At 71.8% G+C, this 57,671-nt stretch carries 48 protein-coding genes (2 of these 48 running past the window's edge); 33 read left to right on the forward strand and 15 right to left on the reverse strand.

The window, feature by feature from the left end:
- A protein-coding gene (locus WFI00_RS03555) for a DnaJ domain-containing protein (RefSeq protein ID WP_336630609.1) crosses the window boundary here: on the forward strand, window positions 1-699 show its 3' portion. 249 nt of this gene lie to the left of the window's left edge; only the last 699 of its 948 coding nucleotides appear in the window; the start codon falls outside the window, past its left edge; it ends in the stop codon at window positions 697-699.
- Window positions 700-733: 34 nt separating this feature from the next.
- Here WFI00_RS03555 and WFI00_RS03560 read toward each other — a convergent pair whose 3' ends face one another.
- Window positions 734-1,372 carry a TetR/AcrR family transcriptional regulator gene (locus WFI00_RS03560; RefSeq protein ID WP_336630610.1) on the reverse strand — a complete coding sequence of 213 codons (639 nt, stop codon included), beginning with the start codon at window positions 1,370-1,372 and terminating at the stop codon, window positions 734-736.
- A gap of 73 nt (window positions 1,373-1,445) precedes the next feature.
- On the opposite strand from WFI00_RS03560, the gene WFI00_RS03565 reads away from it, so the two are divergent.
- The 3 genes from WFI00_RS03565 to WFI00_RS03575 all read left to right on the forward strand — a co-directional run bounded on the left by WFI00_RS03565 (window position 1,446) and on the right by WFI00_RS03575 (window position 4,445).
- The gene (locus WFI00_RS03565; RefSeq protein WP_336630611.1) at window positions 1,446-1,985 is read left to right on the forward strand and encodes a YaeQ family protein; all 540 of its coding nucleotides are present in this window, start codon (window positions 1,446-1,448) and stop codon (window positions 1,983-1,985) included.
- A gap of 42 nt (window positions 1,986-2,027) precedes the next feature.
- Window positions 2,028-2,753, forward strand: a complete 726-nt coding sequence (locus WFI00_RS03570; RefSeq protein ID WP_336630612.1) for a VIT1/CCC1 transporter family protein — start codon at window positions 2,028-2,030, stop codon at window positions 2,751-2,753.
- 141 nt (window positions 2,754-2,894) lie between these two features.
- Window positions 2,895-4,445, forward strand: coding sequence for an APC family permease (locus WFI00_RS03575; RefSeq protein ID WP_336630613.1), 1,551 nt, complete (start codon window positions 2,895-2,897; stop codon window positions 4,443-4,445).
- A 21-nt stretch (window positions 4,446-4,466) separates the two neighbouring features.
- On the opposite strand, the gene WFI00_RS03580 is transcribed toward WFI00_RS03575, so the two are convergent.
- Window positions 4,467-5,429: a LacI family DNA-binding transcriptional regulator gene (locus WFI00_RS03580; RefSeq protein ID WP_336630614.1), complete on the reverse strand. Its 963-nt coding sequence runs from the start codon at window positions 5,427-5,429 to the stop codon at window positions 4,467-4,469.
- A 108-nt stretch (window positions 5,430-5,537) separates the two neighbouring features.
- Between WFI00_RS03580 and WFI00_RS03585 the strand changes: the two genes are divergently transcribed.
- The 10 genes from WFI00_RS03585 to WFI00_RS03630 all read left to right on the forward strand — a co-directional run bounded on the left by WFI00_RS03585 (window position 5,538) and on the right by WFI00_RS03630 (window position 15,615).
- Complete coding sequence (locus WFI00_RS03585; protein ID WP_336630615.1) at window positions 5,538-7,037, forward strand: mannitol dehydrogenase family protein; 1,500 nt, start codon at window positions 5,538-5,540, stop codon at window positions 7,035-7,037.
- Window positions 7,034-8,038, forward strand: a complete 1,005-nt coding sequence (locus WFI00_RS03590) for a zinc-binding dehydrogenase (RefSeq protein ID WP_336630616.1) — start codon at window positions 7,034-7,036, stop codon at window positions 8,036-8,038. The genes WFI00_RS03585 and WFI00_RS03590 overlap by 4 nt, the downstream gene beginning before the upstream one ends.
- 54 nt (window positions 8,039-8,092) lie before the next feature.
- Window positions 8,093-9,484, forward strand: coding sequence for an MFS transporter (locus tag WFI00_RS03595; RefSeq protein ID WP_336630617.1), 1,392 nt, complete (start codon window positions 8,093-8,095; stop codon window positions 9,482-9,484).
- 1 nt (window position 9,485) lies between these two features.
- Window positions 9,486-10,727, forward strand: a complete 1,242-nt coding sequence (manD, locus tag WFI00_RS03600; protein ID WP_336630618.1) for a D-mannonate dehydratase ManD — start codon at window positions 9,486-9,488, stop codon at window positions 10,725-10,727.
- Window positions 10,717-11,403, forward strand: a complete 687-nt coding sequence (locus WFI00_RS03605; RefSeq protein WP_336630619.1) for a bifunctional 4-hydroxy-2-oxoglutarate aldolase/2-dehydro-3-deoxy-phosphogluconate aldolase — start codon at window positions 10,717-10,719, stop codon at window positions 11,401-11,403. Before manD ends, WFI00_RS03605 begins: the two co-directional genes overlap by 11 nt.
- A complete protein-coding gene (locus WFI00_RS03610) occupies window positions 11,400-12,326 on the forward strand; it encodes a sugar kinase (protein ID WP_336630620.1) in 927 nt (308 codons plus the stop codon). The genes WFI00_RS03605 and WFI00_RS03610 overlap by 4 nt, the downstream gene beginning before the upstream one ends.
- Window positions 12,327-12,465: 139 nt before the next feature.
- Window positions 12,466-13,155 (forward strand): SDR family oxidoreductase, encoded by a 690-nt coding sequence (locus tag WFI00_RS03615; RefSeq protein ID WP_336630621.1) that lies wholly within the window; start codon window positions 12,466-12,468, stop codon window positions 13,153-13,155.
- Window positions 13,152-13,619 carry a glutaminase gene (locus tag WFI00_RS03620; protein WP_336630622.1) on the forward strand — a complete coding sequence of 156 codons (468 nt, stop codon included), beginning with the start codon at window positions 13,152-13,154 and terminating at the stop codon, window positions 13,617-13,619. Before WFI00_RS03615 ends, WFI00_RS03620 begins: the two co-directional genes overlap by 4 nt.
- Before the next feature lie 98 nt (window positions 13,620-13,717).
- Window positions 13,718-14,326, forward strand: a complete 609-nt coding sequence (locus tag WFI00_RS03625; RefSeq protein ID WP_336630623.1) for a transcriptional regulator — start codon at window positions 13,718-13,720, stop codon at window positions 14,324-14,326.
- Window positions 14,323-15,615 carry an MFS transporter gene (locus WFI00_RS03630; RefSeq protein WP_336630624.1) on the forward strand — a complete coding sequence of 431 codons (1,293 nt, stop codon included), beginning with the start codon at window positions 14,323-14,325 and terminating at the stop codon, window positions 15,613-15,615. Before WFI00_RS03625 ends, WFI00_RS03630 begins: the two co-directional genes overlap by 4 nt.
- 16 nt (window positions 15,616-15,631) lie before the next feature.
- Here WFI00_RS03630 and WFI00_RS03635 read toward each other — a convergent pair whose 3' ends face one another.
- Complete coding sequence (locus WFI00_RS03635) at window positions 15,632-16,237, reverse strand: sugar O-acetyltransferase (protein WP_336630625.1); 606 nt, start codon at window positions 16,235-16,237, stop codon at window positions 15,632-15,634.
- A gap of 58 nt (window positions 16,238-16,295) precedes the next feature.
- Between WFI00_RS03635 and WFI00_RS03640 the strand changes: the two genes are divergently transcribed.
- Entirely contained in the window at window positions 16,296-17,813 is a 1,518-nt protein-coding gene (locus tag WFI00_RS03640; protein ID WP_336630626.1) for an alpha-N-arabinofuranosidase, read from the forward strand.
- 131 nt (window positions 17,814-17,944) lie between these two features.
- Here the strand turns inward: WFI00_RS03640 and WFI00_RS03645 are convergent, their stop codons facing one another.
- The 4 genes from WFI00_RS03645 to WFI00_RS03660 are packed head-to-tail and all read right to left on the reverse strand — an operon-like array spanning window position 17,945 to window position 23,478.
- Window positions 17,945-20,248 (reverse strand): beta-glucosidase family protein, encoded by a 2,304-nt coding sequence (locus WFI00_RS03645; RefSeq protein ID WP_442928290.1) that lies wholly within the window; start codon window positions 20,246-20,248, stop codon window positions 17,945-17,947.
- A gap of 5 nt (window positions 20,249-20,253) precedes the next feature.
- Window positions 20,254-21,162, reverse strand: a complete 909-nt coding sequence (locus tag WFI00_RS03650; RefSeq protein WP_336630627.1) for a carbohydrate ABC transporter permease — start codon at window positions 21,160-21,162, stop codon at window positions 20,254-20,256.
- Complete coding sequence (locus WFI00_RS03655) at window positions 21,159-22,181, reverse strand: carbohydrate ABC transporter permease (protein WP_336630628.1); 1,023 nt, start codon at window positions 22,179-22,181, stop codon at window positions 21,159-21,161. The genes WFI00_RS03650 and WFI00_RS03655 overlap by 4 nt, the downstream gene beginning before the upstream one ends.
- Window positions 22,182-22,188: 7 nt before the next feature.
- A complete protein-coding gene (locus WFI00_RS03660) occupies window positions 22,189-23,478 on the reverse strand; it encodes an ABC transporter substrate-binding protein (RefSeq protein ID WP_336630629.1) in 1,290 nt (429 codons plus the stop codon).
- Between the two features lie 167 nt (window positions 23,479-23,645).
- Here WFI00_RS03660 and WFI00_RS03665 point away from each other — a divergent pair, with 167 nt between their 5' ends.
- The 5 genes from WFI00_RS03665 to WFI00_RS03685 all read left to right on the forward strand — a co-directional run bounded on the left by WFI00_RS03665 (window position 23,646) and on the right by WFI00_RS03685 (window position 29,278).
- Complete coding sequence (locus WFI00_RS03665; RefSeq protein WP_336630630.1) at window positions 23,646-24,644, forward strand: LacI family DNA-binding transcriptional regulator; 999 nt, start codon at window positions 23,646-23,648, stop codon at window positions 24,642-24,644.
- Between the two features lie 160 nt (window positions 24,645-24,804).
- Window positions 24,805-25,788: an ABC transporter permease gene (locus WFI00_RS03670; RefSeq protein ID WP_336630631.1), complete on the forward strand. Its 984-nt coding sequence runs from the start codon at window positions 24,805-24,807 to the stop codon at window positions 25,786-25,788.
- Window positions 25,782-26,789 carry a carbohydrate ABC transporter permease gene (locus WFI00_RS03675; RefSeq protein ID WP_336630632.1) on the forward strand — a complete coding sequence of 336 codons (1,008 nt, stop codon included), beginning with the start codon at window positions 25,782-25,784 and terminating at the stop codon, window positions 26,787-26,789. Before WFI00_RS03670 ends, WFI00_RS03675 begins: the two co-directional genes overlap by 7 nt.
- 37 nt (window positions 26,790-26,826) lie before the next feature.
- Window positions 26,827-28,506 (forward strand): ABC transporter substrate-binding protein, encoded by a 1,680-nt coding sequence (locus WFI00_RS03680; protein WP_336630633.1) that lies wholly within the window; start codon window positions 26,827-26,829, stop codon window positions 28,504-28,506.
- Window positions 28,507-28,588: 82 nt separating this feature from the next.
- A complete protein-coding gene (locus WFI00_RS03685; protein ID WP_336630634.1) occupies window positions 28,589-29,278 on the forward strand; it encodes a glycosyltransferase in 690 nt (229 codons plus the stop codon).
- A 24-nt stretch (window positions 29,279-29,302) separates the two neighbouring features.
- Here WFI00_RS03685 and WFI00_RS03690 read toward each other — a convergent pair whose 3' ends face one another.
- Window positions 29,303-31,246 carry an alpha-glucuronidase gene (locus WFI00_RS03690; protein WP_336630635.1) on the reverse strand — a complete coding sequence of 648 codons (1,944 nt, stop codon included), beginning with the start codon at window positions 31,244-31,246 and terminating at the stop codon, window positions 29,303-29,305.
- A gap of 19 nt (window positions 31,247-31,265) precedes the next feature.
- A complete protein-coding gene (uxaC, locus tag WFI00_RS03695) occupies window positions 31,266-32,408 on the reverse strand; it encodes a glucuronate isomerase (RefSeq protein ID WP_336630834.1) in 1,143 nt (380 codons plus the stop codon).
- 445 nt (window positions 32,409-32,853) lie between these two features.
- Here uxaC and WFI00_RS03700 point away from each other — a divergent pair, with 445 nt between their 5' ends.
- The gene (locus WFI00_RS03700; protein WP_336630636.1) at window positions 32,854-33,840 is read left to right on the forward strand and encodes a LacI family DNA-binding transcriptional regulator; all 987 of its coding nucleotides are present in this window, start codon (window positions 32,854-32,856) and stop codon (window positions 33,838-33,840) included.
- Here WFI00_RS03700 and WFI00_RS03705 read toward each other — a convergent pair.
- Window positions 33,800-35,041 (reverse strand): ROK family transcriptional regulator, encoded by a 1,242-nt coding sequence (locus WFI00_RS03705; protein WP_336630637.1) that lies wholly within the window; start codon window positions 35,039-35,041, stop codon window positions 33,800-33,802. The genes WFI00_RS03700 and WFI00_RS03705 overlap by 41 nt on opposite strands.
- 135 nt (window positions 35,042-35,176) lie before the next feature.
- Window positions 35,177-38,800, reverse strand: coding sequence for an endo-1,4-beta-xylanase (locus WFI00_RS03710; protein ID WP_336630638.1), 3,624 nt, complete (start codon window positions 38,798-38,800; stop codon window positions 35,177-35,179).
- Between the two features lie 182 nt (window positions 38,801-38,982).
- Here WFI00_RS03710 and xylA point away from each other — a divergent pair, with 182 nt between their 5' ends.
- Window positions 38,983-40,176 carry a xylose isomerase gene (gene xylA / locus WFI00_RS03715; protein WP_336630639.1) on the forward strand — a complete coding sequence of 398 codons (1,194 nt, stop codon included), beginning with the start codon at window positions 38,983-38,985 and terminating at the stop codon, window positions 40,174-40,176.
- Window positions 40,177-40,291: 115 nt separating this feature from the next.
- Window positions 40,292-41,590: a xylulokinase gene (gene xylB / locus WFI00_RS03720; protein ID WP_336630640.1), complete on the forward strand. Its 1,299-nt coding sequence runs from the start codon at window positions 40,292-40,294 to the stop codon at window positions 41,588-41,590.
- Between the two features lie 140 nt (window positions 41,591-41,730).
- Here xylB and WFI00_RS03725 read toward each other — a convergent pair whose 3' ends face one another.
- From WFI00_RS03725 to WFI00_RS03735, 3 genes are all read right to left on the reverse strand, one after another.
- Window positions 41,731-42,474 carry a hypothetical protein gene (locus tag WFI00_RS03725; RefSeq protein ID WP_336630641.1) on the reverse strand — a complete coding sequence of 248 codons (744 nt, stop codon included), beginning with the start codon at window positions 42,472-42,474 and terminating at the stop codon, window positions 41,731-41,733.
- Window positions 42,475-42,506: 32 nt separating this feature from the next.
- Entirely contained in the window at window positions 42,507-43,502 is a 996-nt protein-coding gene (locus WFI00_RS03730) for a hypothetical protein (protein ID WP_336630642.1), read from the reverse strand.
- Window positions 43,503-43,592: 90 nt separating this feature from the next.
- Window positions 43,593-43,871: a helix-turn-helix domain-containing protein gene (locus tag WFI00_RS03735; protein WP_336630643.1), complete on the reverse strand. Its 279-nt coding sequence runs from the start codon at window positions 43,869-43,871 to the stop codon at window positions 43,593-43,595.
- Window positions 43,872-43,957: 86 nt separating this feature from the next.
- Here WFI00_RS03735 and WFI00_RS03740 point away from each other — a divergent pair, with 86 nt between their 5' ends.
- The 6 genes from WFI00_RS03740 (at window position 43,958) to WFI00_RS03765 (ending at window position 53,269) form a co-directional block, all read left to right on the forward strand.
- A complete protein-coding gene (locus WFI00_RS03740; protein WP_336630644.1) occupies window positions 43,958-44,335 on the forward strand; it encodes a hypothetical protein in 378 nt (125 codons plus the stop codon).
- Between the two features lie 27 nt (window positions 44,336-44,362).
- A complete protein-coding gene (locus WFI00_RS03745) occupies window positions 44,363-44,809 on the forward strand; it encodes an ImmA/IrrE family metallo-endopeptidase (RefSeq protein WP_336630645.1) in 447 nt (148 codons plus the stop codon).
- Between the two features lie 257 nt (window positions 44,810-45,066).
- On the forward strand, window positions 45,067-47,277 hold the full coding sequence (gene glgX / locus WFI00_RS03750; protein ID WP_336630646.1) for a glycogen debranching protein GlgX: 2,211 nt from the start codon (window positions 45,067-45,069) through the stop codon (window positions 47,275-47,277).
- Between the two features lie 2 nt (window positions 47,278-47,279).
- The gene (treY, locus tag WFI00_RS03755; RefSeq protein WP_336630647.1) at window positions 47,280-49,670 is read left to right on the forward strand and encodes a malto-oligosyltrehalose synthase; all 2,391 of its coding nucleotides are present in this window, start codon (window positions 47,280-47,282) and stop codon (window positions 49,668-49,670) included.
- A gap of 880 nt (window positions 49,671-50,550) precedes the next feature.
- Entirely contained in the window at window positions 50,551-52,341 is a 1,791-nt protein-coding gene (treZ, locus tag WFI00_RS03760; RefSeq protein ID WP_336630648.1) for a malto-oligosyltrehalose trehalohydrolase, read from the forward strand.
- 91 nt (window positions 52,342-52,432) lie between these two features.
- Window positions 52,433-53,269, forward strand: a complete 837-nt coding sequence (locus WFI00_RS03765) for a tryptophan-rich sensory protein (RefSeq protein ID WP_336630649.1) — start codon at window positions 52,433-52,435, stop codon at window positions 53,267-53,269.
- An 11-nt stretch (window positions 53,270-53,280) separates the two neighbouring features.
- On the opposite strand, the gene WFI00_RS03770 is transcribed toward WFI00_RS03765, so the two are convergent.
- Window positions 53,281-54,006 carry a glutamine amidotransferase-related protein gene (locus WFI00_RS03770; protein WP_336630650.1) on the reverse strand — a complete coding sequence of 242 codons (726 nt, stop codon included), beginning with the start codon at window positions 54,004-54,006 and terminating at the stop codon, window positions 53,281-53,283.
- A 94-nt stretch (window positions 54,007-54,100) separates the two neighbouring features.
- Between WFI00_RS03770 and WFI00_RS03775 the strand changes: the two genes are divergently transcribed.
- The 4 genes in view from WFI00_RS03775 to WFI00_RS03790 are tightly spaced (at most 42 nt apart) and all read left to right on the forward strand, a layout consistent with a single transcriptional unit that may run on beyond the window.
- A complete protein-coding gene (locus tag WFI00_RS03775; RefSeq protein WP_336630651.1) occupies window positions 54,101-54,754 on the forward strand; it encodes an RNA polymerase sigma factor in 654 nt (217 codons plus the stop codon).
- Window positions 54,744-55,244, forward strand: coding sequence for a hypothetical protein (locus tag WFI00_RS03780; protein WP_336630652.1), 501 nt, complete (start codon window positions 54,744-54,746; stop codon window positions 55,242-55,244). The genes WFI00_RS03775 and WFI00_RS03780 overlap by 11 nt, the downstream gene beginning before the upstream one ends.
- A 38-nt stretch (window positions 55,245-55,282) precedes the next feature.
- Window positions 55,283-56,938: a S8/S53 family peptidase gene (locus WFI00_RS03785; RefSeq protein WP_336630653.1), complete on the forward strand. Its 1,656-nt coding sequence runs from the start codon at window positions 55,283-55,285 to the stop codon at window positions 56,936-56,938.
- 42 nt (window positions 56,939-56,980) lie between these two features.
- A protein-coding gene (locus WFI00_RS03790) for a CHAT domain-containing protein (RefSeq protein WP_336630654.1) crosses the window boundary here: on the forward strand, window positions 56,981-57,671 show its start. The gene runs 1,793 nt beyond the window's last position; the window shows 691 of its 2,484 coding nt (coding positions 1-691); its start codon is at window positions 56,981-56,983; the stop codon falls past the right edge of the window.

Below are 57,671 nucleotides of genomic sequence, written 5' to 3' on the forward strand. Positions count from 1 at the left end.
TCGGACGGCTTCGAGGCGGACGGATGGCGCCCGCGGTCGCGGCCCGCCGACACGCGGCCCCGGGCGCGATCCTTCGGTCAGCCCGGCGGATGGCGCCGCGAGCGCTACCTCACGCTGATGCGGGAGTGGGTGGGACGCGGCGCGGAGCTGCCCGACCCGTACGACCCCGCGCTCGTGCGCACCGCGCCCCGCGAGCTGCGCCGCCTCCTCGCCGACGCGCTCGCCGAGGAGGCGACCGCCCGCATCGTGGGGGACCTGGGCATGGGATACACGGTGTGGCACGACGTCGCCGCCGATCCGCGCGACGCCTCGCTGAAGCTGGATCACATCGTCCTCGGGCCGAGCGGGCTGTACGCCGTGCTCAGCGAGGACGTGGGCGGTCCGGTGCGACTGCGGCGGGGCGAGCTCATCGGCGAGGGCGTGGTCGGGTCGCCGATCGCGGACCTCGTCGCGGGGGCGCGCGCTGTCGCCCGCGCCGCGCGGGTCCGGTTCAGCGGGGCGATCGTCGTGCTGCCGGACGACGACGTCGTGCCCGCGATCGACGAGATCGGCAAGGTGCGGGGCCTCCCGGTGGCCGTCGTCGCGCGTTCGGCGCTGTCGACGGTGCTGCGCCGCGGGCTCACGGGGGCGCGGGACATCGGCGGCAACGAGCTGTTCGACGTCCGCACGCGGCTGCAGCAGGTCGTCCGCTTCCTCTGAGCGGGTCCGGCGCCCGGGCGGCGGCGGTCGGCGGTCAGGCCGGGGCGGCGAGGAGGTCGTCGAGCATCCTCAGCGCCGCCTCGTGGTCGACGGTCGCGTCCAGCAGCCACTGGGTCTGCAGGCCGTCCGAGGCGGCGATGACGAGCGCGGCGACGAGGCCCGCGTCCACGTCCGCCCGGAGCGCGCCCGCGGACTGCAGTGCGCGGACCTGGTCGGTCAGCTCGGCGCGCAGGCGCGCGAACCGCGCCGTGATGAACCCGTGCGCCGCGGGCCGGGTGCCGTCGAGCGCCGCCGCGACGAGCGAGGAGTACAGCTGCACGAGTCCCGGGATCTCGCGGTTGCGGGCGGCGGAGGCGCGCATCGTCTCGGCCGGGCTGATGTCGGCGGCGTCCGGCCGACCGGGCTCGCTCTCCGCGTCCGCGCGCCGCTGGGACTCGTCGTACACGGCGACCAGCAGCTCGTCGAGGGAGCCGAAGTAGTGCGTGAGCGCCGCGTGGGTGACCCCCACCTCCTGCGCGATCGCCCGCAGGCTCGTGCGGCTGCCGCCGCGCTGGGCGAACACCTCGATCGCCCGGTCGAGGATCTCCTGGCGGCGGGCGATCCCCTTGGCATAGCTGCCGCGCGGCCGCGCGGCGGCGCCCGCGGCGGGGACGTCCTCTGCGGCCGGGCTCATGCCCAGAGCCTAGCCGCACGAAACCCTCCGAGTGGAGGAATTCGCGACGCCCACAGCGGTCTAGGCTCGGACCATGGCGATCGGCGTGGTGATGCACACCTTCGACGTGCAGCTCGCGGACGTCGACCGCGGCGTCTACGAGGACCTGACGCTGCGGCTGGGGCGGCATCCGTCCGAGACCGCCGAGTTCCTCGTGACCCGACTGCTGGCGTACTGCCTCGAGTACACCGAGGGCATCGGGTTCAGCGAGGGCATCTCCGCCACGAACGAGCCCGCCGTCTCGGTGCGCGACGCGACGGGCCGGATGACCGCGTGGATCGAGGTCGGATCGCCCGACGCCGAACGGCTGCACCACGGCAGCAGGCTCGCCGGGCGCGTCGCGATCTACACGCATCGCGACCCCGCGCGCGTGCTGCCGCAGTACGCCGGCAAGAAGATCCACGAGGTCGAGCGGATCGCGCTGCGCTCCTTCGACCCCGGCTTCGTCGAGTCGGCGGCCGCTCTGCTCGATCGCCGCAACACCGTCACCGTCTCGGTCACCGAGGGTCAGCTCTACCTCGACGTGAACGGCACGAGCCTCTCCTCTCCCGTCCACGTCCATCCCCTCGGCTGACCGCATGCGGTGCGGGGCCGGGCGAGCGCCTAGCGTGGAGCCGTGAGCGCGACACAGGCATCCGGACACCCCGACGAACCGCACTCCGCGGGGATCTCCCAGCGGCTGAACTGGCTGCGCGCCGGGGTGCTGGGAGCCAACGACGGCATCGTCTCCACGGCCGCCGTCGTGGTCGGCGTCGCGGGGGCGACCTCGGCCGTCCTGCCGGTCCTCCTCGCGGGTTCCGCCGCCCTCGTCGGCGGCGCGATCTCGATGGCCCTCGGCGAGTACGTGTCGGTGTCGAGCCAGCGTGACACCGAGCGCGCGCTCATCGAGAAGGAGCGGGGCGAGCTCGCCGCCGATCCCGAGGCCGAGTTCGCCGAGCTGGTCGGGCTGTACCGCGAGCAGGGGCTCACCGAGCAGACGGCCGCCCAGGTCGCGCGCGAGCTCACCGACCGCGACGCGCTGCGCGCGCACCTGGCGGCCGAGCTGCACATCGACCAGGACGACGTCGTGAGCCCCTGGAGCGCGGCGCTCGCGTCGGCGGTCGCGTTCACGACGGGCGCGCTGCTGCCGATGGCCACGATCCTGCTGCTGCCCCACCCGATGCGCCTCGTGTGGACCTTCGCCGCCGTGCTGGTGGCCCTCGCCGTGACCGGATACGTCGCCGCCTGGATCGGCGGCGCCCGCCGCGGGCGGGCCATCCTCCGCACCGTCGTCGGCGGTGCGCTCGCCCTGGGGGCGACGTTCCTCGTCGGCTCGCTGTTCGGCGGCGTCGCCGGGGGGTGAGCTCGTCGCGGGCTGTACGCGGCGGCGACCGGCGCGCCCGAGAATCGCCCGTGCGGCGACCGCGCCCGCGCATGCGCCGGGTCTAGTCTTCCCTCACCGCGTCACCGGTGACGCACCGGCACGCATGAGCGGAGCAGAGCGATGAGCGACTTCGGAAAGACGACACCGATCCACCTCGATCGCGGGGAGGGGAAGGGGCTCGCCGCGGGAACGCTCGGGCTGTGGGGATCGACCGTGATCGGTCTCGCCTCCACCGCGCCGGTCTACTCGCTCGTGGCGACCCTCGGCTTCGTGGTGCTCGCCGTCGGCGGCCAGGCGCCCATCGCGTTCGTCATCGCGTTCGTGCCGATGCTGTTCATCGCCTTCGCCTACCGCGAGCTGAACAACGAGATCCCCGACTGCGGCACGACGTTCACGTGGGGGACGAAGGCGTTCGGACCCTGGGTCGGCTGGATGGGCGGGTGGGGGGTCGCGGTCGCCGGGATGGTCGTGCTCGCGAACCTCGCCCAGATCGCCTCGGTCTACTTCTGGGACCTGTTCGGTCTCTCCCTGGAGAACAACGACTGGCGGATCGTGCTGGTCGCGGTGCTGTTCATCGCCGCGATGACGTGGGTGAGCTGGCGCGGCGTCGAGATCGGCGAACGCATCCAGAACGTCCTGCTCGCCGTCCAGTACCTCGCGCTGGCGATCTTCGTGGTCGCCGCCCTCTGGCAGTTCTTCGCGGGCACCGCCCCGAACCCGACACCGTTCGACTGGAACTGGCTGAACCCCTTCGCCTTCACCGACTTCCACGGATTCACCGAAGCCGTGCTCCTGGCGCTGTTCATCTACTGGGGATGGGACACCTGCCTCGCCCTCAACGAGGAGACGAAGGACCCGAAGCGCATCCCCGGACGCGCGGCGCTGCTGACCACGGTCATCCTGCTGTTCACCTACGTCGCCGTGACGATCTCGGCCATGATGTACGCCGGGCTCGGCGAGGACGGCGTGGGCCTGGGCAACGCGGCCAACGCCGACGACTTCTTCCTGGCCATCAAGGACGGGCTGCTCGGGCCCTGGGGCTGGCTGCTCGTGGTCGCCGTCCTCATCTCGGCCGTGTCGTCCACGCAGACGACCATCCTGCCCACGGCCCGCGGCACCCTGGCGATGGGCGTGTACCGCGCCCTGCCCGCGCGGTTCAAGATCGTCCACCCGGTCTACAAGACGCCCTCGTTCTCCACGATCGTCGGCGGCACCGTGGCGATCTGCTACTACGTCGGCATGACGCTGATCAGCGACAACATCCTGCAGGACTCGATCCTCTCGCTGGGGCTCGCGATCGCGTTCTACTACGCCATCACCGGGTACGCCTGCGTCTGGTACTACCGACGCGACCTGGGGCGGTCGGCGCGGGACCTCTGGTTCAAGGGCATCCTGCCGCTGCTGGGCGCGCTCATGCTGACCTTCGCCTTCGTCCAGTCGGCGATCGACATGTACGACGTGGACTACGGCAACACCGTGCTCCTCGGGATCGGCGGCACCTTCGTCGTCGGGATCGGCGCGCTACTGGTGGGTGTCGTGCTGATGTTCGTCTGGTACGTCTTCCCGCGCTCGAAGCCCTTCTTCCAGGGGCGCTCGCTCAACCGCGAGACGCCGGTCATGGTGCCCGACGAGCCCGGCGAGGTGTTCCGCTCGGTCGACGGCGGGATCTGACCCGTCCCGGTGCGGGGTCGGTCAGGCCGGCGGGGCGGTGGTGCCGCGCACGATGAGCTGTGAGGCGAGGGCGATCGTCTCGGTCGTGCGCTGCCCGCGGATCGCATCGGTGAGAAGCTCGACGGCGAGTCTGCCGGTGCGCTCGAAGGGCGTGCGGACCGTGGTGAGACCCGGGTGGACGACGCCGGCCATCTCGATGTCGTCGATGCCGACGACGCTCAGGTCGTCCGGGCAGCGCCGACCCAGGTCGCTGAGCCCCGCCTGGAGGCCGAGGGCGACGAGGTCGTTGTAGGCGATCACCGCCGTGGCGCCGCTGGCCACGATCGTCGCGGCCGCGGCGCGTCCGCCCTGGATGTTCGCGGAATGGGGGCTCTGCACCGACAGGTCGAGACCGTGCGCGGCGCACGCCGCCTCGAGCTGGGCGATGCGGGTGCGATTGGCCCAGGACTGTGCGGGGCCGCTGGCGAAGGCGATGCGGGAGTGGCCGAGGGCGGCGAGGTGCTCGACCGCCTGGGCGATGCCGGCCGAGGTGTCCATCAGGATGCAGGGCAGCTCCTCGATGCTGCGGTTGACGATCACGGCGGGGGCGGTGCCGACGCGGGCGACGATCTCCTCGTCCGGCAGGCGCGGAGAGAACAGGATCATCCCGTCGATGTCGCGGGCGCTCTCGATCTGCTCCGCCTCCTGGCGCGGGTCCTCTCCGGTGTCGTAGATCACCGGCCGGTTCCGACCGTGCCACGAGCGCCCCTGCGCCGCCTTGACGAGGGTGGCGTACACGGGGTTGGCGATGTCGGGCACGATGATCCCGAACGTGAGGCCGCCGGACGCCGGCGCTGCGGCGCCGCGGTAGCCGAGCTCGCCCGCGGCGTCGCGCACGCGCGCGAGCGTGCCGGGGGCGAGCCGATCGGGCTCGCCGAACGCACGGGAGGCGGTGGCGAGCGAGACCCCCGCGCGCTTGGCCACATCCGTCAGTGTCACCTGCACCGGGTCCCCTCTCCGTCGTCGCCCTCTCATTGTCCGCGACGGCGCGGGGTGGGACAACCTGGATGCAAGTCTTGACAAGACTTGTACAACTATTGCAGACTTCAGATCATGCAGAGTCGCACGACACCGCGGGACACCGACCGACGGCCCGCGCGGACCGAGATCGTCCACCTCGGCCTGGGCAGCTTCCACCGTGCGCACCAGGCGGTCTACACCGCACGCGCCCGGGAGCTCGTCGGCGGCGACTGGGGCATCGCCGGTGTGGCGTCCGGCTCGTCGCGCGTCGTCGACGCGATGCGCGCGCAGGACCTCCTCTACACGGTCGCGCAGCTCTCGCCCGAGGGCATGGAGCTCAGCGTGCCGGCCGTCCACACCGACGCGTTCGTCGCCGGTGCGGACCCCGCGCGCCTCGTGGCCGCGGTGGCGGACCCGGCCGTGCGCGTGGTCACGCTCACCGTGACCGAGGCGGGCTACACCTTCGACCCCGCCACCGGTGCTCTCGACACCTCCGGCGACATCGCCCTGGACCTCGCCGGGGGCCTGCCGCGCACGGTCATCGGCCGGCTCGCGCGCGGACTCCAGTGCCGCGCCCGCACGGGCGACCCGGTCACGATCCTCAGCTGCGACAACCTCGCCTCGAACGGGGCGCTCACCGAGCGGCTCGTCCGCGAGTTCCTCGCCGCCCTGCCCGGGGGCGAAGGCGGCGAGACCCTCGCCTTCCTCGACGCGGCGGTGACGTTCCCGAACTCGATGGTGGATCGCATCGTCCCCGCCACGACGCCCGCCCTGCGCCGCCGGGTCAGCGCGGCGCTGGGCCGGCGCGACGACGTCCCGGTGCCCGCGGAGCCGTTCTCGATGTGGGTGATGGAGGACCGCTTCGCCGCGGGGCGGCCCGCGTGGGACGCCGCGGGAGCGATCATGAGCGATCAGGTCGACCGCTACGAGACGGTCAAGCTGCGCCTGCTGAACGGCTCGCACTCCCTCATCGCGTATCTCGGCGGTCTCGACGGGCGTCAGAGCATCCCCTCGGCCTGGCAGCGCCCCTTCATCCGCGACGCGGTGCTCTCCCTCATCCGCGACGACTACCTGCCCACGCTGCATCTGCCGGACGACTTCGACGGTGACGAGTACGTCGCCGACCTCACCCGCCGCTGGGCCAACTCGGCGCTCGGCGACAAGGTCGCGCGGGTCGGGTCGAGCGGGTCGACCAAGCTCGTCCAGCGCGTGCCGGAGCCCGCGCTCCAGCTCCTCGCGGCCGGGCGGATGCCCCACCAGCTGGCACTCCTGCTCGCCGCCTGGATCTGCGCCACGTCGGCGGTCCCCGGTGTCGACGCCGGCCCGGTCTGTGCCGAGATGGACGAGCCGGCGCGCGACCGGATGGCCGAGGCAGCGCGCGGTGCGCGCTCGCCCGAGGAGCACGCACGCGCCGTCCTCCGGGCGGGCCTGTTCCCGGCCGAGCTCGCCGAGCACGACGCCTTCGCCGGGAGGGTGGGGGAGCTCGTCGGCATCGCTGCCCGCTCGGGCGTGCGCGCCGCCGCCGCCGACGCGCTCGCGGCGTCACGGGGTGCCTCTCCCCTCGCGGGAACCATCGACAGGAGCGACGCATGAAGACCCTCGCCATCCACGGTCCCGAAGACATCCGCTGGGAGGATCGCGATCTGCCCGAGCCCGCCGAGGGCGAGGTGCGGCTGCGCGTCGGCTACGTCGGCATCTGCGGCTCCGACCTGCACTACTACTTCCACGGCGCGAACGGGGAGTACACGGTGCGCGAGCCCCTCACCCCCGGCCACGAGCTGTCGGCCACGGTCGACCTCGACCCGTCCGGCATCCTCGCCCCCGGCACGGCCGTCACCGTGCACCCGGCACGCTACGGGCCCTCCGTCCGCGGGCTCGAGGACCGCCCGCACCTCCGGCCCGGCGGCGACTACCTCGGCAGCGCCGCGTCCCTCCCGCACCGGCAGGGTGCCGCCGCCGAGTACCTGATCGTCGACGCATCGATGATCCGCGTGCTTCCCGCCGGCCTGCCGCTGCGCCGGGCGGCGCTCGCCGAGCCCCTCGCCGTCGCCCTCCACGCCGTCGGCCTCGCCGAGCGCGTGGCCGGCGGGCGGGTGCTGGTCATCGGCGCCGGTCCGATCGGGCTGCTCGTCGTGGCCGCGGCGGTGCGCGCCGGCGCGGCGAGTGTCTCGGTGAGCGATCTGCGTGCCGAGCCGATCGAGCGCGCCCGCGGGCTCGGCGCCGTCGACGCCTTCATCGCCGGCCGCGACGAGATCCCCGCCGACGCGTTCGACGTCGTCTTCGAGTGCTCCGGGGTCACCGTCTCCTTCGCGCAGACGGTGCGCTCGGTCGCCCGCGGCGGCGAGGTCGTGCAGGTCGGAATGCTGGCGAACCGCGAGTCGCCCGTGAACCTGGCGCCGCTGCCCACGAAGGAGATCACCATCCGCGGCGCGTTCCGCTTCTCGGACGAGATCGACGACGCGATCGCGATGCTCGCCGCTTCGGACGACCTGGACGCCGTCATCTCCCACGAGGTTGCCGCGTCGGACGCGGCCGCGGCGTTCGCCCTCGCACGCGACTCGTCGGCGTCCGCGAAGGTCCTGCTCGCACTCTGACGCGCTCCGGCGCCCACCACCGAACAACCCCACATCCGTACGAAGGAGTAACGAATGACTGATTCGCTCGCATCCGGCACCGGGGCGCCCCCGGTCGCCGAGCGCAGTGTGAAGGACCTGGTCCGCGCCGCCGTCTCGGGCTGGCTCGGCACCGCGCTGGAGTTCATGGACTTCCAGCTGTACTCGCTGGCCGCCGCCCTGGTGTTCAGCCAAGTCTTCTTCGCCGGCGGCGACGCGGGCATGGCCGTCGTGCTCGCCATGGCGACCTACGGCGTCGGCTACGTCGCCCGGCCCCTCGGAGCGGTGTACTTCGGCCGCATGGGCGACCGGATCGGCCGCCGCAAGGTGCTCTTCTACACGATCCTCCTGATGGGACTCGCCACGACGCTCATCGGGTTCCTGCCGACGTACGGTCAGGTCGGGATGATCGCGCCGATCCTCCTGGTCGCGCTGCGGCTGGCCCAGGGCTTCGGCGCGGGCGCCGAGATCTCCGGAGCGGGCGTCATGCTCGCCGAGTACGCTCCCACGAACCGACGCGGCATCATCGCCTCCCTCGTGGCCCTCGGCACGAACTGCGGCACGCTGTTCGCCTCGGCGATCTGGGCGATCCTGCTCGCGGTCATGCTCGAGGAGGATGTCATCGAGTGGGGCTGGCGCATCCCGTTCATCGCCAGCGCCGTCGTGATGGTCTTTGCCGTGTGGGTGCGCCTGCGCCTCAAGGAGAGCCCCGTGTTCGAGGAGCGCACCGACGTCGTCGACGGCCGCGCCATGACCCGCAGCGAGGTCGAGCAGCTCGCCACCGAGACCGGGGACATCCGCACGCTCGAGGCGCTGCAGCGCAGGCCCGTCAAGGCGATCCTCGTCGCCTTCCTGCTGCGCTTCGGCCAGGCCGGCAACTCCGGACTCATCCAGACCTACCTCATCTCGTTCATCACCGTCACCCTCGCCGTGCAGAAGGGCGTGGGGCCCGAGGTGGTCATCGTCTCGTCGCTCGTCGGCTTCCTGACGATCCCGCTCGTCGGCTGGCTGGGCGACCGCTTCGGACGCCGGCGGATGTACATCGTCATGTCGGCGCTCGCGCTCGTGCTCGTCGTGCCCATGATGCTGCTGATCAACTCCAAGGACATCGCGTCGATCTTCGTCGGCTACGTGGTCATCCACAACGTCGGCGTCCTCTCCCTCGCCTCGATGGAGAACATCTCGATCCCCGAGATCTTCGGCGCGCGCAACCGGTACACCCTCACCGCCGTCGTCCGCGAGATCGCCGCGATCATCGCGACGGGCATCGGCCCGGTCGTCGCCGCGGCGTGGGTCGCCGCCGCGACCGGCAGCGTCATCCCGGTGATCGTGCTGCTCGCCCTGTTCACCGCGAGCGCGCTCGTGGCCGCCGTGATCGCGCCGGAGTGGACCGGTCGCGACCTCACCGACCCGCGATCGGCGATGTGACATGACCATCGAGATCGTCGACGTCCACGTCACCAGCCCCGGACGCAACTTCGTCACCCTGCGCATCGTCACCTCCGACGGCATCGTCGGGTGGGGGGACGCGACCCTCAACGGGCGCGAGCTCTCCGTCGCGTCCTACCTCACCGACCACGTCGCGAGCATGCTCGTGGGGCGCGACGAGGACCGCATCGAGGACACCTGGCAATACCTCTACCGCGGACCGTACTGGCGTCGCGGCCCGGTCACCATGGCCGCGATCGCCGCCGTGGACATGGCGCTGTGGGACATTAAGGCCAAGAAGGCCGGGATGCCGCTGTACCAGCTTCTCGGCGGCGCGAGCCGCGACGCCGTGCGGGTGTACGGCCACGCCTCCGGCAGTGACTACGCCGCGCTCCGGGACGCCGTCGCGGGCTACGTCGAGGCGGGCTACACCGCCGTCCGGGTGCAGACCGGCGTGCCCGGGCTCGGCCAGATCTACGGGGTCTCCAGCAGCGCGCCCGGGGTGCGGTACGACTACGAGCCCGCCCGCCGCGCGGCGGACGGCTCCGCGGCGACGCGTCCGACCGAGGAGATCTGGGACACGCGTGCCTACCTCTCGCACATGCCCGGGGTGTTCTCGCGCCTGCGCGAGGACTTCGGCACCGGCGTGCGCATCCTGCACGACGGTCACCACAGGATGACCCCGATCGAGGCGGCCAGATTCGCCAAGGACGTCGAGCCGTACGACCTGTTCTGGCTCGAGGACTGCACGCCCGGGGAGGATCAGACGGCGCTGCGCCTCGTGCGGCAGCACTCGACGACCCCGCTCGCGATCGGCGAGGTGTTCAACAGCGTGTACGACTACCAGACCCTCATCACGGAGCGTCTCATCGACTACGTGCGCTCGGCGGTGACGCACACCGGGGGCATCACGGCGATGAAGAAGCTGCTGGACTTCGCCGCGATCTACGGGGTGAAGTCCGGCATCCACGGCCCCACCGACGTCTCGCCCGTGGGTATGGCCGCGGCGCTGCACCTCGACCTCGCGATCCACAACTTCGGCATCCAGGAGTACATGCCGCACAACGACACGACCCTGGAGGTGTTCCGCACGTCGTTCACGTTCGACCGCGGGTTCCTGCATCCGGGCGACGCTCCGGGCCTCGGCGTCGAGCTGGATCTCGTCGCCGCCGACGCCTTCGCCTACACGAAGGCCTACCTGCCGGTGAACCGGCTGCAGGACGGGACCGTCCATGACTGGTGAGTCGCAGACCCGACCCGAGCGCCTCGCGCTGCCCGAGCGCACGGAGGCGTCGCGGCTGGTCGTCGTCGCACGTGCCCCGCACGCCGACGCGTACGCACCGGTGCTCGACGCCCTCGTCGCGGCGGGCATCCGCAGCATCGAGCTGACCCTCACGACGCCGGCGACGATCGAGCTCCTGCCCGAGCTCGTCGCGCGCTACGACGGCCTGGCCGACCTCGGCGTGGGCACGGTCACGGACGTCGACGAGGTCGATGCGGCCGCCGCCGCGGGCGCGCGCTACCTCGTGACCCCCGTCAGCGATCCCGCGGTGGTCGCCCGGGCGCTCTCCGTCGGGGTGCCGATCGTGCCCGGCGGGCTCACCCCCACCGAGTTGCACGGGTCGTGGCGCGCGGGCGCGTCCGCGGTCAAGGTGTTCCCCGCGGGGCAGGTCACCCCCGGCTATGTCGCCGACCTGCGCGGGCCGTTCCCGGGCATCCGGGTCGTGCCCTCCGGCGGCGTCGACCTCGAGGGGGCACGCGCGTGGCTGCGTGCCGGCGCCGTCGCGGTGAGCGTCGGCGGTCCGCTCCTGGGCGACGCCTTCCGCGGCGGCGACCTCGATGCGCTGCGCGAGCGGGCCGCGGCCTTCGTCGCCGTGTGCGCGCCTCAGGCGCCCGCGTCGCCGGGGGTCGAGCGATGAGCGGACGCGTCGTCACCCTCGGCGAGACGATGGCGCTGCTGCGCACCCGCGAGATCGGCACGCTGCAGCACCTCCCCGACGTGGCCGTCGGCATCGGCGGCGCGGAGAGCAACGTCGCGATCGGCCTGCGCCGTCTCGGCGTCGACGCGTCGTGGGCCGGGGTCGTCGGCGACGACATGCTGGGCCGGCGCATCCTGCGGGAGCTGCGGGGTGAGGGTCTCGACGTGCGCGCGCGGACCGCGGATGCGTCGACGGGGCTCATGATCAAGGAGCGCCCGACCGCGTCGTCCACGGCTGTCACGTACTACCGCGCCGGGTCGGCGGGCTCCACCCTCGCGCCCGGCGACGTCCCCGCGGGATGGGTGGAGGAGGCGGATCTCGTCCACGTCACCGGGGTCACGGCGCTCGTGTCCGCGTCGGCGCTGGCGTCTGTGGACACGGTCTGCGCCCGGGCGCGCGCCGCGGGCACGGTCATCTCGTTCGACATCAACTACCGCTCCGCTCTCGCTCCCGCCGATGTCGCCCGGCCGGTCCTGCGGCGCCTCGCGGACGGCGCCGACATCGTCTTCGGCGGCGAGGACGAGTTCGCCCTCATCGCGCCGGGTGAGGCCGCGGAGGCGGCCCTGGCGGGGCGCGAGGTGGTCGTCAAGCGCGGGGAGGCCGGTGCGTATGCCGTCGTCTCGGGGGTCCGCACGGACGCCCCGGGCTTCTCGGTCCACACGGTCGACACCGTGGGTGCCGGCGACGCGTTCGTGGCCGGCTACCTCGCCGCCCGCCTCGCCGGTGCCGACGTCTCCGCCCGCCTCGCGCAGGCCAACGCGTGCGGGGCCCTCCTGTGCATGTCGCCCGGCGATTGGGAAGGCGCCCCCACCGCTCGTGAGCTGGCCGCCTTCCTCTCGCCCGGGGATCCCGTCTCGCGGTGAGGGGTGCGGGCCGGCCGGTCGTCGGACCGGTGGGGAGGGTGTGACCCGGTGAGACCTGGGACGTGACACCTGCCCCACCGATCCGACGACCGGCACCGTGCCCCCGCCCGATGAGGGCGCAGGGTGGGAGGATGGATGCATGACCACCCACCTCATCACGGGCGCCGGTTCGGGCATCGGCCGCCTGATCGCCGAGCGGCTCCACGCGCGCGGCGACCGGCTGGTCCTGCTCGCGCGGAGCGCGGCACGCGCCGACGAGCTCGCGAGCGCCTTCCCGGGGAGCGTGCTCGTCGTGAGCGACCTCTCCCGGCCCGCCACGATCGCCCCCGCCCTCCAGGCCCGGATGCCCGACACGATCGACACGGTCGTGCACGCCGCCGGGGTCGTCCGGCTCGGCCCGGTCGCCGACCTGCCCGTCGACGCGTGGGAGTCCCAGCTCGCCGTCAACCTGATCTCGCCCGCCGAGCTCACGCGCGTCGCCCTGCCCTCCGTGCGCGCCGCGCGGGGCCAGATCGTGTTCGTCAACTCCGGGGCGGGTCTCACCGCGCACCCCGACTGGGCGGCGTATGCCGCCTCGAAGCACGGGCTGAAGGCCCTCGCCGATGCGCTGCGCCGCGAGGAGGAGCCCCACGGCGTCCGCGTGACCTCGGTGTACCCCGGCCGGACGGCCACTCCGATGCAGGCGGAGGTGCACGCCCAGGAGGGCGCGTCGTACGACCCCTCCCGCTGGATCGATCCGGCGTCGGTGGTCGCGGCGGTGCTCGCGGCGATCGATCTGCCGCGCGATGCCGTGATCTCCGACGTCACGGTGCGGCCGGGGCCGCGATGACCGACGCGTCCGCGCTGTTCGAGGCGGCGCGACGCCGTCTCGCCGGGACGCCCGCCGAACGGCTGGGCGACTGGGCCGCGGCGCGGAAGCTCCTCGGGTTCGGGCGCGCGCCGCGCATCGTGCCGATGGGCGAGGCCTGGCACGTGGGTGTGCTGCTCATCGCGGAGAGGGCCGTGTACGCCACGGGCGAGGTGCTGCGGGCGCGCACCGAAGCGCCTCGGGGGTACACCGCCGAGGCCCAGCGAGCCCGGTCCGAGCGTGCCGCCGCGGCGGCACGCGGCGGATTCGCCGACGGCGAGGTGGTGCATCTGGGCGCCGTGGAGCTCGATCTCGCCGCCCTCACCGCGGGACGCGACACGGGGCCGCTCTCCCTCGTCGGCGGCGTGCCCCACGTCCGCTGGAGCGCGACGGGGTCGCCGCGCCCGCTCGCCGACTACCTCGACGAGCAGCTCGCCCTGCGCTGAGGGGCCGGATCCGCACCAGAGCGATGTCCGGACTCCTCTGTGCAAAGAAATTGTGCATAGAACTTGTGCAGAAATTCTCTGCATGCCATCATCGACGCATGTCCGATGACACTCCCGACGACATCCCCGACGTGCTCCACCTGGACGAGCGTGCGGTGCGGGTGCTCGCGCACCCGCTCCGTTCGCGCCTGCTGACGCGGCTGCGCACCGACGGCCCGTCGACGGCGACCGAGCTCGCCGGCCTCCTGTCCACGAACTCCGGGGCGACGAGCTATCACCTCCGCGCTCTCGCCTCGGTCGGGCTCGTCGCCGACGCGCACACCGGTCAGGGGCGGGAACGCAGGTGGCGCGCCACGAGTCGCTCGCACGCGTGGACCCCCTCGACGTTCGCCGACGACGAGGATGCCCGGACGGCCCTCGGCTGGCTCGAACGCGACTACGTGCGTCAGTCCGCCGTGCGCGCGGAGGAATGGCTGGATGCCGCCGACGCGTGGCCCGCGGAATGGGTCGACGCTCTCGGGCTCTCGGATGCGATTCTGGAGGTCACGCCGGCGGGCGCACGGGCGCTCCAGGCCGACCTCGCCGCACTCGTCGAGCGATACCGCGAGCAGGGGGAGGGCGACCCGGCCGCGCGCCGCATCCATCTGAGCTCGTTCACCCGGCCGGTCGACCTCGCGCCCCCGGCGGACGCCGATTTCGATTCGTGAGCTCACCGCTGACGAGCCGGGAGGCGGGGCGCCGGTTCGTGCTCCTCTCCGCGACCCGCTGGTTCCCCGTCGGACTCGTGTTCGGACTGACCGTGCTGCTCCCGCTCGAGCGCGGGCTGACGCTCCCCGAGGTGGGAGTCCTTCTCTCCCTGCAGGGATTCGTCGTCCTCGCTCTGGAACTCCCGACCGGGGGGCTCGCGGACACCCGCGGGCGTCGTCCGCTTCTCATCGTCTCGGGGGTGCTGGCCGTCGTCGCGGCGTCGACGCTGGTCGTGGCGACGACCTTCGTCGCGTTCGCCGCCGCGGCCGTGGTCCAGGGCGTCTTCCGCGTGCTCGACTCCGGTCCGCTGGAGGCCTGGTACGTCGATTCCGCGCTGGCCGCGGACCCCGGACACCCCATCGAGCGGGGTCTCAGCCGCGCCGCGACGGTGCTCGGGGCGTCGATCGCCGCGGGTGCGCTCGTCTGCGGAGGCCTGGTGCTGTGGCGGCCGCTCGGCGACGAGTGGGCCCTGACGCTGCCGTTCGCCGTGGCGGCGCTCGTGTACGTCGTGCACACGCTGCTCGTCGTCGTGCTCGTGCGCGAGCCGCGCGAGGACACGGCTCGCGCAGATCCGTCGGGGCAGCGTCGCGGCGCACGGACCCTCGCCGCTTGGGGCCGTGGGGCCCGCAGCGTCGTCCGTGACGTTCCGCGGGTGGTGGCACAGGGGCTGCGTCTTCTGCGCACGGCGCCCGTGCTGCGTGCGCTCGTGCTGGTGGAGGTGTTCTGGAGCATCGCCATGATCGCGTTCGAGACGCTGACCCCGGTGGGTCTCGCCGACGATCTGGGCGGGGAGGACGCCGCCGCGGCGGTGCTCGCGCCGGCGTCGGCGGCGGCATGGGGGCTCTTCGCGCTCGGCTCGCTCCTGGCCGGACGGGTGAGCCGGCGCATCGGTGTAGCGCGCACGGCGATCCTCGCCCGCGTGCTGAACGGGCTGTCCGTGGTCGGCATGGGCGTGGTCGCCGGTCCCGTGGGACTCCTCACCGGCTACGGCCTCGCCTACGTCACGCACGGCGCGGCGGGGCCCATGCACAGCGCTCTGCTGCACCGCGAGGCGGAGCCGCAGAACCGGGCCACCGTCCTGTCCATCAACTCGATGGTCGCCGGGGGTGCCTACAGTGTCGGGCTGCTCGTTCTGACGCCGCTGGCGGCGTCGACGTCGACGTCGACGGCTTTCGTCGCGGCGGGTGCGGTCAGCATCCTCGGCGCGCTGCTGTACGTCCCGGCATGGCGGCGCGAGCGCGGCCGATGAGGTCGCCGGGTCGGGCTCAGTCGGTGTGCAGCGGCCGGATGACGCGGCAGGGGTTGCCCGCGGCGACGACGCCGGAGGGGATGTCGCGCGTCACGACCGATCCCGCCCCGATCACGCTGTCGGAGCCGATCGAGACCCCGGGGAGGATCGTCACCGACCCGCCGAGCCAGACGTTGTCGCCGATCGTGACGGCGCGGGCGCGCTCCCAGCCCTCGCGGCGGCGGACGGGCTCCTCGGCGTGGTTCGGGGTGTAGATGCTGCACCGCGGGCCGATGAGGCAGTCGGCACCGATCGTGACGTATCCGCCGCCGACGACGAGGAAGTCCTTGTTGATGAACGTCCGGTCCCCGATCGTCAGCCCGATGCCGTAGTCGAGATTGATCGGCGGACGGAAGTCGATCCCCTCGCCGGCGCCCGGGATCAGGTCGCGGAAGAGACGCTGCGCCTCGTCGGGCTCGTCGAAGAAGATGCGGTTGATCCGCGCGCACGTCGACTGGGCGTGCCAGGTCAGCTCGGGGAGGCTCTCGGAGGCCCGGTACCGGATCCAGTCCCCGGCGAACAGGGCGCGGACATCGTCGTCGCTCGCAAGCAGAGCGTCCAGCTCGGACTTATTTGTTGTCATGAGGAACATATTAGGGGAAGATGGACGCGCGGCGAAGCCGCCGCAGAACGGAGACCTCATGACCCCCGCCCGCGCCGCCGTCGACCTGGACGTCACCGGCCCGCAGATCAGCCGTCACCTCTACGGACATTTCGCCGAGCACCTCGGACGGTGCATCTACGGCGGCTTCTGGGTGGGGGAGGACTCGCCGATCCCGAACGAGCGCGGCATCCGGCTCGACGTCGTCGAGGCGCTGCGGGCCATCCGCATCCCGAACCTGCGCTGGCCGGGCGGATGCTTCGCCGACGAGTACCACTGGCGCGACGGCGTCGGCCCGCGGGACGAGCGCCCCACGATGGTCAACACGAACTGGGGCGATGTCGTCGAGGACAACGCCTTCGGCACGCACGAGTTCATGGACCTGTGCGAGATGCTCGGCGCCGACCCGTACGTCAACGGCAACGTCGGCAGCGGCACCGTCCAGGAGATGAGCGAATGGGTCGAGTACCTCACCCGCTCGGGCGACAGCCCGATGGCGCGCCTGCGCCGGGCGAACGGGCGTGACGAGCCTTGGCGGGTGCCCTTCTGGGGGATCGGCAACGAGGCATGGGGCTGCGGCGGCAACATGACGCCGGAGTACTACACCTCGCTCGCGCGCCGCTACGCGACCTTCTGCAAGGAGCACGACGGCAACCGGCTGGTGCGGATCGCGGCGGGCGCCTCCGACGCCGACCTGCGCTGGACCCACACCCTCATGGCCTCCGCGACGTCGTCGAACACGCCCGACCCGCAGCCCTCGCCCTTCCAGGCGATCTCGTTCCACTACTACACGCACGCCGGGACCGGCATCCAGAAGGAGTCGGCGACCGAGTTCTCCCGCGACGAGTACCTGCGGACGGCCGCGCACGCGCAGCGCATCGAGCAGGTCGTCAGCGCGCACGAGGCGGTGATGGACTCGTACGACCCCGAGCGCGTCATCGGGCTCGTCTGTGACGAATGGGGCACGTGGTGGAACGTCGAGCCGGGCACGAACCCGGGCTTCCTGTTCCAGCAGAACACGATGCGCGACGCCGTCGTGGCGGGTCTCCACTTCGACGTGTTCCACCGGCACGCGGCACGCATGCGCATGGCGAACATCGCGCAGACGCTCAACGTCCTGCAGGCGATGATCCTGACGGACGACGACGGCGGTCTCGTGCTGACGCCGACCTACCACGTGTACGAGATGAACGCCGGCCACCACGACGCCCTGTCGGCGCCCGCGCACGTGCTCGACGCGCCTCGTCTCGCGGTCGACGACGACGAGCTGTCCGTCCTGTCCCTGTCGGCCTCGACGACGGACGGCGCGGCGCTGATCTCCCTCACCCATGCCGGCCCCGACGCGCCCCTCCCCGTCGAGATCGACCTGCGCGGCCGGTCCGCGACGGTGGCGCGGGCACGCGTGCTGACCGGACCGGATGCGAGCGCGCACAACACGCCCGCGGCGCCGGACGCCGTCGCGCCGGTCGCCCTCGAGGCGACGGTCGAGGACGGGATCCTCCGGCTGACGCTTCCCCCGGTGTCCTTCGCGACGGTAGAGCTCGCGCTGGAGGGCTGAGCGGAACGGCGGCCTGCCCGCCCGGGCCGGTCGCCGGACGCAACGCCTGACGTCCCGGCCCGGGCACACGAAGAGCGCACCCGGTCCCTCCGGAGAGGGTGCCGAGTGCGCTCTTCCGACGCCCGGAGGGTTCAGCTCGAGACCGACACCCCCACCAGGCGACGGTCCTGCGCCGTGATCCGGTGCACGTCGCCCGTGATCTCGACGCGCGCCTCGGTCTCCCGGTCGGCGACGGACGCGCCCACCCACAGGTCGATGCGCCCGGGCTCGACGATCCGCTCGCCCGAACGACCCGTGAAGGCGAGGCGCGAGGTCGGCACGTCGAAACGCACGAGCGCCGACGCCCCCGGGTCGAGGTCGACGCGCGCATAGCCGACGAGCTGCGCGACGGGTCGGACGACGCTGCCGACGACGTCGTGCGCGTAGAGCTGCACGATCTCGGTGCCCGCCCGCTCCCCGGTGTTGGTGACGGTCACGGATGCCTCGAACGCCCCGCCCGCGGCGACCGCGGCGTCCGCCGTGAGACCCGTGCGGGAGAACGTGGTGTAGCCGAGACCGAACCCGAAGGGGCGCACGGGCGTGACATCGGTGCTCGTCACGTCGCTGTTGCCCCCGAGGATCGGGTGCAGATACGAGTACGGCTGCGCGCCCGCGGAGCGGGGGAGCGAGACCGGCAGGCGCCCCGAGGGGGACACCGCCCCCGACAGCACGCGGGCGATCGCGGTGCCGCCCTCTTCGCCGGGGAAGAACGCCTGCACGACCGCGGCCGGCGCCTGCTCGCCGTCGAGCGCCCACGCGAGCGCGTACGGGCGGCCGGTGACGACCACCAGCACGACCGGGGTGCCCGTCGCGACGATGCGCTCGACGAGGTCGCGCTGCACTCCCGGCAGCTCCAGGCTCTCCGCGTCGTTGCCTTCGCCGACCGTTCCGCGCCCGAACAGGCCGGCGCGGTCGCCGACGACGACGACGGCGACGTCCGCCGCCGCGGCGGCGTCTTCGGCCGCGGCGAAGCCCGAACGGTCCTCGCCGTCGACCTCGCAGCCGGCGACCGACGTGATCTCGGCGTCCGGCAGCTCCGTGCGCAGCGCCTCGGTCACCGTCGGGATGGCGAATCCGAGGGGCACGTCGGGCAGGTGCGCGAGGACGTGGTTCGCGAACGAGTAGCAGCCCATCAGTGCGGACGCCTCGTCGGCGTTCGGGCCGATCACCGCGACGCGCCGCGGCGCCGCGAGGGGGAGCACGCCGTCGTTGCGCAGCAGCACGAGCGACCGTTCGGCGATCGTGCGCGCCGCCTCGCGGTGCGCCGGGGTGTCGAGGTCGATCTCGGTCGGGGGAGCGGACTCGTCCGGGTCGAGGAGACCCAGCGACTCCTTCTGAGCCAGCACGCGGGCGAGCGCCCGGTCGACGAGCTCCTCGTCGATGCGGCCCTCGCGGAGGCCGTCCAGCAGAGGGCGCGCGTAGGCGTCCCCGCTGGGCAGCTCGACGTCGATGCCCGCCGCGAGCGCGAGGCGGGCGGCCTCCGTGCGATCGGCGGCGACGGCGTGCATCGTCTCGAGGAACGCGACGGCGAAGTAGTCCGAGACCACGACGCCGTCGAAGCCCCACTCGCCGCGCAGCAGATCGGTGAGCAGCGTCGGGTCCGAGGCGACGGGGATACCGTCGATGTCGGTGTAGGAGTTCATGACCGACCGGACGCCGCCGTCGCGCACCGCCATCTCGAACGGCGGGAGGAAGACGTCCGCCAGCTCTCGCGGCCCCGCGTGGACGGGAGCGTGGTTGCGTCCCGCCTGCGACGCCGAGTAGCCGACGAAGTGCTTGAGGGTCGCGTGCACGCCCGCGGCCTGGACGCCCTGGACGTAGGCCGTCGCGATCGTGCCGACGACGTACGGATCCTCCGCGATGCACTCGTCGACCCGGCCCCAGCGGGGATCGCGGATGACGTCGAGCACGGGCGCGAGCGTCTGGTGCACGCCGAGACGCTGCATCGACTCCCCGATCAGGCGGCCCATGCGCTCGACCGACTCGGGGTCGAACGCCGCGCCCCAGGCCAGCGGCGTGGGGAACGTCGCCGCCTTCCACGCCGCGAGGCCGGTGAGCGACTCCTCGTGCACGATGGCGCCGATGCCGTGGCCGGACGCCTCCCTGAGGCGCTGCTGCTCGGCCCACAGCCATTCGGCGCGCTCGACGGGTTCGACCGGACGCGTGCCGTAGACCCGGGTGAGGTGGCCGAGGCCGTGCTCGGTGGCCTCCTCGTACTTGGTCGAGGTCGCCATCTCTCCCGCCAGAGGGGCGACCACGTCGTCTCCCTGGTCCACCCAGAAGCCGACGAGCTGAGCGATCTTCTGCTCGATCGTCATCTCGGCGATGAGCCCGCAGACACGGGCGGAGGCCGGCTCCGTCGGCTCGGCGCGGACGGAGTTGTCGGAGATAGTCACGCGGATCAGCCCTTCACGGCGCCGGTCAGGCCACCCACGATGCGACGCTCGAACAGGCTGAAGAACACCAGAGCGGGAAGCATGGACAGCGAGGTGAACGCGAGCACCTTGGCGGTGTCGACGGAGTACTGCGACGAGAACGCCTGCACACCCAGCGGCAGGGTGAAGGTCGCCTCGTTGTTGAGGATGAACAGCGGCAGCAGGTAGCTGTTCCAGCTGCCGATGAACGCGAGGATGCCGACGGTGATGACGCCGGGGATGGACAGCGGCAGCACCATCCGCCAGAAGAAGCCCAGGCGGCTCGCGCCGTCGATGAAGGCCGCCTCCTGGATCTCGTCGGGGATGGCGCGCAGGAACGGCACCAGGATGATGATCGTCGTCGGCAGGGCGAACGCGATCTGCGGCAGGATGATCCCGCCCAGCGAGTTCATGAGGCCGAGGTCGCGGATGACGATGTACAGCGGGGTGATCGCGACCGTGATGGGGAACATCAGGCCCGCCGCGAACAGTGCGTAGAGGGCGCCCTTGCCGCGCAGCGGGTAGCGGGCGATCACGTAGCTGGCCATGAGGCCGAGCACCACGACGCCGGCCGTCGTCGCCCCCGCCGCGATGAGCGAGTTCAGCACCTGCTGCCAGAACTGCGGTCCGGTGAGCACCGCGAGGTAGTTCTCGAACTTCCACGGGTCGGGCCATCCGGCCGGGTCGACGGTGATCTGCGAGTTGCTGCGGAAGCCGCCGATGATGATGTACAGCACCGGTGCGAGCATGAGCGCGATCACCACCAGCGCCACGAAGTAGACGATCGGGCTGCCCCAGGGCAGCGGCTCCTTGGCGGCCTTGCGGTCGCGGCGGCTGCGACGGCGCTCGGCCCGGGCGGTCGCAGCGACCGAGGCGGGTGCGGTGAAGGCGCTCATCGGCTCTTCTTCCCTTCCGTGATCGCCCCGGCCGTGTCGCGGCGCAGGACGAATCGCTGGTAGATCAAGGCGACGACCAGCGAGATGACGAAGATGACGACGGCGACGGCGTTGCCGAAGCCGAAGTTGCCGGCGTTGCGGCCGTTGACGACCATGTAGGTCGCCATCGTCGAGGTGCCGGCGGTGGAAGCCACGTACTGGCCCCAGATGATGTAGACGAGGTCGAACAACTGGAGGGCCCCGATGATCGACAGGAAGGCCCAGATCCGCAGCGTCGGAGCCAGCAGCGGAAGGGTGATGCGCAGGTGCGCCTTCCAGTAGCCGGCGCCGTCGAGGGCGGCGGCCTCGTAGAGCTCCTCGGGGATGCCCTGGAGCCCGGCGAGGAAGAGGATGACGGCGAAGCCGACGTACTTCCAGGTCAGGATGACCATCAGCGTCCAGATCGCGATGGCGGGGTCGGCGATCCAGTCGTGCGTGAGCCCACCGAGGCCGATGCTGTCGAGGAAGGAGTTCAGTGCGCCCTGCGTCTGCAGCATGAGCCCGAACCCGGTGCCGACGACGACCTCGGCGATCACGTACGGCACGAAGATGAGGACGCGGATGATCGACTGGCCGCGCATCCGGCGGTTGAGCATGAGGGCCAGGAGGACCGCGACCGGGCCCTGCAGCACGATCGAGGCGATGACGACGAACGCGTTGTGGCTCAGGGCGTCGTGGAACGTGGGGTCGGTGAGGATCGTGATGTAGTTCTGCAGGCCGACGAAGTCCGTGGGAGCGCCGTAGCCCTGCCAGCGGAAGAAGCCGTAATACGCCGCCATGACGACCGGGAAGATGACGAAGCCGAGGAACATGAGCAGCGCAGGGCCGACCAGGATCGCGACTTCGAGTCGTCCGGCCCACCCCAAACCTCGGTGACGGCGGCGCGGCGTGGACGGGGGCGGCGTGACGCCGCCCCCGTCGTGCTGCGCGAGATCCGTCTCCGCGTCGCTATTCGTCGCGGCGGTCTCGCGAAGGGTCATGATCCGATCAGCCCTTCTTCGCAGCGTCGGTGACCGACTGGATCATCTGCTTCGGGTCGCTCTTGCCCGCGAGCAGGTCGACGACCGCGACGTTCAGCGCGTTGCCGACGTTCTGGCCGAGGACGGTGTCGAGCCACTGCGAGACGAACGGCGCCTTGTTGTAGGCCGCGAGCACTTCCTGCAGGTAGGGCTCCGTCACCGACTTCTGCGCGGTCGTGTTGACCGGCGGCGCGTTGTACGCCTTGTAGTACGCGACCTGCTGGTCGGCCGACGCGATGAAGTTCAGGAAGTCGGCGCACTCCTTCGGGGCCTTGGCCGAGCAGGAGTACCCGTCGACGCCGCCCATCATCGATCCGGGCTCGCCCTGACCGCCGGAGATCTCCGGGAAGGGGAACCAGGCGAGGTCGGGGAGGGGCTTCTCGTCGGGCGTCAGGGAGGCGATCACGCCCGGGTCCCACGCGCCCATGAGCTCCATCGCAGCCTGGTGGTTGGCCACGAGGCCGGCCGAGCTGCCCGCGCCCTGCTGGGCCGAGGTGGTGAGGAAGCCCTCGTTGAAGGGCTTCGTCGCGGCGAAGTCGGCGAGGTCCTGAGCCGCCTTCGTCCAGCACGCGTCGCTGAAGTCCTTCGAGTCGCCGGTCTCCTCGATCGTCTTGGCGCTGCACTCGCGCAGGGCGAAGTTGTAGTACCAGTGCGCGGCCGGCCAGGCGTCCTTGGCGCCGAGCGCGATCGGAGCGATGCCGGCGTCCTTCAGCTTGCCGACGACGCCCTCGAGGTCCGTGATCGTCCCGGGGGTGGCGGTCACGCCGGCCTGGGTGAACAGGTCGGAGCTGTACCAGAAGCCGCTGGGGAGCACCGCGAGCGGCATGGCCCAGACCTTGTCCTGGTACGTCTCGGCCTTGAACGACCCGCCGGAGATCTCCGACTTCACGGTGTCGCTGATCTTGTCCGTGAGGTCCATGACCTGGCCCGCCTGCACCATCGCGGCCATCTTGCCGCCGCCGCGCTGCAGGAAGATGTCGGGAGCGTCCCCGGCATTCAGCGCCGTCTGCAGCTTGCCGTCGAGGTCCTCGTTCTGGATCGACTGCATCGTGATCGTGACGTTCGGGTTGTCCTTCTCGAAGGCCGCGATCGCGTCCTTCCAGAACTGCTGACCAGCGCCGGTGGTCGAGTTCTGCCACAGGGTCATCTCGACCTTGCCGTCACTCGAGCCGCCGGATCCACCGCCGGTGCAGGCGCTGAGCGCCAGGGCGCCCGTGACCAGGAGCGCTGCCCCGGCCAGGATCTTCTTCGCCTTCATGTGATTCCTGTCCTCCTCGTTGAGCGTCACCCCGGCCTTCCGGGGTTCGGAGCATTCCGGCTTATCGGGAACCGGAATGCGGCCAGTGTGCCGATTTGTTGCGAACGGCGTCAAACGTTTTCAAAAACCTTTTCCATAACGTTTGCGACAGCGTACGATCGAGCCCCATGAGCCGTCGCGCCACCATCCACGACGTCGCCGCCGCAGCCGGGGTGTCGGTGGCGACGGTGTCCAAGGCCGTCAACGGCCGCTACGGGGTCGCGAGCGCCACCGTCACGCGCGTCCTGGAGGCCGTCGCCGACCTCGGCTACGAGTCGAGCCTCGTGGCGAGCAGCATGCGCTCGCGACGGACGGGCGTCATCGGCGTCCTCGTGGCCGACTTCGAGCCCTTCAGCGCAGAAGTGCTGAAGGGTGTCGGGGCGGCGCTGAGCGGCCACCGCTACGACCTGCTCGCCTACAGCGGCGCCCGCGAGGACGACCCGCGCGGGTGGGAGCGACGCTCGCTCAGCCGGCTCAGCGGCACCCTCATCGACGCCGCGATCATGGTGACGCCCACCGTGGACGGCGTGAGCGCCGAGGTGCCGATCGTCGCCGTCGACCCGCATCTCGGTCGCGCCGACATCCCCTCCGTCCAGTCCGACAGCCTCGGCGGCGGCTTCGAGGCGACGATGCACCTCATCGAGCTCGGCCACCGCCGTATCGGGTTCCTCGCGGGCCGCCCGGAGCTGCGCTCGTCCGGGATGCGCGAGGCGGGCTACAAGCGCGCGCTGGCCCAGGCGGGCATCCCGTTCGACCCGAGCCTGATCGCGGTCGGCATGTACGACCCGGACACCGTGCGCCTGGTCGCCCGCCCGCTCCTCCAGCGCGAGGATCGCCCGACCGCGGTCTTCGCGGCCAACGACCGCTCCGCGCTCGGGCTCATCGAGGTCGCCACCGACCTCGGCCTCGACGTGCCGGGCGATCTCTCGGTCGTCGGGTTCGACGACATCCCGGAGGCGTTCCAGAGTGCGCGGCCGCTGAGCACCGTGCGTCAGCCCATGCAGCGCCTGGGCGCCGAGGCGGCGCGGATGCTCATCACGCTCCTCACCGGGGGAACCCTCGAAGCGCCGCATCGGGTGCTGCCGACGCGCCTCATCCCCCGCACGACGACCGCGCGTCCGCACTGACACCGGCGTCGCCGACGCGGAGCCGACTCCGCGGTAACGATGCAATGAAAACGTTGACATCGATGATGAGCGCGGTTAGCTTCAACGTGTAGCGACGGGGATGTCGAGGCTTTCGCACCCTCCGTCGGGCGTGAGGAACTGTCCATCGCAAAGGAGCGACGTGTCCGCGAACCCAGCTCTGGCCGCCGATCCGGCCACCCCCGCGGGGCGGCTCGGCCGCGCGCCGCGGGCGCGTCCGCACCGCGTGACCTGGCGCCAGGCACTGCGTCGCGACTGGCGTCTGTACACGCTGCTCGTCCTGCCGCTCGTCTTCCTCGCCGTCTTCCGATACGTGCCGATGGCCGGCAACATCATCGCCTTCCGTCGCTTCCGGCCCGGCGGCAGCATGTTCGGCGACGAGTGGGTGGGCCTGCGCTACATCGAGCTGTTCATCAACGATCCGATGTTCTGGCGGGCCTTCTGGAACACCCTGATCATCGGCGTGATCACGCTCCTGATCACCTTCCCCCTGCCGATCATCCTCGCGCTGATGTTCAACGAGCTGCGCTCTCGTCACATCAAGCGGCTCGCGCAGTCGATCTCCTACCTCCCGCACTTCATGTCGATCGTGATCGTCGCGGGCATGGTGCTGCAGCTGACGGCCGTGAGGGGGTCGATCAACCAGTTCATCGAGGCGCTCGGCGGCACCGCCATCCCGTTCATGCAGTTGCCGGAATGGTTCCGGACGATCTACGTGTCGTCGGAGGTCTGGCAGACGGTCGGCTGGGGCACGATCCTCTACCTCGCGGCCCTCACCACGATCGACCCGCAGCTGTACGAGGCCGCGCGCATCGACGGCGCCAACCGGTGGCGTCAGATCTGGCATGTCACCCTGCCGGGCATCCGGCCCACCATGATCGTGCTGCTGATCCTGAACATCGGCACGTTCATGGCCGTCGGGTTCGAGAAGATCCTGCTGCTGTACAACCCGCTGCTCTATCCGACCGCTGATGTGATCTCGACGTACCTGTACCGCGTCGGCATCATCTCGAGCAACTTCTCCTATGCCACGGCGATCGGGCTCTTCGAGGCGCTCATCGGCCTGACGCTGATCCTTTCCGCCAATGCGATCTCGCGCCGAACAGTGGGGACGAGCCTGTGGTGAACTCCATCCCGATGCCGGCTCCGACAGGGCAGTCCGACGCGGCCGGCGCGGCGGTCACGACGTCGGCGCGGACCGGGTCGCGCCGGCTGGCCGACCGCATCTTCCGTCCGGAGAAGGGCAGCGGCATCCGCGATTCGAACGGGTATCGCGTCTTCCGCGTCGTCAACGGCGTGCTGCTGATCGCGATCTGCTTCCTCACGCTCTATCCGTTTCTGAACGTCATCGCGCAGGCGTTCAGCTCCGAGGCCTACATCAACTCGGGTCAGGTGAACCTGATCCCCCAAGGCTTCAACGTCACGACCTTCGGGTACGTCCTGGGCGACCCGATGTTCTGGCGCAACTACGGGAACACCGTCGTGTACACCGTCGTCGCGACGGCGATCGCGATGGTGCTCACCACGACGTTCGCCTACGCCCTGTCGAAGAAGCACCTGAAGGGGCGCGTCTTCTTCATCGGTGTCGCCGTGTTCACCATGTTCTTCAACGGCGGACTCATCCCCAACTACATCCTCATCAACACCCTCGGGATGAAGAACACGCTGTGGGCCATCGTGCTCCCGAACGCGATCAGCGTCTTCAACCTGCTGGTGATGAAGGCGTTCTTCGAGAACTTCCCGGAGGACCTCGAGGAGGCGGCGGGCATCGACGGCCTCACGACCTACGGCATCCTGCTGCGGATCGTGCTCCCGTTGAGCAAGGCCGTGATCGCGACGATGGTTCTCTTCTACGCCGTGTCGTTCTGGAACTCGTGGTTCGCCGCCTTCCTCTACATGGACAAGGCGGAGCTGTATCCCGTCACGGTGTACCTCCGCAATCTCATCGCGGCGGCCACCGGTACCGAGTCGATCGGCGCGGGACAGTCCTCGGGGGACTCCGTCCAGGTCGCCGCGAACGTCAAGGCGGTCACGATGCTGCTGACCGTGCTGCCGATCATCGCCCTCTATCCGTTCATCCAGAAGTACTTCGTCTCGGGCGTCATGCTCGGCTCGGTGAAGCAATGACCGCGTTCGGCGACCCACCCCACGAAAGGAAGATCCCATGACACAGCATCGGATGGCACGCGCGGTGAGGCGACCGCGTCGCGCACTGCTCGTGGCGGCCTCGGTCGTCGCGGCGGGCTCGCTCACCCTCACCGCGTGCACGGGCGGCGGAACCCCTGCCGCGGAGGGGGCGGAGTTCGACTTCACCGGCAAAGAGGTCGGCGCCATGAGCGACTACGGCGTCGACACGACCTTCGTGGCGTCCGAGCCCGTCGAGTTCGGCCTGTTCTACCGCGACCACCCGAACTATCCGATCACGGACGACTGGCTGATCCTCGACGAGCTGAAGACGAACCAGAAGGTCTCCTTCGACGTCGTCAGCGCTCCGCTCAGCGAGTGGGACCAGCGCAAGTCGCTCGTGATCGGTGCGGGCGACGCGCCCGACATCGTCTCGGTGACCTACCCCGGTCAGGAGGTCGCCTTCGTCGCGGGCGGGGCGATCCTGCCGGCCAGCGACTTCGTCCAGTACATGCCGAACTACCTGGACAAGGTCGAGAAGTGGGGTCTGGAGCCCGACCTCGACCAACTGCGTCAGGAGGACGGCAAGTACTACCTCTTCCCCGGTTTCCGCGAGGAGCCGCGGCCCGAGTACTCCTTCGCGGTCCGCTCGGACATCTGGCAGCAGCTGGGCCTCAGCCTCGAACCGGCGACGTTCGATGAGCTGAGGGACCAGCTCGAGACGGTCAAGAAGGCCTACCCGGACCTCTATCCGATGACGGACCGCTGGTCGGCCAACGGGCCCATCGAAGGGACGCTGGGCTTCGTCGCCCCGAACTTCGGCACCGCCGCCGGGTGGGGGTTCGGTCAGGGACTGACGTGGGACGGCGACGCGTTCGTCTACACGGGCGCGACCGACGAGTACAAGGACCTCGTCGCGTTCTACGCGTCGCTGGTCGAGGACGGCCTGCTCGATCCCGAGGCGATCACGCAGGACGACGACCAGGCCAAGCAGAAGGTCGCGTCGGGCCGTGCGCTGTCGGTCGGCACCAACAACCAGGAGATCATCACGTACCGCCAGACCCTGAAGGACCTCGGGACGGCGGGGGACCTCGCCCTCATCCGGGTTCCGGCGGGCCCCGCGGGCGACTACGTCGCGGCAGGCCAGCGTCTGGTCAGCGGCTTCATGCTCTCCGCGAAGGCCAAGGACAAGCCGTACTTCAAGGCGCTGCTGCAGTTCGTCGACTGGCTGTACTACTCCGACGAGGGGCTCGAGTTCGCCAAGTGGGGAGTCGAGGGCCAGACGTTCACGACGGATGCGGACGGCACGCGGGTCCTCGACCCATCGATCACCGCCATGGGCATCAATCCGGGGGCGCCGAAGAATCTCCAGGCCGATTTCGGGTTCTCCAACGGCGTGTGGATGCTCGTGCACGGCTCCACCGTCGACCTGGACCGCTCGATGCTCCCCGAGGAGGCACTGACCTTCGTCGAGGCGATGTCGACGAAAGAGGTCATGGAACTGCCGCCGCCCGCACCTCTCAGCGAGATCGAGCGCGAACAGGTGACCCTGTACCAGTCCGCTCTGAAGGATCACGTGTCGCAGAACACGGCCGCCTTCATCCTGGGCCAGCGGCCGATGAGCGAGTGGGACGCCTACGTCCAGGAGCTCCAGGGTCTGAACGTCACCGAGTACCTCTCCGTGATGAACGAGGCGCAGAAGCGCTTCGCCGCCCGCTGATCGCGGGCCGGCGCGGTCCGGGTGCACGCCGTTCGTGCGTCGTGCACCCGGACCCCCGGCGTTCCACCCGGAAGGACTCCCCATGCCGCCCCCGCCCGACGAGCGCGCGCCGCGACTGCCCCGCGCGACCGCGGTCGTCTACTGGTACCTCGTGACGGAGGTGTGCTTCCTGCTGGCGGCCGTGCCGACGTTCGCCGGGTTCCTGCTGCTCGACCGTTCGGCGGGCAACATCCCGTTCTTCGCGCTCGCGCTCGTACCGCTCGCGCCGGCCGTCACCGCGGCCGTGTCGACCCTCCACGCCCGCACTCCCGCTCGGTCGACCGCGGGGGAGCTGTCGGTGTGGCCGCGCTTCTGGCGTTTCTGGGCGCGCGACGTCGTCGATGTGCTCCGGTGGTGGGTGCCGGTGCTCGCCGTCGGCGCGGTGCTCGCCTACAACGCGGTCTTCGCCACCCGGATCGGGATGGCGCCCGTGTTCTCGATCGTGGCGGTCGTTCTGCTGGTGTTCCTGGCGCTCTTCTCGATGAACGCGGTCGCCCTGACCGCGGTGTTCTCCTTCCGCACCCGCGACCTCGCACGACTCTCGCTGTACTACCTCGGAGCGAGGCCCGCGGCGACCGTCGGATCGGTCGCGCTGCTCATCGTCGCGGCGGGCGTCGTCTACGCCGCGAGCGACGCGGCGCTGGCCGCCCTGGCCGTGGTATTCGCCGCCTTCCTCCTCGTCACCCACCGCGCCGTCCTCGAGGACGCCCGCGCGCGCTTCGTCGCGGCCTGAGGGAAGAGCGCGCCGCCCGGAGCGTCAGTGGATCGTGCGGCCGTACGCGTCGGGGATGCCGGACTTGCGGAGGAGGTAGGTGTTGATCTGATCGCGCCATTCGACGGCGCTGCGCCGTTGCTCCGCGAACAGCTCCCGGCCGCGGGTGAAGACGTCGTCGGGCACGAGGCCCTCGAGCGACGACCAGTCCCGGGCCGACCGCTCGACCCGTTCGACCCCGGCGAAATGCGTGTCGTAGATGTGCTGGATCACCGTCGACCCGCTGTGGAGCACGTGGCCGTACGGAACGTGGTGGAAGAAGAGCAGGAGCTCGTCGGGGACGGTGTCGGTCGACTCGTAGATCGATGACCACGGCTCGGGATACTGCCCCGCGAACCCCGTGCCGGTGGCCACCGTGCGGTCCACGCCCAGGCCGTCGCGGTCGGCGAAATGATATGTACCCCACGCGGAATACTCGTAGCCGTCGACGTCGGGACCGTAGTGACCGTGGAGCGGGCTGACCATGAACCCCACGCCGAGGGGCGCCGTGTAGGACTCGTACGTCAGCCACGACTCGTCAAGGATCGCGTGGAGCGTGCGGCGCACGCGCGGATCGTCGCCGAAGGTGAGCTCGATCCACTCGTCGAGGACGGCGATGGGGTCCAGCGTCGGATCCCAGGCCAGCCGGCCGTACGCGTACAGGTTGGCCTGCGCGAGGGGGTGCCCGGTCCACAGCGGGTCGGCGCCGACGTTGGAGACGGCGGCGAACCCGCCCCGCACCGTGTCGGCGAGGATGGGACCGCCCTGACCGAACGGGCGGAAGCGGAGGATGTCGGCCCACAGCGGTCCGAGATAGACGGCGTGCTTCTGCTGCCCCGTGTACTCCTGGGTGATCTGCAGTTCGAGTGCGACGCGGGTGCGCGGCATCGAGAACAGCGTCGGCGACAGCGCCTCGCGGACCTGGAAGTCCAGCGGGCCGTACTTGACCTGCAGGACGACGTTGTCGTCGAAACGACCGTCCAGGGGGACGAAGGCGTCGAAGGCCGCCCGCGCGCGGTCGGTCGTGCGGTCGCGCCAGTCCTGCCGATGGTTGTAGACGAAGGCGCGCCAGTGCACGATCCCGCCGTGCGGGGCGAGCGCCCGAGCGAGAACGTTGGCGCCGTCGGCGTGGTCGCGACCGTAGGCGTACGGACCCGGCTGCCCCTCCGAGTCGGCCTTGACCAGGAACCCGCCGAAATCGGGGATGCGCGCGTACACGCGTGCGGCCGCGGCATCCCACCACTCCTGCACCCCCGCGTCCAGGGGATCGGTCGTCGTGAGATCCCCGAGGAGGACCGGCGATGCCCAGCTCACCGACAGATGCGTACGGATGCCCCACGCGCGCAGCACGTCCGCGATGCGCGCCACGTCGGGCAGGTCGTCGGTCAGCAGCAGCGCTTCGCGGGCGTGGACGTTGACGTTGTTGATCGTGACGCGGTTGATGCCGATCGAGGCGAGGGCGCGCGCGTAGTCGGCGACGCGCGCCAGGTCCGCGCGGACGACGCCGTCGTCGAAGAGGATCGATCCGCCCGCGTAGCCGCGCTCCACCTGGCCCATCACGGGGTGGATCGCCACGTTGTCCCAGTGGTCGAGCATCCGCAGGTCGTGCGCGGGCCCCTCGACCCGGTCCTCGGCGTCGGCGAACGCCGCCGACCCCAGGCGTACGAGCGCGAACCACCCGTAGAGCGCTCCGGCGGCATCCGCGGCGCGCACCCGCGCGCGTCCGCCTGTGCGGCGCAGGACGAACCCCTCGCGGGGCGTGTCGGCGGCCTCGTCGATCACGATCGACACGTCGGGCCGGTCGTCGCCCTGCGCGGCGGTCATGCCTGCGCGCACCGCCTCGGCGCGGATCGTCTCGGCGAGCAGCTCGTCCCCCTCGACGCGCACGGTCCGCCCGCGCAGCGCTCCGGTCGCCCTCTCGGGCAGCCAGAGCGGATGGATGCCGGTCATCGGAGCACTCCTCATCTCCTCATCGGGATCGGTCCGAGAGCGCCGGATAGGCGCTCTCGGCGAGGCGGTAGGCCAGGTCGGCGGCTGCGTCGTGCGCCTCGTCCAGGTCGAGGCGGTGCTCCGCGACGAGGCGGGCGAGGAAGGCGGCATCGACGCGTCGAGACACGTCGTGCCGGGCGGGGATGGAGCAGAAGGCGCGGGTGTCGTCGACGAAGCCGCTCGTGTTCCGCAGGCCCGCCGTCTCGATGGTCGCCTCGCGGGCGCGGTGCATCGCGGCGGGGGCGTCGAGGAACCACCACGGCGCGCCGAGCCGCAGTGCCGGGTAGACCCCCGCGAGAGGAGCCAGCTCCCGGGAGTACGTCGACTCGTCGACGGTGAACACGACGAGACGGAAGCCCGGCTCGTGCCCGAACGCCTCGAGCACGGGACGCAGGGAACGGGTGAACTCCGCGCGGACGGGGATGTCGTAGCCGATGTCGTGACCGAGGCGGGCGGCGGCGCCCCGGTCGTGGTCGCGCATCACCCCCGGGTGCAGCTGCATGACCAGGCCGTCCTCGGCCGACATCTCGGCCATCTGGAACAGCATGTGGGCGGTGAAGGCGGCCTCGTCGGCCTCGTCGAGCCGCCCGCGCAGGGCGCGATCGAAGAGCTCCCGCGCCGCCCGGTCGGACAGACGTCGCATCAGCGCGCGACAGTGCCCGTGGTCCGTGGCGCGGGCGCCCGCCGCGATGAAGGCGCGCCGTCGCTCGCGCAGCGCGTCGAGGAAGCGCGGATAGCTGTCCGCGGCGACGCCGGCGACCGCGCTCAGACGGTCGAGGTGGTCGCGCCAGTGCGCGCTCCCCGCTTCCAGCAGTGCATCGGGGCGGAAGGTCGGGATGACGCGCGCGCCCCAGCCGTCCGCGGCGAGGCGGGCATGTCCGTGCAGGGGCGACGTGGCGGCATCCGTGGTCGCCAGCAGCCGGATGTCGAAGCGCTCCAGAAGGGCCCGGGGGCGATACTCCGGGCGCGACAGACGGTCGGCGATGTGGTCGTAGAGGACGTCGGCGGTCGCGGGCGAGGGCGGTGCGGGAACGTCGAAGACCTCCGCCAGAACGTGTTCGAGCCAGAGACGCGAGGGGGTTCCGCGCAGCGCGGACCACCCCGCGCAGAAGCGGCGCCAGATCGTCCTCGGGTCGCACCCCCGCGTCGCGCACCGGGCCGGGTGCGGTGGCCTGGGAGACCAGCATGCGTACGACGTAGTGGTCGGGGGTCACGAGCAACGCGGCCGGGTCGGGGAAGGGGAGGTCGTCGGCGAGCATCGCCGCATCGACGTGACCGTGCATCGAGACGATCGGCAGCCCTTCGGTCCTGTCGAGGATCTCCCGGGCGATCGCGCGCACGCCGGGGTCGGCGGGCAGCAGTCGATCGCGGTGCAGTCGCCAGCCGGTGCCCGGGGGGACGGTCATCGTCTCTCCTCTCGTCGTCGAGATGGGGGGGTCGCGCCGAGGACTTCAGCGGGGAGCCGTGGTTGTAAACGTTATCAGTCTGTCATCCTCTACGATACGTGTAAACGTCCATCGGTACCCCACGACGTGGAGGGTGGCCGCGCGCAGACAGGGGGAGTCGACGTGGTCACGGTGCACGATGTGGCGGCGCGCGCCGGGGTGTCCATCGCGACCGTCTCGCGTTCTCTGCGCGAACCCGACCGGGTCATCGACGAGACGCGCGACCGCGTGCTGGCCGCCGTCGCCGAGCTCGGCTATCGCCCGAACCGCGCCGCGCGCAGTCTGCGTCACGGGCGCACGGGTGCCATCGCACTCGTCGTCCCCGACATCGAGAACCCCTACTTCGCGTCTCTGACGAAGGGCGCGCAGGCCACGTCGCGCGCTCACGGCTACAGCCTGGTCGTGGTCGACACGACCGAGTCCGCCGAGGTCGAGGACGAGGAGATCGGTGCGCTGCGTTCCCAGGTCGACGGTCTCATCCTCGCGTCCTCGCGACTGACGGAGCACGAGCTCGCCCGAGTCGCGGCGGAGACGACGAGCGTGCTCATCAACCGGCGTCTGCCCGGGGCGCAGGCCCCGACCGTGACCCTGGACGAGGCGCCGGGCGTCCGCGCCGCGCTCGAGCACCTGCGCGCCCTCGGGCACCGTCGGGTGCTCTACGTCGGCGGCCCGGACGCGTCGTGGACCGAAGAGCGTCGGTGGACGGCACTGCGTGACGCGGCCGCGGCGGACGGCGGCATGACCGCACTGCGGGTGGGGCCCGTGTCGCCGGACGCGGCCGGCGGTCGGGCGGTGGCGGAGGAGGCTCTGGCGCTGGATGCCACGGCGGTCATCGCCTACAACGACCTCGTCGCCCTGGGTCTGCTCGCGCGCTGGTCCGAGCTCGGCGTCCGGGTTCCCGAGGACGTCAGTCTCATCGGATTCGACAACACCTTCGTCGCCCAGCTGGCGTCGCCCCCGTTGACGAGCGTCGGCGCGGATCTCCGCGGCTTCGGCGAGGCCGCGGTGCTCTCGCTCCTCGCGCGCATCGATCGGCGGGACATCCCCGCGGTGTCGACCGCGACAGCTCTCACGGTGCGCGGTTCGACGGCACCGCCTCGGCCGCGCTGAGCGGATCGGCCCGGCCGCTCGCGTCCGGCTGGTCGACGCCGAGAGGATCGGTCAGGAGGGTCTCGAACGCGATCTCGGCCGCCCCGACGAGCAGACGGTCGGGTCCGAGAGCCGCCGGTCGCAGCTGCAGCTGTTCGGCGTTCGTGCGCATCGCCTGCTCGCCGACCGCGGCGAGCAGGCCCTCCGGGTCCTGCTCCAGCAGCGTGGCGAGGAAGCCGCCGAGCACGACGACCGAGGGGTTGAGCACGTTGACCGCGTTGGCGAGTGCCGTCGCGAGGATGCGGCGCTGACGATCGACCTCGGCGACCGCCTCCACCGAGCTCGACGCGCGGATGGCCGCCTCGAGCGTCGGTTCGTCCGCGCTCATGAGTCCCAGCACGGCGAGCAGGCGGGCGCGGCTGACCTCGTCCTCCACCGTCCCCCGCTCGGGCGAGCGCCGATCGGCGGGATTCGCGATGCCGGGGCGGTTCTGGCCGAGCTCGCCCGCGTAGCCGCCCGCCCCGCGCACGAGGTGCCCGTCGATGACGAGGCCGCCGCCGATGCCGCTCGCCCCGCCGTTGACGTAGACGAGGTCGCGGACCCCGCGGCCCGCTCCGTACAGGCTCTCGGCCAGCGCTCCCAGCGTCGCGTCGTTGTCGATCGCGGTGGGCAGCCCGGTCGCCTCGGCGACCTGGTCGCGCAGCGGAGCGTCGGTCCAGTCCAGGTGGGGGGCACGTCGGACGAGACCGTCCTCCGCGCGGACGAGCCCCGGGACGGCGATGCCCGCCGCCACAATCCGGCACCCGGCCAGCACGTCGCGCCGCCACCGCTCGATGCACTCCGCCGCCATCGACGCGACCCGGTGGGTCGTGGTGAGCTCCGGGACCTCGATGCGTTCGCGCACGAGGACCGTGCGGTCCAGGGCGACGGCCGCGACGGTGACGGCGTCCACCTCCGGGTTGATCGCGACGGCCACGATGCCCGCCGCTGCGCTCACGTTCGGCGAGGGCCGGCCCACGCGTCGCTGCAGGTCGGGCGCGCCCTCCTGGACGAGCCCGGCCGCGGACAGATCGCCCACGAGCGCGCCGATCGTCGAGCGGTTGAGGCCGGTCGCATCGGTGAGCGCGGCGCGGGAGAGCGGGCCGTCCTCGTGGACGAGGCGGAGAACGCGCGAGAGGTTGGCGCGTCGCACGCCCTCGACCGTGCCTTCGACCCGCTTCACGCGTCCACTCTTCTCACGCCTCTTCCCACGCGTCCCACACTAGGAGATCGGGTGCCCGCGGGGCCGCATCCCGGCATCGCCGACCGGCCGAGGCCGGCCCGGACCGCTGCGGCGAACGGCGGTCCGGGCCCGACCTCATCGCAGCCGCACGGCGCGGCGCGGCCGGCGCAGGGCGAGGAGCAGCCCGCCGACGGCGACGAGCGCGACCGCCGCCAGGGCGAGCCCCCACGGCGCCTGGGCGCCCGTCACGGCCAGCTGACCCTTCGGCACGACCGTCACGCCGACGCGGATGTCGTCGAAGCCCTCGGATCGCACGACGAGGGTGTGCCCGCCCACGGCCAGGTCGGCCGGGATCGACACCGAGAACGCCGTGCGGCCCGCGGCGTCCGCGGCGCGGATCCCCCGCACCTCGATCGGATCGCTGTACAGCGTCGCGGCGATCGACTGACCCGCGCGCAGGCCGGTCACCGTCACCGGCAGCGAGCCCCCCTGCTCGACCACTCCGGCGCCGACGTCGACCGTCGCCCACGCGTCCGGGGCGGGGGCCGTCGGCGTCGGAGTCGGGACAGTGGTCGGGCTGGGGCCCGGCGTCGGGGTCGACGAGGCGGGCACGAGCTGCGCGACGCCCCATCGGGCGGTGGTCTGGTACCCCGTTCCCGTCGGGTCGGCCCACGTGTGGACGGCGTGCCGACTGCCGGCGCGTCCGTCGTTGACCTGGACGTCGAGCCCGTGGAACGTGCCGGTTCCGCCGAGGGGGACATCCGACTGGCCGCCGGACTGTCCGATCAGGGAGATCTCGAGCTCCACGGTGTATCCCGTCGCCGTGCGCGCGGTGGCGCTGCCGGCCACGCGGGCGCGCTGCGCCGCGTCGCTGCCGCTGCCGAAGGAGAGGTCGCCGTCCGCCGTGACGCGGATCTGCGTCGCGTTCGGACCGTACGCGCCCGCCTTCTCGTTGCCGAGATCGAGGAACAGCTCCACCGAGTCCCGGTTCCACGGGTCGCTGTTGCTGAGGTCGACCTCGGGGTCGGCGACCTCGAACAGCACGAACAGGCTGTTTCCCCGCCAGAGCGTCCGGACGTCCGCGGTGGCGCCGTCCGCGGCGCCCTCCACCGTGCGCTCGGTGCGGATGAGCGGGGCGCCCGCCCATGCCTCGTCGACGGTGCCGTCGATCACGGGGGCGGCGGACGCCTCGGGGACGTCGACCGACGAGAGCGGCTCCAGCAGGGTCAGCCGACCCGTGGCGCCGGGCGAGTTCCACGCCCCGGCGGCCTCGCCGTCCACGAGAGCGCGCACGTCGAACGCCGTCGTCGTCCCCGCCTCCGCGCCGCCGGCGACGCCCGAGTGCGGAAGGTGCACGACGAACAGATGCGCCCCGTCCCGAACGGTGTCGACACCGGGGGCCGACGCCGTGTCTCCGGCCCGATAGGTGAACTCCGCGTCGCCGTAGGTGAAGGAGAGCGCGTCCGCATCGGCGCGGGTGCGCACGAGCGCCGTGAGATGGTCCTCATCCCACCGCAGGACGAACGACCCCGCATCGTTCGTCAGCGGAAGCGCCGGCAGGTTCCGCCACGCCACGTCGTCGAAGGCGTCCTCGTCGAGCGGGACCCCTCCGCCGAAGACGTTCGCCGTCGTCACCAGCGGCGGCAGGCCGCTGTCGTCGTCGACGATGCCCCAGTAGGCGGGCTTGGCCTGGAACGCGGCGTCGAAGGCGAGCGGCTCCTGCTCCGCGCGCCACGAGCGGTTGTCGGTGAGACCCCAGATCGTCGCGGCGAACAGCTTCTCGGCCGACGGGGCATCCGCCTGGTACTCCCGCAGCAGCGCGAACACGTCGCGGTAGTAGTAGCCCTGGCGGACGCGGTTCGCCTCGCTGGCGGGAGTCATCGTCACGTCGAGCTCCGTGACCTCCTGCAGCAGCCCCATCCCCGCGAAGCGCGCCAACGCGCCCTGCAGCGCCGCGATCGGCGTCGTGAGGGAGACGTGGAACTGGTGGCCGACGCCGTCGATGGGCACGTCGGCGTCCACCAGGCGCTGCACGAGCGCGTGGTACTGCGCGCCCTTGACGTCCTGCTCCGTGTTGTAGTCGTTGATGAACAGCTTCACCGGGCGGTCCGTGCCCTCCGCCGCGTACGTCTCGTTGAACGCCGTGTCGGCGAGGCGGAAGGCGAGCGGGATGTACTCTTCGCCGAGGACGTCGTGCCACCGGCTGGTGCGCAGGCCGTCGCTCGTCTGCTGGTCGGCGATGACCTCGTTGACGACGTCCCATGCCACGACGGGATTCGTCGCGGATCCGTATCGGCCGTAGTCGTCCGCGATCGAGCGGGCGACGTCGTCGATGTGACGGGCGAGGCGATCGCGCAACAGCTGCTTGTCGGCGTCCGACGAGGTCAGCTCGCGACCGGACTCGTCCTGGAAGAACCAGTCCGGCGTCTGCGAGTGCCACAGCAGCACGTGACCGTAGACGCGCAGTCCGTTCGCCTGCGCGAAGTCGAGGAGAGCCGTCGCCTCCGCGTGGCGCGCGAAGCGATGGTCCGCGTCGTACCAGGCCTCCACCTTCATGTGGTTCTCGGGGGTGATCTGCGAGAAGTGGTGCAGCAGCAGGTCGGCCGCACTGCCGGTCGTCTCGCGAGAGTCGATCGCGACTCCGGCCGGGAAGGGCACGGCGTCCTTGACCGGTCGCAGCGACGTGTCGACCGACGAGGGCTCGGGCACGCTGACGCGCACCTCGTCGAGGAGGAACGTGGACGTGTTGCCGCTGTTGTAGCGGGCCTCGACGTAGAGCTCTGCCGCGGTCTCGTAGGCGGGGACGGTGAACTCGCCCGACACGGCGCTCCAGGCATCCGTGCCGACCGACTCGAACTGGATGAGGTTGGTGTAGCTCGTCTGCGCGCCGTCGACGGTGCGCATCGACAGCGTCAGACCCTGGCCGGGCGTGCCGCCGGGCGCGAAGCGCACGGCGCCGTCGAACCGGTAGGTCGCCCCCGGCGTCAGCACGCCCGTGACGTCGTGCTGGATGCCGTCCCCTTCGTGGGTGCGGCCGGAGACCTCCGCCGCGCGGGCGGTGCCGTTCGCGCCGCCGTCCACGACGGCGATCACGGGGGAGGGCTCCGCTCCGCCCGGGCGGGGAGCCCAGCCGTCGAGCCCGCCGTCCTCGAAGTCGGTCTGGATCAGGACGGATCCGGGCTCCTGACCCGGGTCGGTGCCCGGATCCGTGCCGGGATCGGAGCCGCCGGACGTCGTGACGAGGATGTCGTCGATCAGGTAGTCGTACGGCGCGTCGCGGTCGCTCGTGCCGAGGTAGACCTGCAGTTGGTCGGGGTCGGCGTCGGCGGGCACGGTGTACTCGCCGGCCACCGTGGTCCACTCCTCGGCGGTGATCGCGGTGTTCCCGATCCAGGCGTAGTCGGGCTTCATCACGAACCGGATGTCGGCGCTCCCGGTGGTGTCGGGGGCGAGCCGCGCGCGCAGCGAGAAGGCGTACGTTTCGCCGGGCTGGAACAGACCGGTCGGGCTCTGCACCCCGACGTAGTCCGCGTCCCGGCCGGAGACGCGCAGCGCCTGCCCGCCGTCGACGTCGATGAACGAGAGGGTCTGGTCCGTGCCGCCGGAGCGTGTCCACGAGCCGGTCGTCCCGTCGTCGAAGTCGACGGAGGTGACGACGGTGGGCTCGGCGGCAGCCGCCGGGGCCGCGGTCAGCCCGGGGGCGAGGAGACCTGCGGCCAGGAGGAGGGCCATCAGGCCGAAGGGGGCGCGCCTGCGCATATCCGCTCCTTTGCGAGATGTTTTGGGGTGAGCCACAACTTATGGAAGAGCAATGTGGAAAACGGTGTCGTTACCGGAACGTTACGAAAAGTCCACACCGTTTTCCATGCGATCCGGGCTGGACGGCGGGGCCGTCGTCCTATAGGTTGTTGACAACAACAAAGTCTTCGCGAAGGAGCACCATGACTACCCCGACCCCCACGCCCGCCGACAAGTTCACCTTCGGTCTGTGGACCATCGGCTACAACGGCACCGACCCGTTCGGCGGCCCCACCCGCCCGCCGCTGGACGTCGTCCACGCCGTCGAGAAGCTCGCTGAGCTCGGCGCCTCCGGCCTGACGTTCCACGACGACGACCTCTTCCCGTTCGGCTCGTCGGACGCGGAGCGCCAGAACCAGATCGACCGCCTCAAGGGCGCGCTGGAGGCCACCGGCCTCACCGTGCCGATGGTGACGACGAACCTGTTCAGCGCTCCGGTGTTCAAGGACGGCGGGTTCACCTCCAACGACCGCGACGTGCGCCGCTTCGCGATCCGCAAGGTCCTGCGCCAGCTCGACCTCGGCGCCGAGCTCGGCGCGAAGACCTTCGTCATGTGGGGCGGCCGCGAGGGCGCCGAGTACGACTCGGCGAAGGACATCCGTCAGGCCCTCGAGCGCTACCGCGAGGCCGTCAACTTCCTCGGCGACTACGTGGTCAGCAAGGGCTACGACATCCGCTTCGCGATCGAGCCGAAGCCCAACGAGCCCCGTGGCGACATCCTGCTGCCGACGCTCGGTCACGCCCTCGCCTTCATCGACTCGCTCGAGCGCCCGGAGCTCGTGGGACTCAACCCCGAGGTCGGCCACGAGCAGATGGCGGGCCTGAACTTCGCCGCCGGCATCGCCCAGGCGCTGTACCACGGCAAGCTCTTCCACATCGACCTGAACGGCCAGCGCGGCATCAAGTACGACCAGGACCTCGTCTTCGGTCACGGCGACCTGCATAACGCGTTCGCGCTCGTCGACCTCCTCGAGAACGGCGGCCCCAACGGGGTTCCCGCGTACGACGGCCCCCGTCACTTCGACTACAAGCCGAGCCGCACCGAGGACGAGACCGGGGTCTGGGACTCCGCCGCCGCGAACATGCGCACGTACCTGCTCCTCAAGGAGCGGGCCGCGGCGTTCCGCGCCGACCCGGAGGTCCAGGAGGCGCTCGCCGCCGCCCGCGTGCCCGAGCTCGCGCAGCCGACGTTCGCCGAGGGCGAGAGCTACGACGACTTCGTCGCCGACCGCTCGGCCTACGAGGACTTCGACACCGACGCGTACCTCGGCGGCAAGGGCTTCGGCTTCGTCCGCCTCCAGCAGCTGGCGACCGAGCACCTGCTCGGCGCGCGCTGATCCACACCGCTCGAAACGTGTCGCTTTCGGTCGCTTTCTGCTCGTCAGAACGACCGAAAGCGACACGGGTGCGTGGGGGTGGCCCCGCGCGAAGGCAATCAGAGAGGATGCCGCCGTGGCACTCGTGATGGGAGTCGACTCGTCGACCCAGTCCTGCAAGGTCGTGATCGTCGACACCGAGACCGGCGCCGTCGTGCGCACGGGGCGTGCGTCGCACCCGGACGGCACCAGCGTCGACCCGCGGGCGTGGTGGGATGCGCTGCAGGCGGCGATCACGGACGCCGGCGGCATGGGCGACGTCGCGGCCTGGGCGATCGGCGGTCAGCAGCACGGCATGGTCGCCCTGGACGCGCGGGGCGAGGTCGTCCGGGACGCGCTGCTGTGGAACGACACCCGCTCCGCCGGGGCCGCCGCGGACCTGATCGCCGAGTTCGGCGCCGAGGCGCTCGCCGAGCGCACGGGCCTCGTGCCCGTGGCATCCTTCACGATCACCAAGCTCCGCTGGCTGCGCGACGCCGAGCCCGACAACGCGGCGATCGTCGCGGCCGTCGCCCTGCCGCACGACTGGCTGACCTGGCGACTGCGCGGGTTCGGTCCCGTTGCGGACGGCGCGCCGGCCTTCGACGAGCTGATCACGGACCGGTCGGATGCCTCGGGCACCGGCTACTGGGACCCGACCACGGGCGGGTACGACCGCGAGCTGCTCGTCGCGGCCCTCGGCCACGACGCCGCGCTGCCGCGCGTCCTCGGCGCGACCGAGTCGGTCGAGGACGCGGACGGACGCCTCGTCGGCGCGGGCGCCGGCGACAACGCCGCCGCCGCGCTCGGCGTCGGCGCCGAGGTCGGCGACGTCGTCGTCTCGATCGGCACGAGCGGCACGGTCTTCGCCGTCAGTGCGGAGCGCACGGTGGATCCGACCGGGACGGTCGCCGGGTTCGCCGACGCGGGCGGGCACTTCCTCCCCCTCGTCGCGACCCTGAACGCGGCGCGGGTGCTCGATGCGATCGCGCGACTGCTCGCGGTCGGCCACGACGAGCTGAGCGCGCTCGCGCTCGCCGCCGAGCCCGGCGCGGGCGGCCTGCGCCTCCTGCCCTACTTCGAGGGCGAGCGCACCCCCAACCTCCCCGATGCCACCGCCGAGCTGACGGGCATGACCCTCGCCTCCACCACGCGGGAGAACCTCGCGCGCGCCAGCGTCGAGGGGATGCTGCGCGGTCTCGCCGCGGGACTCGACGCCATCCGCGGCCTGGGCGTCCCGATCGAGCGCGCTCTGCTCGTGGGCGGCGGGGCGCAGTCCGAGGCCGTCCGCCGGATCGCCCCGGAGGTCCTCGGTATCCCCGTCGAGGTGCCCGCCCCCGGCGAGTACGTGGCCCTCGGCGCCGCGCGCCAGGCGGCCTCCCTGCTCGCCCGCTGATCCGCATCGGGCCCCACCCCCGTCCAGTGAGAAACCACTTCCGCCGCGAGAAACCACGGCAGGGGTGGTTTCTCGGCCTGGGGATGGTTTCTCGCCCGCGCGTCGACGGGCGAGAAGGGCGAGGCGGAGGAGCGTGAGGGTCAGCGGGGGTGCGATCCGCTCAGCTGGAAGACGAGCACCGTGTTGTCGACGGGTTCGCCGGCGGTGTCCCGCTCGCCCGCGCTGTTGCAGGTGATGATGAGGAGCCGCCCCGGCCGCGCGGCGGTCACCCGGCTGTCGACGGCGACCGATCCCTTCCGCTCGTCGAACGTCTCGACAGCGGTATAGGTCAGCACTTCCCGGGCCGTCTCGATCGTGATCTGGTCGCCCGGCCGCGTGACATCCGCGATCGTCGAGCACAGCGCGGTGCCGTCGCGGTAGTCGTGGCAGTAGAGATAGACCGTGTTGACGGCGGATGCCGACAACACGCCGCCGATGGGCCTGCGGATGCCGTCGATCACCTGGCTGTCCCACGCGATGGCGCTCTTGTCCTCGGGCTCGATCGCGTCGTACGTGGTGGTCGCGCCGGAGGCATCCGTCGACGACTTCGTCACGACCTCGTTCGGACGTACCTCGTGGGTGTCGGCGTGCTCGATGCCCGCCTTCGCCGCCGTCAGGGTCGCCCCCGTGAACTGCCACGTCGCCCAGGCAGGCGGGGGCGACTCCGGTGTGGCTCGCGGCGCATCCGTCGGATCGGCAGGCATCGTGGGGGCGGAGGTCGCCGTGGCCGGAACGGGATTGTTCGGCGGGAGCCACACGCCGACCGCGAGGACGATCGCCAGCAGCACGGCGGCGACGACGAGGATGCAGAACGCGACGTGGGCGCGCCGCTCCGTGCGGTTCATCCGACGGAGTCGACGCGCCCACGCGCGGGACGTCAGCGGTGGGATCGCTGTTCCGTCCGCACTCGTGCGACGCGACGGTTCATCGCGACTGCACCGAGGCTCGCGGCAGCCGTCAGTGCGACGAGCCCGAGGGTGCTCCAGGCGAAGGCCGGTGCGACATCGCCGGTGGCGCCCGCGCGCACGACGTTGCGGGTCGGAATCTGTCCGCCGTCCGTGGTGGATGCGCCCGTCGACCCGCCGTCCGCAGCGCCGTCGGAGTCGCCCCCGTCCGTGGGAGCGCCCTCCGCGCGCGTCACCGTCAGATCGGCGAAGAGCGACCCGGTGGATGCCCCGCGCAGCTCGACGCGATGCGCGCCGGCCTCGGTGTCCGCCGCGATCGTCACCGTCTGCGAGACGGCGCCGTCGGCATCCGTCCGACCGGCCCACAGCTGCACCGGCGTCGAGTGCAGCCATGCCGTGACCTCCTCATCGGCGGCGAAGCCGGCCGCGACCACCGTCACGGAACCGCCGGCGGCGACGGTCGAGGCGGACAGCGTCAGGGTCGGTGTTTCCCCGCACTCCGGCACAGGAACGTCCTTCTGGGCGGCGGTGCGGTAGTCGTCCGGGGCCGAAGTGAGGTTGTACCCGGCCCTCACGCCGTGGACGAACCCCTCGGGGTGCGACCACACCGGCACCGTCGACACGGCGGTACCGTCCGCTGCGGTGCTGCCCGTCCACTCGTGGAGCCCCATGCCGTCATACTGCCCGTGGCCGTCGTGCCCCCCGGCCTCTATCCAGAGAGCGATGCCGGCCTGCGCGGGCGTCGCGGCGAAGCTCACGTCGACCGCGGCTCCGTCGGGCGTGCAGTAGGGCTCGCCGATTGTCGCCGTGACCGTCGTCTCGGATGCGGGGGCATCCGTCTCCGAAGCGGCCTGCAGGGCGGCGGGCGCGGCCGATGCCGCCGGGGTCGCCAGCAGGGTGACCCCGGTCGCGATACCGATCGACATGACGAGAGCCAGCGCCCCGCGTGATCCTGTGATGAGCGTCATTCCTCTGATCCCTTTGCTGCTGTAGTCGTGGACGGACATGCCGCGGTGGCATGTCCTCGTGGCCCCTCCGCGTCGGCGGAGGGAAGTTCGTCATGCGGCCGGCTGGTCTTCGCGCTCGCTGTCCTGACCCCTGGAGCGCTCGCGGGCGCGGGTGAGAAGTGTGGCCGGATCCACCGCGAGCCATCGACCGACGCGCGCGAGCTCGACGACGTCGAACGGGGTGGCGCCCGACAGTCGCCTTCCGGCTGTGTGTGCGGTGATGCCGAGAACGACGGCCAGTTCGTGGCCTGTGCGTCGCTGGCGCGCCATCTCGACGCGGATCTCATCAGCGAGTGCCGCGCTCGTCGCAGCAGCCGCCCATGATTCCATGCACGAAATGTCGCATGGAAATCCATGCTTTGTCAATATCGGCAGGCATATGGTCGCGAATCCATGCAAATGCCAGAATGAACGACATGCAGCACGACTACGCCGACTTCTTCTGGAATGCGCTCGTGCTCGAGCTCAAAGGAGAGATGGGCCGCCGAGATCTGTCATCGCGTGCCCTGGGCAGGCGCATCGGAAGGTCGTCCCAGTACATGTCCGATCGACTGGACGGAGGCAGCTCCAAGACAGGTAGACGCGTTGTGCTCAACGTGTGGGACCTCGCTGCCATGTCGCACGCGATGGACCTCGAGGAGGCGGAGCTGGCGCGGCGGGCGCATGAGGCGGCGCTTCGGGAGCTCGCCGCCGCCCAAGGGGCGGCCGATGTCGGTAGCTCGGAGCATCATGGTCGCGAGCAGCCGACCGCGGCACGTCGGGGCGAACCCAAACGGAGCGTGTCCGAGCACTGACCCGTCGGTCGCGGAAAGGGGTCGGCGGTGCATCTCGTCTTCGCTGCAGCCGAGTCTCTGGGACTGTCGGTGCGAGCGGCCTCCTTGCCCGCGGGACTGCTGGGCGCCTATTACGCGGATCATCGCCGCATCCTCATAGACAGGCGGCTGACCCCCGAAGAGGAGGTCGAGACGCTCGCGCACGAGATCGGTCATGCGGTGCTCGGGCACGACCGACTCGACGATCCTCGGTTCGAAGCGGAGGCCGACACGTTCGCTGCACGGATGCTGGTCGACTCGGCCGAGTACGAACGCCTCGAACGTCTGCAGCTGTGCGCCCACGACATCGCAGAGGACCTCGGGGTGACACTGCCGATCCTCGAAGCCTTTCGGGCTCAGCTGGGGCGCGACACCTTCGTCACCCGAGCTGCGGCACGGCTGCGGGAGCGATGCACCTCGCCTGCCGGCGGGCTGCACGCGCCCCTCGGCGGATAGCCGCGGGCCCCACCCCGTCACCGCCCCCGTCCGGCTCAGCCCCCGCCCCCGCCCAGTGAGAAACCACTTCCGCCGCGAGAAACCGCGGAGGGGGTGGTTTCTCGGCGTGGGGATGGTTTCTCGCCCGCGAGCCGAGGGGCGAGCGGCATAGCGCGTGGGGGGCGAGGTGTCCAGAGGGGGCGACGGATGTCTCGCTGTCGCATGCAGACCCTAGGCTGAACTCGTCACGACGCGTGGCCGTCACAGGGGAGTCGCATATGCAGGTCTGGCCGGGTTCCGCTTATCCACTGGGTGCGACCTTCGACGGGAGCGGGACGAACTTCGCGCTGTTCAGCGAGGGCGCCGAGCGCGTCGAGCTGTGCCTCTTCGGCGATCGGGGCAAGGAGACGCGCGTCGAGCTCCGCGACGTCGACGCGCACGTCTGGCACGCCTACCTGCCCACGATCCAGCCCGGGCAGCGCTACGGATACCGGGTGTACGGCCCGAACGAGCCTGAGGCGGGGCTGCGCTTCAATCCGCACAAGCTCCTCCTCGACCCCTACGCGAAGGCCGTCGAGGGGCAGGTGAAGTGGGGACAGCCGGTCTTCGGATACGACTTCGGCAACCCGGACTCGCGCAACGACGAGGACTCCGCCGCCTCGATGATGATGGGCGTCGTCGTCAACCCGTTCTTCGACTGGGCCGGCGACCGCCTGCCGAAGACCCCGTACGCCGAGTCGGTCATCTACGAGGCGCACGTCAAGGGCCTCACCGAGCGGCATCCCGAGATCCCCGAGGAGATCCGGGGCACCTACAGCGCGATCGCGCACCCCGTCATCATCGAGCACCTGAAGCGGATCGGCGTCACCGCGATCGAGCTCATGCCGGTGCACCAGTTCGTCAACGACTCGACCCTGCAGGAGAAGGGCCTCAGCAACTATTGGGGCTACAACACGATCGCCTTCCTCGCGCCGCAGAACACCTACGCCTCGACGGGGCAGCGCGGTCAGCAGGTGCAGGAGTTTAAGGGGATGGTGAAGGCTCTCCACGCGGCAGGCATCGAGGTCATCCTCGACGTGGTCTACAACCACACCGCCGAGGGCAACCACATGGGCCCGACCCTGTCGATGCGCGGCATCGACAACGAGGCCTACTACCGCCTCGAACAGGACGACAAGCGGTACTACACCGACTACACCGGCACCGGCAACAGCATGAACGTGGGCAACCCGCACACCCTGCAGCTGATCATGGACTCGCTGCGTTACTGGGTGCTCGAGATGCACGTCGACGGATTCCGCTTCGACCTGGCCGCGACGCTCGCCCGGGAGTTCTACGAGGTCGACCGCCTCGCGGCCTTCTTCGAGATCGTCCAGCAGGATCCGGTGATCTCGCAGGTCAAGCTCATCGCCGAGCCGTGGGACATCGGCCCGGGCGGCTACCAGGTCGGCAACTTCCCGCCGCAGTGGACGGAGTGGAACGGCAAGTACCGCGACACCGTCCGCGACTTCTGGCGCGGCGAGCCGTCGACCCTGGGCGAATTCGCATCGCGGCTGACGGGCTCCGCGGACCTGTACGAGCACGACGGACGCCGCCCGGTGGCATCCATCAACTTCGTCACGGCGCACGACGGCTTCACGCTGCGCGACCTCGTCTCGTACAACGAGAAGCACAACGAGGACAACGGCGAGGACAACAACGACGGCGAATCGCACAACCGGTCCTGGAACTGCGGCGTCGAGGGGCCGACCGACGACTCCGGCGTCCTGACCCTGCGGGCCCGCCAGCAGCGGAACTTCCTCGCGACGCTCCTGCTGAGCCAGGGGGTGCCGATGATCTCGCACGGCGACGAGCTCGGGCGCACCCAGGAGGGCAACAACAACGGCTACGCCCAGGACAACGACATCACCTGGGTCGACTGGGAGCACGCGGATGCCCCGCTGATCGAGTTCACGGCCGCGCTCGCGCGCCTCCGCCGCGAGCATCCCAGCCTGCGTCGCAGTCGCTTCTTCAACGGCCGCCCCGTTCGCCGCGAGGCGGGGGCGCCCGTGCCGGACATCGCCTGGATCCGCCCGGACGGCAGCGAGATGCAGCCGGATGACTGGGAGTCGGGCTTCGGCCGGGCGATCGGCGTGTTCCTCAACGGCGACGGCATCCGCGAGCGCGACCGCCGCGGTGCGCAGATCCACGACCGGCACTTCTTCGTGCTCTTCAACGCCGGCGACGAGTCGCTGTCGTTCACGATCCCGAGGGCGGAGTTCAGCCCGCAGTGGGAGGTCGTGGTCGACACCACCGGGCAGCTCACCGACACGCAGCCCCGCAAGGGCGGCGAATCGCTCGATCTCGCGGCGAAGTCGATGATCGTGCTGCGCGACTTCCAGCCCGACACCCCGGAGATCGACCACTCCGTCGCGGCGTCCCTCGCGGCGCTCACGATGCCGATCGACATCGTGCGCTCGCCCGCTCCGCAGCCCGAGCTCCCGCACTGATCGTGCCGGGGCGGGGAGGGGCGGGGCGCGAGCCCGCATCGACGTACCGGCTGCAGGTGCACGCCTCGTTCGACCTGGATGCCGCCGCGGCGGCGACGGGTTATCTGCGCGACCTGGGGGTCGGGTGGGTCTACCTGTCGCCGATCCTGCAGGCGGCGGAGGGCTCGACGCACGGCTACGACGTCGTCGATCCGACGCGGGTGGACGAGGCGCGGGGCGGTGCCGCGGGACTCGATCGCCTCGCGACGGCCGCGCATGCCGTCGGGCTCGGCGTGCTCGTCGACATCGTGCCCAACCACCAGGGCGTCGCCGTGCCGGCCGAGAACCCGTGGTGGTGGGACGTCCTCACCCACGGACGCGGCTCGCGTCACGCCGCGGCGTTCGACGTCGACTGGTCGCACGGCGACGACCGCGTCGTGCTGCCGGTGCTCGGCGGCGACCCCGACGAGGTGATCGGCCGCGGCGAGATCGAGGTCGCGCCTCCCGGCTCCGACGCCGAGGTGTCCAGCGACGGATTGGGCACGGCGCGCTACTTCGATCTCGTCCTGCCGCTCGCGCCGGGCACGGCGCCCCGGAACGCCACCTCCGATCCCGCGGCCGTGCGGGATGTCCTCGCACGTCAGCACTGGCGACTCGCGTTCTGGAGACGGGACGCCGAGGAGCTGAACTATCGGCGCTTCTTCACCGTGACCTCGCTCGCCGGCGTGCGGGTCGAGGTCCCCGATGTCTTCGATGCATCGCACGCGGAGATCCTCCGCTGGATGCGGACGGGGCTCGCCGACGGGCTCCGCATCGACCACCCCGACGGCCTCGCCGATCCGGGGGGATACCTCGATCGCCTCGCCGAGGCCACCGGCGGTGCGTACACCGTCGTCGAGAAGATCCTCGAACCGGGCGAGGAGCTGCCCGGCTGGTGGGCGACCGACGGGACGACCGGCTACGACGCGCTCGGCGAGATCGACCGCGTCCTGGTCGACCCTGCCGGTGCGGGCCCGTTCACCGCGCTGGAGGACGAGCTGAGAGGCGAGCCGCTCGGCTGGGCGGACCTGATCGCCGGCACGAAGCGCGAGATCGCCGACACGTCGCAGGCCGCGGAAGTCGGCCGCATCCTCCGCACGATCCCGGACGGTGCTGCGCTGGGCGACGGACCCGATGTGCGGGATGCCGTCGCCGAGCTCCTGGCCGCGTTCGGCGTCTACCGGGCGTACCTCCCGGCCGGCGACGACCACCTCGCCGAGGCGCAGGCGACCGCGGCGCGCCGACGCCCCGACCTGGCCGCGCCGCTCGCCGAGCTCGTCCGGCTGCTGCGCGCCGACCCGAGGGGCGAGTTCGCGCGCCGGATCATGCAGACCACTGGCCCCGTCATGGCCAAGGGCGTCGAGGATCGTGCCTTCTACCGCTACGGCGGGCTGACCTCGCTCACCGAGGTCGGCGGCGACCCGAGCCGGTTCGCGATCACCCCCGCGCAGCTGCACGAGGGGTTCGCGCGCCGCCAGGCATCCTGGCCGCACGCCCTCACCGCCCTGACGACGCACGACACCAAGCGGTCCGAGGACGTGCGGGCGCGCATCTCGGTGCTCGCCGAGATCCCGGACCGGTGGGCGCGGACGCTGGGCGATCTGCGCACCGTCGCCTCGACCGGGGACGGCACGCTCGACGCGCTCCTCTGGCAGGCGGTCGTCGGAGCGTGGTCAGACGATCCTCGGCTCGGCGAGCGGCTGCACGCCTATGCGGAGAAGGCGGCCCGCGAGGGCGCCGTCGGCACCAGCTGGGAGGATCCCGACGCGGCGTTCGAAGCGCGCGTCGCCGCGCTCGTGGATGCCGCGGTCGGCGACGCGCGGAGCACCGTCGCGGCCTTCGTCGACGAGATCGCGGATGCCGGATGGTCCAACGCCCTCGCCGCGAAGCTGCTGCAGATCGCCGGGCCCGGAGTCCCGGACGTGTACCAGGGCACCGAGCTCTGGGACCTCTCCCTCGTCGACCCCGACAACCGCCGCGCCGTCGCCTTCGACGTGCGGCGCGACCTTCTCGCGCGGATCGACGCAGGCTGGCATCCGCCCGTCGACGCCTCCGGCGCGGCGAAGCTGCTGCTGGTGTCGCGAGCGCTGCGGCTGCGCCGCGACCGGCCCGACCTGTTCACGCGGTACACGCCGCTCGAGGTCGTCGGGGATGCCCGCGAGCACGCGATCGCTTTCGACCGCGGCGGGGCGATCGCGGTCGCGACCCGGCTGCCGATCGCTCTCGCCGCTCGGGGCGGGTGGGGGGACGCCGCCGTCATGCTGCCCGCCGGGTCGTGGCGGGACGAGATCACCGGCCGCGTCGTCGAGGGCGGCGCCGCGCCCCTCGCCGAGGTGCTCGACGAGTATCCGGTGGCGCTGCTCGCCCGGGTGTGAGCCGGGGGCCCGTGCGGTGCGGGCCGGGGGCGGTACGGGGTTGGTGCTGGTGCTGGTGCTGGGTCGGGGTGTCCGGGCTGGGACGGGCTTCGGGTGGGATCGCGCGCGCGCGGGCGGGCCGGCGGCCGTGCGGGCGGGTTTGGGGTCGCGTGTGGTCGCCTGGCCCCGTGTCCGGGCTGGGATGGGCTTCGGGTGGGATCGCGCGCAGGTTCGGGGTCGCGTGTGGTCGCCTGGCCTCGGGTTTGGGGTCGCGTGTGGTCGCCTGACTCGCGCGGGGGCGACCATTGGCGACCCCGAACGTGCTGTGGCGGGCTTCGGGCGACCACTGGCGACCCCGAACGTGCTCGGGGATCCTGCGGGCGAGCGTCCGGGTCGACAAAGGGGCGCGGGTGGGCTTATAAATGCCCGGGTGGCCCGCTCGGGTGACGTCTCGCGGGTTTGGGGTCGCGTGTGGTCGCCTGGCCTCGGGTTCTGGGTCGCGTGTGGTCGCGTGACTCGCGCGGGGGCGACCGGTGGCGACCCCGAACGTGCTGTGGCGGGCTTCGGGTGACCAGTGGCGACCCCGAACGTGCTGTGGCGGGCTTCGGGTGACCACTGGCGACCCCGAACCTGCTGTGGCGGGCTTCGGGCGACCGCTGGCGACCAGTGGCGACCCCGAACCTGCCCCGCTGGGAGGACTCACCCCGCGCCGCCCGGTTGCGCGCACCCGCCGCGCGCGAACTCCGCATCCCATCCCGTGTTCGGGTGCGGAGTTCGTCCGGTCCTGCGGAGTTCGTCACCGCGCGTCGCGTCCGGACGTGTGACGCGTCGCGGAGGTGCCGGGGATGGTGGCGGGCGTCAAGGGGGCGTCGGACGCGCGCGAGCCAGGCAGGATGGACGCATGAGCATCGAGGTGTGGGCCCCGCGCGCGGAGCGCGTGCGGTTGCGGCGGCCGGGGCAGGGCGACATCGAGCTGACGGCGGCGGATGCCGGGTGGTGGGGCGCGGACGTGTCGCTCGCTCCGGGCGACGAGTACGGGTTCGTCCTCGGCGACGGAGACGATGTGCGCCCCGACCCCCGCTCGCGGCGCCAGCCCCGGGGCGTGCACGACCTGTCGGCGTGGGACGACCCGACCGGCTTCGCGTGGACGGATGCCGCCTGGCGCGGCCGCGCCCTGGAGAGCGGCCTGATCTACGAGCTCCACATCGGGACGTTCACCCCCGAGGGCACGCTCGACGCCGCGATCGGCAAGCTCGGCCATCTCGTCGACCTCGGGGTGACGCACGTCGAGCTGCTGCCGGTGAACGGGTTCAACGGCACGCACAACTGGGGCTACGACGGCGTGCTCTGGTACACGGTGCAGGAGGACTACGGCGGACCCGCGGCGTACCGGCGCTTCGTCGATGCCGCACACGCGGCGGGCATCGCGGTGATCCAGGACGTCGTCTACAACCACCTCGGACCGTCCGGCAACTACCTGCCGGAGTTCGGTCCGTACCTGCACGACGGGCGCGACACCACGTGGGGCGCGAGCGTGAACCTCGACGAGCGGGCCGTGCGCGACCACATCCTCGGCAACGCGCTGATGTGGCTGCGCGACTTCCACGTCGACGGGCTGCGCCTGGATGCGGTGCACGCGCTGCACGAGTCGGCGGAGAGCCCCGTGCACATCCTCGCGGAGATGTCGGAGCGGGTGGATGCCCTCTCCGCCGAGCTCCGGCGCCCGCTCATCCTCATCGCCGAGAGCGACCTCAACGATCCCGTGATGATCGCGCCCCGCGACGAGGGCGGGTACGGCATCCACGCGCAGTGGGTGGACGACTGGCACCACGCCGCCCATGTCGCGCTGACCGGTGAGACCGCGGGGTACTACGCCGACTTCGCCGATCCGGAGGCGCTCCCGAAGACGTGGCGGGGAGGCTTCTTCCACGACGGCACGTTCTCGTCGTTCCGCGACCGGGTCTGGGGTGCGCCGGTGCCCGCGGACGTCCCGTCCTGGCGGTTCGTCGAGTTCGTGCAGGACCACGACCAGATCGGCAACCGCGCTGCGGGCGACCGGCTCAGTCAGACCCTCTCGTTCGAACGCCTCGCAGTGGCGGCCGTGCTCGTGATGACCGCGCCCGGGACGCCGATGCTGTTCATGGGGGAGGAGTGGGGCGCCTCCACGCCGTGGCAGTTCTTCACTTCGCATCCCGAGCCCGAGCTCGCCGAGGCGACCCGGCGGGGCCGGACCGCCGAGTTCGCGCGCATGGGCTGGGATCCGGCCCTCGTGCCCGACCCGAACGACCCGGCGACCTTCGAGCGCTCGACGCTCGACTGGTCGGAGGCGACCCGCGGCGATCACGGCCGGCTGCTGTGGCTGTACCGCGGGCTCGCTCGCCTGCGTCGCGAGCATCCGGAGCTGACCGACGGCGATCGCTCCGGCCACACCGCGGAGGCGGTCGCCCCGGACCGATGGATCCTGCGCCGCGGCGACGCGCGCGTCCTCGTCAACCTCTCCGACCGGCCCTGGTCGGTCGATCTCGCACCGGACACCGGGATGTGGATCGGGACGACCACCGCGCACGACGGGATGCCGGTCACGGAGGGCCCGCTCGTGCTCTCGCCGGACTCCGCCGTCGTCGTCGGACCGCGCACCGGCACCGAGCCGCCGCGCCGCAGCGCGCCCTACCTCCCCGAGCCCACGGCCTGAGCCCGAGCCCACGGCCTGATGCCGAGCCCGAGCCCACGCCGCCCTGTCAAGGCCCTTCTGACCGGCGCGGGGTCCGCTTAGCGTGGAGGACATGTCGGACACCCCGTTCCCCGCCGCGGAGGGCCCTGCGCGCGGCCGCGATCTCGCGCGCCGGATCGGGGTGATCTCCGCCGTCGTCTTCATGATCGTCGCGGCCATGGTCGGGACGGGCCTGTTCGGCGGGACGAATGTCCGTGACCTGCAGGGCGGTGCGCTCGACGCGGATGCCACGGTGCTGGCGCCCGCCACTCCCGCGTTCTCGATCTGGTCGCTCGTGTACCTCCTGATGATCGGCTACGCGCTCTGGCAGGCGCTTCCCTCGCAGAGCTCGCGAGCGCGGCAGCGCCGCGTGGGCGGCTGGATCGCCCTCACGGCGGTGCTCAACGGAGCGTGGCTCCTGGCCGCCCAGTTCGCGAACCTCGTCGCCACGGTCGCGGTGATCATCCTGCTGCTGGCCGCCCTCGGCGCGACGCTGCGGCTGCTCGTGCTGTCCCCGCCGGAGGGGTGGGCCGACCGGATCCTGATGGACGCGACCGTCGGCATCCACCTCGGCTGGGTGAGCCTCGCCACCGTCGCCGACGTCACCGCGTGGCTCGCCGCCGACGTCGTGACGGTGCCGGATGCCGCGGCTCAGGAGGCCTGGGGCGTGGGCGTGCTGGTCGTCGTCGCGCTCGTCGGGGTGGCGATCGCGGCCGGCACGGGCGGACGGGTCACCCCGGCGCTGGCGATGGGATGGGGGCTCGTCTGGATCGGCGTGGCCCGCACGAGCGGTGAGCCCCATGCGCCCGCGGTCGGGACGGCGGCCTTCGTCGTCGCGGCGGTGGTCATCGTGGCCGCGGTGCTGATGGCGGTGCGTGCCCGAGCCGTCGCGGGCTCCGTCGCGGACTGAGCCGCCCTGCGTCAGACCAGCGCCGCGAACGCGCGCAGGATCCGGGGCGGCTCGGTGAGCGAGGCCGCCAGCACCCGCGCCGCGATGTCGTCGTAGTCGGTGGCGGCGAAGTATCCGTCGTCGCGGTAGACCGCCATGCGCTCGGTGAACGCGCGCCCCGTCGGCTCGGGGTGGAACTGGGTGGCGTAGAGCGTCTCGCCCACGCGGTACGCCTGGACGGGGCAGGCGTCGTTCCGCGCCAGCAGCACGGCGCCGGCCGGCAGTGTCCCGGTGCCCTCCTTGTGCGCCGTCAGCGCCGTGAAGGTGTGGGCGAGCGGGCCGAAGAGCGCGTCGTGCGCGCCCTCCTCGGTCACCGAGACGGTGGTCGGACCGGTGTCCTCGGGATGGGCGCGGGTGACCTCCCCGCCCAGAGCCCGTGTCGCGACCCCGATGCCGTAGCAGGTGAACAGCGCGGCGATGTCGCCCGAGGCGGCGGCCACCGCGAGGCGGCCCAGGCCGCGCTCGAGCTCGCGCTGCACCTCGGTCTTGCTCGACTCGGGATCGCTCACGTTGAAGGGGCTCCCGCCCACGACCGCGCCGCGCCAGCGCGAGGCGGCGTCGGCGGGCAGCGGATCGCGCACGAGATCCCAGCGTTCGAGCTGTGCGGGCTCGAGCCGCATGGCGGCACGGAACGACTCGTACTCGGCGGCGGCGGCGCCCTCCTGCGGGCGTGCGCAGAGATAGACGAGCGGTGCCATGGCGACGAGTCTACGTCGGCCCCACGGGCCGGGCCGGGCGATGTATCAGATTGGCCCTCGCCGCACTCCTGGGTGTGTGAGCAGAATGGGCGGTATGACCGATGCCGATCCCTCGACCTTCCGCGACGCGCCGGACGGCGCGCGGGCGGGCGAGGGCCGCATCGGCGCGCCCGCGACGACGTGGGCGCGCGCGGCCGCGAGCTTCGATCGCTGGATGCGCGGAGACCCGCGGGCGGTCGACGACCTCGTCCGCACGATGACGCCGGTCCTGTGGCACGTCGTCCGTGCCTACGGTCTCGACCCGCTCCTCGCCGAGGACGTCGTGCAGGTGACGTGGCTCACCCTCGTGCGCCGGCGCGCCACGATCCGCGACCCGCAGGCCATCGCCGGATGGCTCATCACCTCCGCCCGCCGCGAGGCGTGGCGCAGCGGCCGCGCCCATCGGCAGCTGCGCCCGGTGGAGACGTCCGATCTCGACGACGCGGCGGAGCCCGCGGCATCCGCGGAAGAGACGGTGCACCTGGACGACCGCGACCGCCGTATCTGGGCCGCCGTCGGCACTCTCGACGAGAGGTGCCGCCGGCTGCTCCGGGTCATCGCGTTCGACGAGCGACCCGACTATGCGCACCTTGCGAACGACCTGGGCATGCCGATCGGCTCGATCGGGCCGACACGCGGGCGCTGCCTCGGCAAGCTGCGCTCCGCTCTCGAAGCGGATGGATGGAGAGGGGATTCCCGTGAGCTCTGACCCCACGACCTCTGACCCCGGGGCCTCCGGCCCCACGACCGACGACGCGCTCCTCGCCGCCCTGCGGCGGGTGTGGGAGAGGGCCGACCCGGCGCCGGCGGGACTGGACGAGGACGCGATCGTCGCGGTGGCCGGCTCCGACCTCGCCGTCGAGTACGCCCTGCTGACGCGGGTCGACAGCGACGCCCACGCGGCGGTCCGCGCGGATGCCGACCTGCTCACGATGCAGTTCACCGACGGACGGACCAGCGTCCTCGTGCACGTGACCGCCGCCGAACGCGGCGCTCGCCGCGTCGACGGGTGGGTCGACGGCGACGTGGCCGAGGTCCACCTGCTGCACGAGGACGAGGCGCGGCACGCGGCGTCCGAGGGGCCGCGCTTCTCGTTCGACGCCGTCCCGACGGGCATCGCGCGCCTGCGGGTGGTGCTGTCCGCGCCGCCGCACCCCGGAGCCTCGATGCAGCTGCTGACGCCCCGCTTCGAGATCTGACCACGGCGCGGTCGCGCCCACACCCCGCAGGAGGACGCATGAGCCCGGAACCGATCGACCGCGACCCGCAGCCGAAGGGGTGGTCCTGGCGGGACCGCGCCCGGGGCTCGATCGTGCGCGCGACGATCCTCGATCCGGGCGTCGAGCCGATCGGCGACATCGAGGCGTTCCCCACGGCGTACGTGCCCGACCGGCTCCTCGTCTCCGACGGAGCGGCGGGCCTGCTGACGGGGAACGTGGACCGCGTCCGCGAGGCCGCCGCGGTCTTCGGCTGGGGTGTCGAGCGCGTGCGGCTCGACGGCACGGAGCTCGGCGAGGGGGAGGTCCCGCAGGGGCGCCTGCGCGGCGCGCCCGCGGTGACCGTGGTCCGCCTGACGACGCCGCTCAGGGCGGAGACGATCTCTCCCGCGCTGCCGGACGCCTGGCGCGTGCTGCAGCAGGTGCGCCGGAGCGTCCTGGCCGGGCGGGACGTCGTGCGCACCGCAGGGGGCGGCGTCGACGTCGGCGCCTCGCTGCGCGCAGCCGGGGTGGATCGCATCGGCCTCGACCACATCCTCACGGTCGACCCGATCGGGGTGAACCCGTTCACCCGGTCGAACCCGTTCACGCGGTCGAACCCGTTCACCCGGTCCAACCCCTTCACGCGGTCCAACCCCGTCGGCGAGTACGCCGACTGCGGGTCGGGCGGGCGTCAGCCCGTGGCGTGGGTGGGGCCCGAACCGCGTCGGACGGAGACCGCGAAGGGATGCCGTCGACCCGTGGTGGCGGTGCTCGACACGGGGATCGGGGCGCACCGCTGGCTGCCGGACGACGTCGTCGACCGCGACGTCCGGCTGGACGGCCACCCCGTCGGCCTCGACGACGAGGCGAACCCCGAGGTCTACCCCGACCTGTTCGGGCCGCTCGACGGGGAGCTGGACCCCGTCGCCGGGCACGGCACGTTCATCGCCGGGATCGTGCGGCAGTTGGCGCCGGACGCGGACCTGCTCGCGATCCGCGTCGCCGATGCGCTGGGCATCGTGCCGGAATCGACCCTGCTCCGGGTCGTCGAGGACATCGGCGTGCTCGTGCAGCGTCACGTCGACGGCGAGCACGGCGGCCGGCCGGTGGACGTCCTCAACCTCTCGCTCGGCTACTACCACGAGACGCCTCAGGACGGGCTCTACACGAAGGATCTCGCCGACCTCCTCACGGCGTTGCGCGCCCTCGGGACGAGCGTCGTGGTCTCCTGCGGCAACGACGCCACCGATCGGCCCACGTTCCCGGCGTCGCTGTGGCCGTGGCCCGGGTCCGACAACGGCCTGCAGCCGGATGCCGGCGCCGCGCATCTGTCCGTCGGCGCCCTCAACCCCGATGCGCGCACCACCGCCCTGTTCTCCAACGTCGGGCCGTGGGTGCGCACGTTCGCGGTGGGGGCATCCGTGCTGAGCACGCTGCCGGACTTCACCGGCGGCCTGCAGGCGTCGGCGCGCGACGACCGCTACGACCGCCGTCGCCTCACGATCGGGCCGGAGGACTACCGCGGCGGCTTCGCCCTGTGGAGCGGCACGTCCTTCGCCGCACCGGTCGTCGCGGGGCTCGTCGCCGCGGGGCTCGGAGCGCTCCCGGAGACCCCGGATCCGGTCGCCTCCGTCTCGGCGGCGCTGGCGGCCGCCGAGGGCGTGCTGGGTGTCCTCGGCACTCCGCAGACCTGACGGGCTTGCGTTCGACCGGGGCGTACACGGCATGCTGGGGGTGTGACCCCCGACGCCGCCGCTGTGTATGCCACGGCGCGCACGCTCACCGACGAACGCCGCTACCGCGATGCGGAGGACGCCCTGGGCGAGGCCGCGCGGGCGGCCCGGGCGGAGGCGGACGACGATCTCCTCGCCCGCATCGAGGGCACGCTCGCCTACGTCCTGGACCAGCGTGGCCGCCCCGACGAGGGCGAGCGGCTGTGCCGCGAGACGCTCGAGCGCTCCGGTCTGAGCCCGCACACGCGCGGCGTGGTGGAGGGGCAGCTGGGCTCGATCCTCTCCCACCGCGGCCGGCTCGACGACGCCGCGCACTGGCTCGGCAGAGCCATCGAGACCATCCCGGACGATCCCCACGCGGTCGCCGTCCTGCGCCTGAACCGCAGCGTCGTGGCGATGCAGCGTCGGGATCTGACCCTCGCCGCGACCGACCTCGAAGCCGCGATCGTCGATTTCGAAGCTCACGGCGACCGGGCCGCAGCGGCCGAGGCGCGGCACAACCTGGGCTACACCGCGCTGCTGGGCGGTGACCTCGTGCGCGCCATGCGGGAGATGGGCGACGCGCGGCCCGTCATCGCCGCGGCATCCGCCGTCAACGCGGCGATCTGCGACGTCGACCTCGCCGAGGCGCTGCGCGATGCGGGGCTCGTGACCGACGCGGAGCGGATGCTGCGGGACGCGGCCCGCGCGTTCC

Source organism: Microbacterium sp. MMO-56 (assembly GCF_037146215.1).
Taxonomy (GTDB): domain Bacteria; phylum Actinomycetota; class Actinomycetes; order Actinomycetales; family Microbacteriaceae; genus Microbacterium.

Bases quoted from the DNA above. Each gene is read 5' to 3' on its own strand.
- WFI00_RS03560 (WP_336630610.1), bottom strand. From the start codon at position 1,372: ATGAGCCCGGCCGCAGAGGACGTCCCCGCCGCGGGCGCCGCCGCGCGG.
- WFI00_RS03565 (WP_336630611.1), top strand. From the start codon at position 1,446: ATGGCGATCGGCGTGGTGATGCACACCTTCGACGTGCAGCTCGCGGAC.
- WFI00_RS03575 (WP_336630613.1), top strand. From the start codon at position 2,895: ATGAGCGACTTCGGAAAGACGACACCGATCCACCTCGATCGCGGGGAG.
- WFI00_RS03585 (WP_336630615.1), top strand. From the start codon at position 5,538: ATGCAGAGTCGCACGACACCGCGGGACACCGACCGACGGCCCGCGCGG.
- WFI00_RS03590 (WP_336630616.1), top strand. From the start codon at position 7,034: ATGAAGACCCTCGCCATCCACGGTCCCGAAGACATCCGCTGGGAGGAT.
- WFI00_RS03595 (WP_336630617.1), top strand. From the start codon at position 8,093: ATGACTGATTCGCTCGCATCCGGCACCGGGGCGCCCCCGGTCGCCGAG.
- manD (WP_336630618.1), top strand. From the start codon at position 9,486: ATGACCATCGAGATCGTCGACGTCCACGTCACCAGCCCCGGACGCAAC.
- WFI00_RS03605 (WP_336630619.1), top strand. From the start codon at position 10,717: ATGACTGGTGAGTCGCAGACCCGACCCGAGCGCCTCGCGCTGCCCGAG.
- WFI00_RS03610 (WP_336630620.1), top strand. From the start codon at position 11,400: ATGAGCGGACGCGTCGTCACCCTCGGCGAGACGATGGCGCTGCTGCGC.
- WFI00_RS03615 (WP_336630621.1), top strand. From the start codon at position 12,466: ATGACCACCCACCTCATCACGGGCGCCGGTTCGGGCATCGGCCGCCTG.
- WFI00_RS03620 (WP_336630622.1), top strand. From the start codon at position 13,152: ATGACCGACGCGTCCGCGCTGTTCGAGGCGGCGCGACGCCGTCTCGCC.
- WFI00_RS03625 (WP_336630623.1), top strand. From the start codon at position 13,718: ATGTCCGATGACACTCCCGACGACATCCCCGACGTGCTCCACCTGGAC.
- WFI00_RS03635 (WP_336630625.1), bottom strand. From the start codon at position 16,237: ATGACAACAAATAAGTCCGAGCTGGACGCTCTGCTTGCGAGCGACGAC.
- WFI00_RS03640 (WP_336630626.1), top strand. From the start codon at position 16,296: ATGACCCCCGCCCGCGCCGCCGTCGACCTGGACGTCACCGGCCCGCAG.
- WFI00_RS03650 (WP_336630627.1), bottom strand. From the start codon at position 21,162: ATGAGCGCCTTCACCGCACCCGCCTCGGTCGCTGCGACCGCCCGGGCC.
- WFI00_RS03655 (WP_336630628.1), bottom strand. From the start codon at position 22,181: ATGACCCTTCGCGAGACCGCCGCGACGAATAGCGACGCGGAGACGGAT.
- WFI00_RS03660 (WP_336630629.1), bottom strand. From the start codon at position 23,478: ATGAAGGCGAAGAAGATCCTGGCCGGGGCAGCGCTCCTGGTCACGGGC.
- WFI00_RS03665 (WP_336630630.1), top strand. From the start codon at position 23,646: ATGAGCCGTCGCGCCACCATCCACGACGTCGCCGCCGCAGCCGGGGTG.
- WFI00_RS03680 (WP_336630633.1), top strand. From the start codon at position 26,827: ATGACACAGCATCGGATGGCACGCGCGGTGAGGCGACCGCGTCGCGCA.
- WFI00_RS03685 (WP_336630634.1), top strand. From the start codon at position 28,589: ATGCCGCCCCCGCCCGACGAGCGCGCGCCGCGACTGCCCCGCGCGACC.
- WFI00_RS03690 (WP_336630635.1), bottom strand. From the start codon at position 31,246: ATGACCGGCATCCATCCGCTCTGGCTGCCCGAGAGGGCGACCGGAGCG.
- WFI00_RS03710 (WP_336630638.1), bottom strand. From the start codon at position 38,800: ATGCGCAGGCGCGCCCCCTTCGGCCTGATGGCCCTCCTCCTGGCCGCA.
- xylA (WP_336630639.1), top strand. From the start codon at position 38,983: ATGACTACCCCGACCCCCACGCCCGCCGACAAGTTCACCTTCGGTCTG.
- WFI00_RS03725 (WP_336630641.1), bottom strand. From the start codon at position 42,474: ATGAACCGCACGGAGCGGCGCGCCCACGTCGCGTTCTGCATCCTCGTC.
- WFI00_RS03730 (WP_336630642.1), bottom strand. From the start codon at position 43,502: ATGACGCTCATCACAGGATCACGCGGGGCGCTGGCTCTCGTCATGTCG.
- WFI00_RS03735 (WP_336630643.1), bottom strand. From the start codon at position 43,871: ATGGAATCATGGGCGGCTGCTGCGACGAGCGCGGCACTCGCTGATGAG.
- WFI00_RS03740 (WP_336630644.1), top strand. From the start codon at position 43,958: ATGCAGCACGACTACGCCGACTTCTTCTGGAATGCGCTCGTGCTCGAG.
- glgX (WP_336630646.1), top strand. From the start codon at position 45,067: ATGCAGGTCTGGCCGGGTTCCGCTTATCCACTGGGTGCGACCTTCGAC.
- treZ (WP_336630648.1), top strand. From the start codon at position 50,551: ATGAGCATCGAGGTGTGGGCCCCGCGCGCGGAGCGCGTGCGGTTGCGG.
- WFI00_RS03765 (WP_336630649.1), top strand. From the start codon at position 52,433: ATGTCGGACACCCCGTTCCCCGCCGCGGAGGGCCCTGCGCGCGGCCGC.
- WFI00_RS03770 (WP_336630650.1), bottom strand. From the start codon at position 54,006: ATGGCACCGCTCGTCTATCTCTGCGCACGCCCGCAGGAGGGCGCCGCC.
- WFI00_RS03775 (WP_336630651.1), top strand. From the start codon at position 54,101: ATGACCGATGCCGATCCCTCGACCTTCCGCGACGCGCCGGACGGCGCG.
- WFI00_RS03785 (WP_336630653.1), top strand. From the start codon at position 55,283: ATGAGCCCGGAACCGATCGACCGCGACCCGCAGCCGAAGGGGTGGTCC.